Genomic DNA, 57,671 nt, shown 5'->3' on the forward strand with positions numbered 1-57,671 from the left:
CGCAGATGTTTGCCACCGTAACGGTAAATAATACCGAGAATGAGCAGGCAATAGCCGTATCAAGCAGCGACCTTATTTTTGACCACAGCCAATACTATGTGATCATTCTGAAAGGCCCTAAAGATGTACAGATAAGACCGGTAGAAGTATCCAGCATCAACGGAAAGCTGGCGTATATCAAAAGCGGGGTATCCAAAGGCGACAGGCTGATAGGTTCGCAGGCGGTCTTGATCTATGGGTCGTTAAACAACTAATTATTTATCCTTAATTAAAAGCAGATGACTAAACTACTTAAGGGAATAATTGGATTCTCGTTAAAAAATAAGTACCTGGTACTTTCGCTTGCCGGTTTGCTGATTGTTAGCGGGATAATCACCTTTATCCAGATGCCTATTGAAGCGTTTCCGGATGTAACCAATACCGAAATAGATATCATTACCCAGTGGCCTGGCCGCAGCGCCGAGGAGGTGGAAAAACTGGTAACCATCCCTATTGAAATAGCTTTGAACCCGGTGCAGAAAAAAGTAAGTCTGCGCTCCAGCACCATATTTGGGCTGAGCTATGTGAAAGTGATATTTGACGATAATGTTAAAGACGCCGAGGCGCGGCAGCAGGTAATGAACCTGTTAAATAATGCCGCTTTGCCTAATGGCATTACGCCATCCGTACAGCCGCCTGTTGCGCCTACCGGCGAAATTTTCAGGTATACGCTTAAAAGCTCGGTGCGGGATGTAAGGGAGCTCAAAACTATACAGGATTGGGTGATCGACCGGCGTTTGCGGGCCATCCCCGGCATTGGCGACATTAACAGTTTTGGCGGTAAAACCAAAACTTACGAGATAACGGTTAATCCCGAAAAGCTGGCAACCCTGAATATTACCCCCCTGGATGTATTTACGGCTGTGCAGAAAACCAATATCAACGTGGGTGGTGATATGATCATCCAAAACAACCAGGCGTTTGCCGTGCGGGGTATAGGTTTGCTGAATGATATCCACGAGATCAGGAACATTGTTATCAGTAATAATAACGGCGTGCCCGTACTGGTAAAAGATGTAGCCAATGTAGAGATCTCCAACCTGCCCCGCCTGGGTTGGGTAGGCCGCAGCGATGCGATCATAGACAAAGAGGGCAGAAGAACTGTTGTGGACGATACCGACGCCGTAGAGGCCATTATTGTGATGCGGAAAGGCGAAAACCCTACCGAGGTAGTAACCGCTTTAAAAAAAGAGGTAGATAAGCTGAACAATGATGTGCTGCCCGCTGATACCAAAATTATCCCGTATTACGATCGTACCAATCTGATAGATTATGCCACGCATACCGTATTGCATAATTTGATTGAGGGTATTGTTTTGGTAACGCTGCTGGTATCGCTGTTTATGTTTAACTGGCGCACTACGCTTATTGTGTCTATTATTATTCCGCTGGCTTTATTGTTTGCTTTTATTTGTTTGCACCTCATGGGCATGTCAGCCAACTTGCTTTCGTTAGGGGCGGTGGACTTTGGGATCATTATAGATGGCGCGGTGGTAATGGTGGAGGGGATGTTTGTATTCCTGGATCACAAGGCGGTAATGCTGGGCATGGACCGGTTTAACAAGATCGCCAAAATGGGGATGATCAAGAATAATGGCGCCGTGTTGGGTAAGGCTATTTTCTTTGCCAAGCTCATTATCATCACTGGCCTGCTACCCATTTTTGCCTTTCAGAAGGTAGAGGGGAAACTGTTTTCGCCATTGGCCTATACGCTGGGTTTTGCGCTTATCGGCGCTTTGATCACCACGCTGACATTAGTGCCTGTGCTGATCAAATTACTGCTCAATAAAAACGTTCACGAAAAGCATAATCCATTTGTACATCATCTTACCGCCTTTATGCTGAATGGCTTTGTACGATCATTTAAACGGAAAGAAGTGGTGGTGACAGTATCGCTGATTGCGATGGCTATCGGGCTGTTCTCCTTTAAGTTTTTAGGGAGCGAGTTTTTGCCGGAGCTGGATGAAGGGGCTATATGGCTCAGGGTGCAGTTGCCCTATAGCGTATCGCTCGATCAATCTGTAGAAACATCTAAACAGGTACGTAAAATACTGATGACCTTTCCGCAGGTTAAATATGCCGTATCGCAAACCGGCAGGCCGGATAACGGTACCGATGTAGCCGGTTTTTATAATAATGAGTTCGACGTGCTGATGTACCCTGAGGAGGATTGGAAACCGAAACTCACCAAAGAGGAACTCATTAACCAGATGAACGTGAAACTGGCCAAACTGCCCGGTGTCGACCTGAACTTTTCGCAGCCTATCAGTGATAACGTGGAAGAGGCCGTGTCAGGCGTAAAAGGCTCCATAGTAGTAAAAGTTTATGGTGACTCGCTGAATTATATGGAATCAAAAGTAAACGACGTATACCGCATATTGAAAGACGTAAGAGGTATCGAGGACCTGGGTGTACTGAAAAGCATTGGTTTGCCCGAGCTCGATATCCAGTTGGATCAGCAAAAAATGGCCCAGTACGGCGTAGCCACTGCCGATGCCAATTCCGTAATTTCCATGGCCATTGGCGGGCAGGCGGCGTCAACCTTGTATGAAGGCGTGCGCACCTTTGATATCCGCATCCGTTTTCCGGAAGCTTTCAGACGAACCCCCGCCGATATCGGGAACCTGTTGGTACCCACCCAAAGCGGGGCCAAGGTGGCTATTAAACAAATTGCCGATATCTCGCAAAAAACAGGTCCGTGTTTAATTTTCAGGGATGAGAATGAGCGCTATGCCACATTGAAATTTTCGGTACGCGGCCGGGATATGGGCAGCACCATTGCCGAGGCGCAACAAAAGGTTAATGCCAAAGTGAAACTGAAACGGGGCTACCACATGGCCTGGCAGGGCGATTTTGAAAACCAGCAACGCGCTCAGAAACGTTTGGCTGAAGTAGTGCCCATTAGTTTAGCGCTCATCTTTTTACTGCTCTTTATTATGTTTGGTAATGTAAAAGATGCCGCCCTGGTATTTTTAAATGTGCCCTTTGCTATTGTGGGGGGCATACTGGCGCTGCATATTACCGGCACCAACTTTAGCATATCGGCAGGTATAGGTTTTATCGCGCTGTTTGGGATTTGTATACAGGATGGGGTGTTGCTCATCACTATATTTAAACATAACCTGGAGGAGCTGAAAGGCGACAGTGTTACGCTATATACCGCCATCAAGCTGGGCGTAAACTCCCGCATCCGGCCAGTAATGATGACCGCGCTGATGGCAGCTATAGGTTTATTCCCTGCAGCTATTTCGCATGGCATCGGGTCCGAAAGTTCCAGACCATTGGCCCGTGTGGTTATCGGAGGGATACTATGCGCCATGATGTTTAGCCTTTGGGTTTTCCCGCTCATTTTTGGCTGGGCATACCGCAAAGTTGATGCGTCTACCAAGAATGTGAGATAGGAAACGGAATGGATTAAATTCGATTAATGTAAACGCATTACATAATAATCATCTATAGAGCTTCTGAAAAGGCAGGGCTGTCACTCTGAGCATCGTCGCAGAGTCGAGCGCAGAGGCCTGCCCACCATGCTTCGACGGAGCTCAGCATGACAGCCTTTTTATGTAAATGTTTAATCATGGGTTTTTACCATCAAAAGTGGGTTTACACTGTAAACCCACTTTTGATGGTAAAATAAATTTAATTAATTGAAAGTCAAATAATTAAATAAATGTAAACCGTAAAAAGTGTAAACCATGTAAACCCACTTTTTATGAAAAAAATCCCGGGTAAAAGCCCGGGATTTTTTCTTTGAATGCCTCTTGCATTAATAGGTAACAGTCAAAGTCGGCTGGTTACCAGATGCCTCCCGGCTGTTGAGGGTGATATCATTGGTTGAACTATTGGCCCCATTGTTTTTTAATAAGAACGAGACGATGCGGTCCGGGTTTCCCAATTGCGTGTTGATGGCGTTCTTAACATCCAGGGCATAAGTACCAACACCGGTTACTACTATCTGGCCTATATAAGTAGTGTCTGTTGGGGCATTGTTCCAGTTGATGGATGTTTCGCCCCAGTTTTCGGTTTGGGTAGTATATACCGAAATGGTACGCGTAGGGGCCGTATTGACGCCATTAACATATAAGCTCAATGTAGCCGTCTGCACGCTTGATGCCGATATGGAACTAAGATCAAATTTCTCATAAGCCCTCCGGGCGTAGCCTACCGCGTCTGCTTTAACAACTGTATAAGTTAGCGTACCAAAGTTGGTTGTGGCATAGCTTCCATCACGTACATAGGCATCGGCGGTGGCATTCAGGGTGTTTGTTGTGCCTGTGGATGGGTGCTGATAAAAGCCTATATCCGGCGCTCCTGCAGGTAAAGTAGTACCATAATAATCAATACCGCCATTGCTGCCCATAACTACTCCCATGTTTAAACAAGGCGAAGTTGATTGCAGTTTAAAATTGGTGGTAGCGCCCGAAGCGGCACTCACAAATTTGGGATCTGAATAAACACTACCCGTCATGGTTCCTGTTGCCGGGCCGTTAACCGAAGTCATGGATTGCGGATAAAAACAATTGTTGCGGAAAAGGCAGTTAGCGCTTGTTCCGTTTTGTGAAAACTTGGCTACCGTACCGGTACAATAAACAATGTTGTTGCTGAACTCGGTGGTATTGCTGGTGTTGTTAAAATCGTTATAAAATAGCTGCGCCACATTGCCGGTTATAAAAAATGTGTTGTTGTAAATTTTAATATTGGTATGGCTTCCGGGGTCGTAGAAAAATAATCTAACTCCGTCTCCAATGTCATTTACACTGATATTATAACGTACGGTTACATTACTGATGCCGTGCATAAAGAGCATAAAGCCCCTTTTATTATCGTGTGTATAATTGTATTCAAAAATATCCCCGTTCACACCCAGATCCGCGTCAAAAGGCTCACCATCATTGACACCACCGCCTGTGATTCCTGATATTTCGTTGTAGGCTACTAAGGTGCCCACGCTGTTGGATGTCCACATACCCGCGTAGTTGTAGGTATTGGTATTATAGCATAAATTGCGGCCAATGTTCCTGGTAATAGCCGAATTGGTATTGACCCCGTTTAATACAATGCCATCGCCATAAACATTCTCTATCAAATTACTATCAATCAGGATGTGAGAGCAGGTTCCACCCGTATTCCGGATACCCTCTACAGTTACATCTTTTACGTGGCAGCCTTTGATGAGCACCTCGCTGTTATTCCCGCCAACTATTATTCCTCCGGTTCCTTTGTTAAACAGGGTTGTGTTTGATTCGGTGGTATAAGAATTAACGTCATGCACAAAACAATTCAGAATTTGCACATTGGTAAAAGCGGTGGAAGTTGCGGTTTTGATATGAATGCCATATAACCTGGATGTACCACCTGCAGCCTGCTTGTTGGTAACCTCTAAATTTTTTATTTGCCAGTAAGATTGACCGATCAATTTTACCGCCCCGGTTGTATCTGCCCCCGAACCGTTAATCACAGGTTTGCTACCTGTTCCGTACATATCAATAATAATAGGACTCCCGGTACTGCCAGATCCTTTTGGCAAAAGCTGTCCGCTCCAGGTACCTCCGGCTTTAAACAGGATCTGGTCGCCGGGTAAAAAGGTTTGGGCGTTTACTTTACCGATGCTTTGCCAGGCGGTAGTGGTACTTTGGCCGTTGTTGCTGTCACTACCAGCCGGGTCGACATAATAAGTTGTGCCGACGGAGTGGGTGCCCTTTGCCAGGTTTTTTGAAGCACCTGTATTTACTGGCATTCGGTTGATGGATTTGTTGCAGGATGCAAATAGTGCAATTGCCAGTATAGGCAATAGGGTGAATGTTTTTCTCATTTTGATGGTTTTGGTTAAATAATTGGTTACGGGCAGTTAGGCGCACTGACCATAACAAAGCTCGGCGCTTTGAGAAAAAACAAGGGGTAAAATCCTGAAGTAATAGGGGGAGTATTATAAAGGCGATAAATCCTTGTGAATTATGAATTTAGGAGAGAAGATTAAAAAGGAATATCCATAAGTGAAGGAAGGCTACTCCGTAGGAGTAAAAGCTTTGTAGCAAATGATGGAAAAATATTAGCATGCCGTAGGTATGCTACCCGAGTACAGTACCTACGGCACTGAAATTAAGGTTAGCTTTTTTCTACAAAGGTTGAACCCGATGGGGGTTGCTTAGGCCGAAAGATTATATCTGATTTGAATTACCCAAGCAACGATCCATTCACATCAGTAGAAAGTACCTCGCTCATATAATCCAGAAATGGGCGCATCGCTTTAAATGTGCTGTTTGCCTGGTCAACAAAATGTGGGTCTAAAACCTCGGCATCTGTAAAGCGTTTGATCAGCAGGAATTGTTTGTATCGTAACAGGTCAATAGCCTCATGATCTGCATCAAAACCTTTTGGAGTTGTTTTCAACTGCTCACCTTTCAGGGTTTCAAAGGTTGCAATAAAAGCAGGGTCATTCAATATGGCTCTGAGCGGTGCAGGGTCAAAAGCGATATCTTCTCTGATCAGTTTCAGATCCTGCGGATTGGGCCCAAAGAAGCCACCGCCAACAAAATTATTACCCTGCTCTAAATGAAAATAGTATCCTCCCCGGCGAAATTTGGTGGCACGTTTAAAACTACCCGACCAGTGTGTTTTGTAAGGCGTTTTATCCGTCGAAAAGCGGGTATCCCGATAAATGCGATATATGCTTTTTTTGCCCGAAAGAGTTTCTATTACGTCATGCGTGTTCATTTGCTGCAACAGGATCTCGGCAAAAGCATGCAGGTGTTGCTGCTCCTTTTCAAAGTCGGCTTTATGTAGATTGAACCACTCGCGATTGTTGTTTAATTTCAACGCGTTTAAAAAATCAAAGCTTGATTGCGGTATCTGTGGTACTTGTTTCATAGGATATAGCTGCTTCTGAAAATGAAGAAACCCGGGTGCAAATATACCAGGGCCAACAAAAGCAATGTCATCCCAATAACAAAAAAGCCCCGAAATGTTTTCGGGGCTTTTGATAAACTGTTAACCTTACTTGGTGGTAAAATAACTAATACCCGGCGGGTTATAATATATTTCGGGTAACAGACTGTTGGGGTCTGATGGTTTGGTTGGCCTGGCTGCGGCTTTTAAAGTAATTCCGGTAGTACCAACCACATAATCGGCATACAGGCCGTTGGCCATAATGGTATAGTACCTACCTGGTGCCATGTTAATGGCTTTGGTAATTGCCCCCACTTTGGTAGTTGAGCCGGCAAGGTACAATTGAAAGGTGTAGCCTGTAGTGCCTATGGCATTAGCATCTATCGGTATAAAATTGGTTAGTGTGTTGGCCGCGATACCGGCAAACGGCGTTAATGTAGTCGCTGCGCTTGCCCCTGAGGCTGTATAAACACCCGTAACATCCAGCGGAGGACTGTTGGGTATAAAGTTACCGAACCTTACGTAGATCTTGGTCATATCGGCTGAAGGGAATTTGTCCTCAACGAACAACGCAGTGGGCTTATCTGGGTACCCTATGGTGAAAAGCGAATAAGTACCTCTTTCAGCAAGCGATTGCGTTACGCTGGCAACCGTAGTATTGGGCGCTGCGGTTTGTGGGCTCACCAGTGTCGGCACTGGGGTTGAAGTTGCAATTTTAATAGTTGCATTGCCGGTAGCCACCAATGCGTAATTAACAGATGTACCACCCGGGTAAAGACTACCGAATTGAACTGCCGTGTTAAAAGCCGATGGATAAGTGATACCCGTGATAACCGAGGTAGGTTTCAAATTATCTGTCAAGCCCACGTTTTGCTGTGGGTTTATCTTTTTGTCGTTCACATACTCGTCAACGGCAGGCAAACCGGGGATGGCTTGCACGTATTTGAGTTGTGCACCCGTTGCCGGTTGGGATATCTGGGTGATGGTATTTTTTTTACAACCTGTTATTATGATCAAAAACAGGCATGTAATGATATAAAAGTTCCTTTTCATAATGTTTTAATTAGGGTAAAATAAACCATGGTTTCTTGGTGTGATAATCGGGGTCAAGGGCACCGAACGTCTTGAGCGCCGGTACATTCCAGATATACTCTGAATTATAACGCGGCCTTACCACGTAAACCTGCTTGCCCGCGTTATCGGGGTAAAGCGTGCCCGGTTTGCTAAAGCCCTGGAAAATATTGGTATCATAATTATAACGGCGCTCATCGGCCCAGGCTTCTAATGCACCCCATACATACAACGAGATAAATTTTTGCTGCATGATATCGGCCAGGGTTAAGGTACCCGCGCTTTGTTTAACGCATGGCCCGCTCATGTAGGCAGCGATGTCGTTAGCGGATATGGCTTGCTTGTTCCCGGTGAGTGAAGTTGCCTGCGGCGGATTACTTACAAAGTCCAGACTGGCCTTTACCCCATTAATATAAGCGGAATACGCACCTGAAAGATCGCCCTTTTTAAATAAAGCTTCAGCTTTGAAAAACTGTACCTCACCATAGGTCATCAAAACACCGCGTGAATTATCATTATAAATGTATCGTTGCGAATTTGGTGCGGCGGTAGGGCTAGCTGTTACGCTGGCATTGGCAAAAAGATTAGGTATTCCTGTATTGGCATCGGTTGCATTAGGGTCGCCATTGGTGCCTATAACGCCGCGGTATACTTTATCCTTGCTTTGCGATATCAGTTGTTTAATACGCGGATCTAAAGTAGTATCCTGGGTTGCGGAGCCAGTAAAAATGCGGCCATCCAGCAGGCGTACAATAAAATCAGATTGCCTGAATGATCCTAAATTGCTCCTTGTTGGCCCCCAAAAATTGGAATCACCAGATTGCGAACCTTTGCACTCCACACTGGCATTGTCTGCATTGCTCACGAACGAACTATCAGCGTATTTTTTTACGTTATCGGCATTAAAGGTGGCTTTATTGCTTTGGTGCAGTGCGTTCTGGGCCAGTATGGCATAAATAAATTTGATCCATTTGTTGCGGTCACCATAGTACATATAATCGCCTTTGGCCAGTATAGGCGATATGGCCTGGTTATCGGTTTTAATGGCCAGGTTCATGTAATTTAAAGCCAGCTGGCAATTCTTCACTACTTCGGCGTAAACAACGGATCCATCATCATAATCAAAGGTAAGGCGTGTAGGGTCGAAAGCTTCTTTTACGATCATGTGGTCATACAAGTCGCCGCCGGTTTGCCATCCCCAGGCACGTAGTGCGTAGCCAACTGCCACATAATCCCATTTCTTTTTAGGGATAGCATCCTGCCATAACAGGGTGATGTTTTGGCCCAGGCTAAAATAAACCGTGCGCCACATCTCGCCGTTGGAGTCAGACGCGGGCAGATAGCCTTCTTCGTCCCAAACATTGTTGGCCGTGGCCGAGCCCCATATCTGGGCATATTGGCCTATGTAGCGGCTATCATACCAAACACCGCGTGCCATACCCGCTTGTATGGGCGGCAACAAGGCCGAAGCATCCGCAGAAACCGGCGCGTTGGGGTTGGTATTTACATCAATATATTTTTTACAACTGCTTGCCGAAAACAGCACAAGCATTGTCAATATGGAATATTTAAAACTTTTCATGTTGTCTTCTTTTTATAACTTCACTCTTAAACCTAAAGAAATTACCCTTGGCGTTGGTACAGTACCGTAATCAAAGCCGGCGGCTCCTGTTCCTAAAGTAGAGGAGTTGGTACCGTTTACGTCAGGGTCGGCCCCGGAATAATTGGTGATCATAAATACATCGGTGGCGGTTACAAACACACTGGCCGATTTAAATACGTTTTGGCGTTTTAATAATGATTGGGGTAATTTGTAGCTTAACGTGATGTCCTTTAATCTTACCCAGTTAATATTGTGTTCAATAAAATCGGCATCAATAGCATTGGCATAATAGTTATTCTGGGTGTTGGGGGTAACCTGGATGTTGTTAGTTGTTGGGTTAGCTGAATTCTCGTTGCCATCTTTTAAAACACCAGGGATAACGATCGGGGTCATCCGGTTCAGAGTACGCACGCTTAAGCCATAGCGGGTCATGAAAAGCTCGTTGCCGTTGAACACATCCCCGCCCTTGCGTATATCAAACAGGAAGTTCAGGTCAAAATCTTTAAATGTAAAATGGTTACCCAGGCCTATGCTAAATTTTGGCTGCCTGTCGCCGGCAACCCCAAAAGTAACGTTGCTGATAGGTAATCCGCTGCTAGGGTCGATCAGGATCTTGCCGGCGTTATTGCGGGCATAACCAAAAGCGGCAATATTGGTGGTGCTGCTGCCGGGGAAAATGCTCGAACGAACGTTAGAGTAGATCCAGGTATCGGAGTTATAATATTCCGGCAGGCCACCCAGGCTAACTACTTTGCCCCGCGCTGCGGTAAAGTTTAATAATATATCCCAGTTAAAGTTTTTCGACTTAACAGGTGCTCCGGTTAAAGATACCTCAAAGCCATGGTTTTTTACCTCACCACCATTGAGGTATTCCAGTACGTATCCCGATGCGTAGCTGATGCGGGGGTTAAAGATCTGGTTGGTGGCCTTTACTTCGTAGTAGCTGATATCGGCGCCTAACCTGCCATTAAAAAACTGAAACTCGGCACCCAGGTCAAGCTCTTTATCGCGCTCGGGTCGGAGGTTGGGGTTATTGCCGGTAACATCGTAGGCAAAACCGCCACCTGTGGTGGTTTGTTGTAACAGGGTCGATCGTATTTTATAAGGAGCGGCAGGGTCTTTACCCACTTCGGCGTAAGATGCCCGTATTTTACCGTATGATAATACAGGGTTATCCTTTAAGCCCGGCAGCTCGGTAAATATAAAACCCAGACCTACCGATGGATAAAAATAATGATCCTGCCTGGTGCCCGATAGTTTGGACGAATACTCTTCACGCGCGGTGGCATTCAGGGTAAGTATCTCCTTATATACTAAACCCAGCCTGGCAATACCCGAAAGGTAGCGCACTTTTTTGATATAGTCTGATGAGCGCTGGGTAGTAGGTGTTGTGTTGTTGATATTGTTAAAATCGGGCTGGATGAATTTTTCGCCATAATAACCATTGATCTCGTCGTTATTGGAAATGGCTTCGGCACCAACGGCCAGCGTGGTTTTAAAATCGCCAAATTGCTTTTTGCCGGTAGCGAAGAACGATCCGTTGATCTGCAGGTTACCATCATTATAATTATCAATGATACCACCTGTTGCGATACCATTGGTAGCTGCAAAGCTGTTCAGTGGCGAATTCTGATAAGATGAACTGTACTGGCTCACAAAATTGTTACCTGCGGTTGATGCATAATCAACACCGGCCAGCGCCCTGAAGTTAAGCCAGGAGGTAGCATCAAATGACAGATCGATGTTGCCAATCATGCGATTGGTTTTATCCCGGCTGATATTATTATGGGCATCCCATAGCGGGTTGTCAAAATCAATACTGGCATCAGAGGTTATATTGGCCGCACTTGCCGGTAGTATCAAACGTCGGGTACCATCGGGGTTCAGGTAATTGCGCACATCATCATTAGTGGGCCAGGCCAGTGCATCAATGTAAGTACCGGAGTTGCCTTTGTTCAACTTGCGGTTATCGATATTAAAATAGTTGAACGAAGCACTGCTGGTTAATTTAGAGGAGATCTTTGAAGTACCTGAAAAACGCAGGGAGATCTTATCGTTATACGCTACGGGGAGCACACCGGTTGTATTGCGGATAGAGGCCGAAAGCCGGTAAGTGGTAATCTCGTTACCACCTTCAAAGGCAAGGTTGTTGATGGTGGTATGGCCGGTTTGCATAACATCTTTCAGGTTATTATAGGTTTGTGTTCCCGGGGCATAGGCAGGGCCAAATAAGGTACGTACCGTACCGCTGCTGCTACCGTTTTGACCTACACCAAAAACAGTTTGAATTTTTGGGAAACGATAAGCTGTGGCAAAGCCAAAGTCGTTATCATAAGTAACCGTACCAGGGCCGGCATGGCCTTTTCGGGTGGTGATCACAATGGCCCCACCCGAAGCTGATGAACCATATACAGCTGCCGCATCCGCACCTTTTAGTACGGTAACGGTTTCAATATCATCGGGGTTGATGTCGGCAATACGGTTGGTGAAATCCTCACGGCGGTTATCGCCGTTGGATGCCAGTGAGCTTTGGTCAACCGCATCGTTACTTACCCGGATACCATCGATCACAAACAGGGGGCTGTTTGAACCGCCAATGGAGTTTAATCCACGTAATACAATGGATGACGATGCACCAGGGTTACCGCCGGTGGGTGTAACTGTAGCCCCAGCCACACGGCCTTGCAGGGCATTGATAAAGTTTTCGCGCTGGGTTTGCTGGATGGCTTCGCCTTTAACGGTTTGCACCGGCGAGGTAGAATAGCGCTTATCGGCCTTTACACCAAAACCTATGGTAATAGGTACTTCCTTTAACATGGTGGCATCTGATTGGAGCGCGATGTTGATTACTGTAGCGGTACCAACGGTTTTTTCCTGGGCTTTCATACCTATAAAAGAAAATACCATGATCTGGCCAGGCGAGGCGTTAATAGAGTAAACACCTTTTGAATCGGACTGGGTACCGGTGTTGGTGCCTTTAATTTTTACGGATACCCCGGGCAGGGGGCTTCCATCATCTGCGGTGGTTATTTTCCCGGTAATGGTTTGCACTTGAGCCATAGTTTGTAAGGCACAACAACATAGTACCAGGAAAAAAAAGAGTAAACTTTTTTTCATACTTAAAATGGGTTAATTATATAGTGTTTGTTAGTTGCAAATTCCCGGGCGAAAACCGTTAAGATCATTTTTGCCGGTACCAGGCGGTAAATCCTGCATAAAACCGCATAGTAATAAAGTATGTGCTAAATATATGTATAATTTATTTTTAATTATGCGCTATTTATCTGATTTTATTTTATAAGTTGCAAATAACCGCATGTTTGGAGCGCTGTAAATACCGCCATTTTAGGATTGACGCAAAAAACTACATTTGTATATGCTAAAAAAGGAACGCCACGCATTTATTATCAAACAAATAAACCTGCACAACAAAGTATTGTCGGCCGATCTGGCCACGGCCCTTAACGTATCTGAAGATACCATACGTCGCGATCTGATGGAGCTGGATGATTCCCGGCAGATTGTAAAAGTGCATGGCGGCGCCCTGTCCAAATCATTCCATTACCCTTTTCAACATACCGACATTTATGCGGTTGATGCTAAAAAAGCCATTGCCCGTAAAGCCATAGGCCTTATTAAAAGCGGTATGATGGTGCTGACCGGCGGAGGAACCACCGTACTGGAGATGATGCAGGCTCTGCCCCAAAACCTGGCGGTTACCATATTTACCATTAGTCCGCTGGTGGCCCTGCAATTGGCCGATCATCCTTTGGTTACCGTGATATTGATAGGTGGGGAGTTCTCCAAAGACTCACAGGTTTGCGTAGGTTCACAGGTGGTGAACTATCTGCATGAAATCAAATTTGATATTTGCTTTTTAGGCACCAACGGTATTTCGATAGCCGATGGGGTAACGGACTCCGATCTGAATATCGTACACCTGAAAAAGGCGATGATCAACGCCTCCCATCGCCTGGTGGTTATGTGCATTTCTGAAAAATTAAACTCCGTGCAACGGATGAATGTTTGTCCACTATCTAAAGTTGATTACCTGATCACCGATCTTGATCCGGATAGCGCTGTACTGGATGATTACCGGGAGAAAGGGATACAGCTTTATTGAGAAGGGATTTTATAGCCGAGCGACGGCGGGGTCCACAACAGAGAATTTCACATCTTAACATGGGTTTACATGTAAACCGTGTTTTTGGGGTGTATTTTCATTTAATTAATTGATTATGAGTTAAATAATTGCGCGTAAACCCTGAAAAGTGTAAACCCATGTTAACCCACTTTTTTAATAAAATGGCTCGTCTTGTCAACCACTAATTCATCAACCGGTATTCACTGGGCGATTTACCTGTTTTTGTTTTAAAGATCTTGGTGAAGTGCGATGGATGCTCAAAGCCAAGCCCATAGGCAATTTCGCTGATAGACTGATTAGTGCCCCACAGCATGGTTTTCGCTTTATCTATTAGTTCCAGGTGAATATGTTCCTGTGTGGTTTTGCCGGTGAATTTGCCCAGCAGATCTGACAGGTAGTTGGGCGACAGGTTGAGCCGGGAGGCAAAGTAACCCACATTGGGCAGACCGGTTTCAATGAGGGTGCTTTGTGCAAAATAATCTTTTAATAGTTTCTCGAACTGTTGCACTACGTCTGAATTAACTTTGGCCCGGGTGTAAAACTGCCGGTCATAAAAGCGGTTGCAGTAATTTAGCAACAACTCGATATTGCTTACGATGAGGCCCTGCGAGTGCTTATCGATATTTTGGGCATACTCTTTTTCAATCTTCGTCACACAATCTTTAATGATCAGTTTCTCCTCCTCCGAGATATGCAGCGCCTCGTTTATCTCGTAATTAAAAAACGAGTATTGATGGATCTTTTTGCCCAGATCAGTGCCATGGATCAGATCGGGGTGTATGAACAGCGCCCAGCCTTCTTCTACAAAAACATCCGGCCCTGGAGCAACCACCTGACCGGGGGCAGTGAACATCAGGGAGCCCTCATTAAAGTCATAATAGCCCCTGCCGTATTTTAATACCCCTTCGAACTTTTTGCAGGATATAGTATAAAATCCGAACCGGTAAAATGCATCTACCTTGGGCCGCCGGGCATAAAAGTCGGCATGATCAATTACACTCACCAGCGGGTGCCTGGGAGGCGTGTAATGCACCATCCGGTGCAGATCACTGATGGATTCCAGTTCAATATATTTCTCGGTCATGATCAGATAAAGTTACTATAAAAAAAGAAAGGCCGTTTAGATTAGGAGAGTAAGGATTTTTGGAGCAAGGAATAAAGTCTTTGTTTGCTTTATCTTTGCTCCTTGTTCCAAAAATCCTGGTTCTAAACAATCAATAATATTTAAATGCCAAGCCTGCCCACTATCATATTTTTGAAATCTATATCTTCCATTTGATGCCTTGCATCAATTATTGGCCCGGCATCATGGCCCACAGGGTAGCGTAATTTCTCGGTGCCATCCGTAGCAGCTTCATAAATAACTTCGGCTACTTCATTGAGGTTTTCAGACATCGGCCATTGTTCTATCGAACTAATAAATCTATCAAACGGTGCCTGGTAATCACCTGATTCACCTACGCCGAAAATGGCCATTGAACGCCCGGCAAACTCGGTTTTGTAGCCACCTGGTTCAACAATTTTTAAATGGATGCCCAGGGGGTTTAATTCGTATTGTATAGACTCTGTTAAACCTTCTAAAGCGAACTTAGTGGCATGGTAAAGAGACGAGAACGGGAAAGTAACCTTGCCCCCAATAGAAGAAACGTTGATGATAATGCCCGATCTTTGTTTGCGCATCAGGGGCAACAAGGCTTTGGTTACATCGATCAATCCAAAGAAATTAACATCGAATTGTTTTTTGATCTCTGCTTCGCTGGCAGCTTCCAATGCGCCAAACGCGCCGTAGCCCGCATTGTTTACCAACACGTCTATCTGGCCGAATTTTTCAACTCCCGCCCTCACTGCGTTTTGTATGCTGGCCTTGTCGGTTACATCTAATTTGGTTAACAAAACCTCGTCAAGGGTGGATAGTTCTGTTTCCTTTTCCGGGGATCGCATGGTAGCTATCACGTTCCAGTTGTTTTTATGAAATAATTTAACGGCTGCTTTGCCAAATCCGGATGAAGCGCCCGTGATCAATACTGTCTTTTTCATTGCTTTTATATTTAATTGCTGAAGCAAAGTTGGGGCAAAAGCTGCTGGCCGATTTATACTTTTCAATTCATCACTTATACATTTGGGGGATGATGAATGAATGCCCTGCAAAATTGACCGTATGGTATGTGATCGGCTAAATTTTATATCATTTTGATAATTCTGCCCTCCCAAAATGATAGTTGAAATTCTTTCCTGTTTTTTACAATAGGGTTGTTTTATAGCTCTATTCCATTTTAAGCCAGATTTATAGTGGCAGGCATTTTATGGCATGTGATTGGTTTTTGGGGTTGCAGATTTATAATACAACATCATGGCATCAATTTATATTATACTTAAAATAGTGGCTTTATTAGCTGCTATCATTATTCCGTTAGCTGGCCCCAAAAGAAAAAAATCTGCAAGCGCAACAGGCCTAAGCACATTTGCAGTGAACGAAGAAGGTTATCTGGAACATTACACCATTGATCCTGTTCAGGCCCATCCTGTACAATGATCTCAAAACCGCTTAAATTGAAAAAAAAGCCTTTCATTTTGATAGGCTTTTTTATTTCCTGGCACGTGCTTATAAAATAAAAACTGCATTTAAATGAGCTAAACATATAAATAAGCGTCAACCCGTGCAATGGGCATTCTTTTGGCAATAGGGTATGTACAGTTATAAAAACAATCCATGCTTGTAACTGAAATAAACTAAAAAAGAGAAATGGAAGATGAACGAATTATTATAAGGTCAGCTATTCCGTCTGACGTGGTCTTTGCCGACCAGATAATCCATGAAATGGAAAGTTCCGCAATAGCAAGGGGCTCGGGAATATCCAAAAGATCTGCAGCCTCTGTAATAGAAAAAATTGATGAGGGCAAAGCGATAGTGGCTGTAACAGAAAATGGCGAGTGGGTTGGTTTCTCCTATATAGAAACCTGGGACAATGAAAAATTTGTTTCCAACAGTGGTCTTATCGTATCGCCAAAACACCGTAATCAGGGTGTGGCCTCCCAAATTAAAACACAAATATTTGAATTATCCCGAACCAAATATCCGGCTGCAAAAGTATTCAGCATCACATCAGGTTTGGCCATTATGAAAATGAATTCCAAACTGGGTTTCGAGCCGGTGACCTATAGTGAAGTTGCGCAGGAATCAAAGTTTTGGGATGCTTGTAAAAGCTGTATTAATTACAATGTACTGCAAAGTAAAAACAGGTGCAATTGTTTGTGCACCGCTATGTTGTTTGATCCACAGTTAAACTAATTATTTATGGTTATGATAAAAGATTTGAATGAGCGGACAGATGTTTCTCCATTATGGACAGGCCTGCCTATGAACAACCTGCTTTTTAGTGAGTCGGTAAGTTTACTGCAACAATTAATAAAAACCCCTTCATTTAGTGGCAACGAAGGAGCAGTAGCTGATATTGTACAGCGATATCTGGCTGGTTACTCTATCAAAGTAAAAAGAAAAGGGAATAACCTTTGGTGCTATAATAAATACTATGATAGTACTAAACCCACCATTTTGCTCAATTCTCATTTAGATACAGTTAAGCCCAATGACGGTTATACCAATGATCCCTTTTGCCCGGAAATAACTTCAGGAAAATTATATGGTCTGGGTAGTAATGATGCCGGGGGATGCCTGGTGTCGCTCATAGCTACTTTCCTGCATTTTTATTGTTATCAGGGATTGGGGTTTAACCTATGCCTGGCAACAACTGCCGAGGAAGAAAATTCCGGCCAAAATGGAATCAAATCAATTTTGCCTTTGCTGGGTAAACTGGAGCTGGCTATAGTTGGCGAGCCTACCCTGTTGCAAATGGCTGTTGCCGAAAAAGGAAACCTGGTGCTGGATTGTATCAGCAACGGTCGTTCGGGGCATGCGGCGAGGGAAGAGGGAGATAACGCTATTCACAAATGTTTAAAAGACCTAGACTGGTTCAGAAATTATCAGTTTCCGCAGCAGCTTACAGGCTTGCCGCCGGTAAAAATGACCATCACCATTATCAAATCGGGTCTGCAGCATAATATTGTGCCATCTTTATGTGAATTTACGGTCGACATCCGGAATGATGATACCTATACCCAACAGGAGATTCTGGACACTATCAAAAAGAATGTATCATGCCAGATAATGGTACGTCCGGGATCATTAGGGGCGTCTTCGGTTCCCATTGATCATCCTATCGTGAAGGCTGGTATAGCTATAGGATGCAAAACCTACAGTTCGCCTACCACTTCTGATCAGGCCTGGTTAACCATTCCATCGGTAAAAATAGGTCCTGGTGATTCTGCCAGGTCCCATTCTTCGGATGAGTTTATTTATCTGGAAGAGATCAAAAAAGGGATCAACACTTATGTGCGGTTATTGGAAACCCTGCCGCTGATGTTGATCAACAATCCAAACAAGTACAGAAATGAAATCAAACATATTAATAATTGACGACGAGGTTAAGCTCAGCGAATTATTGGCCCGTATACTTACCCTGGAAGGGTATCATGTGGTACAGGCCGCAAATGCCAAAGCAGGCATACGCATTGTTGAGCGTGAGGAAATTATGGTTGTGCTGAGCGATGTGAAGCTGCCCGACGCCAATGGGGTAGATTTGGTCAATAAGATCAAACAGATCAAGCCTTATATAGAAGTGATCAATCTTACAGCCTTTGGATCTATCAGCGATGGAGTTTTAGCCATCAAGAACGGAGCTTTTGATTATCTCACCAAGGGCGATGATAATGATAAGATCATCCCTATGGTAAGTAAAGCTATACAAAAGGCTAATTTACAATATCAGGTAAGTGAACAACAGGATCAGGTGGAGGCCCAGCACGGGTTCCCTATTGTTTTAGGTCGATCGCCCGCCATTTTAGAGGCTGTTGACCTGGCCAGAAAAGTAGCGAGAACGGATGCCACTGTTTTATTGCTTGGTGAAACAGGTACAGGTAAAGAAGTGTTTGCCGAAGCCATACATTACGAAAGCTTAAGAAAGGATAAACCTTTTGTAGCGGTTAACTGCAGCGCTTTTAGTAAAGAATTATTGGAAAGCGAGCTGTTTGGTTACAAGGCTGGGGCTTTTACCGGAGCTGTTAAAGATAAAAAGGGCTTGTTTGAAGAAGCCAGTGGTGGAACCATTTTTTTAGATGAATTAGGAGAAATGAGTCATGACTTGCAAGCTAAATTACTGCGCGTATTGGAAAATGGTACTTTTATTAAAATTGGCGAAACCAAAACCACTAAAATAAATGTACGATTGATTGCGGCTACCAACCGCGATCTGCAAAAAGAATCGGAAGAAGGACATTTTCGGCTCGATCTGTTTTATCGCTTATCGGGGTTTTCTATTATGCTCCCCCCTTTACGTGAACGGATAGGGGATATAGAGATATTGGCCAGGCATTTTATTAAAGTTTATTCGGGTAAGGTTAAAAAGAAAATGCCGGATGTGGATGCCATTTTTTTTAAGCTACTGAATCAACACAAATGGAACGGAAATATCAGGGAGCTTAAAAATGTGATTGAAAGGGTAATCATCCTGATGGATGAGCCCTTGCTTACCCCTAAACTATTGCCTTATGAGTTTCATAGTGGTAGCTACTATGATCTGGTAGCGCTTGACTTGCACAGCGTAGAGGGGCATCATATCAGGCGTATATTAAAATACACCAAGGGTAATAAAACCGAGGCCGCCCGGATACTTGGTATTGGCCTGGCCACACTGTACCGCAAAATTGAGGAATACCAAATATTCATGAACTAATCAAAATGAGAAAACCGTCTTAATAAAGTGAGACGGTTTTCTTCTAAGAGGCAATACTTAAAAAGTATAATTAAAACTAAGTTGCTGATAATCAATTAGTATATATCCGGGGTGCCAATCTGGTATACCTATTGGCTACTAAGCCGCAAATAGCACTAACGTGGTTACGGCAGAATAATAAAACAAAGTTTTGCCCTGCCACAAAAATTAATAATATCCATATTCAAAATGAAAAAACTTTTATTGTCACTTCTTTTAGGCATAGTGTTAACTACTGCCTATTCCCAGGATCATGCAACTCCCTTAAACTTAAAAAAAGATAGTACCACGGTTAAGGATACTGTGAAAACCAAGGCTGAGCCTTTTGCCTTTGGTGATTTTACCTGGCTTAACGGTAACGACCGCAGGCACAAGGCCCTGCTTGATACTAAATACTTTACCGGCCGTTTCTTGCTCGATTTTAATTATACCGCATCAAACAATAACCCCATTGACCATACCGTAGTAGGTTCTACCGCACTGGCGCGTGATCATGAATTTGAAATTTCAACTGTGGCTTTTGGTGGCGACTTTCATTATGATAATATCCGGGCAAGCGTATTGACCCAATTTGGTACACGTGCTACGGTTGTGCCACGTAATGATTTTAGCGTAACACGTGGCCAATTTGACCTTTCAACAGCTTACCGCTATTTGAGTGAGGCCAATGCCGGTTATCATTTTAATGTACTAAATGGTATCAATGTGGACGCAGGTATATTTATGTCTTACATTGGTTTGTTCTCTTATTATAATGCCGAAAACTGGGCTTATCAACCTTCATTTACCTCCGATAATACGCCTTGGTTTTTCAATGGTATAAGGGTTCAGATATTCGTTTCCGATAAATTAAAGATTGAACCTTGGCTGATCAACGGCTGGCAATCATATGGTATGTTTAATAGCAGGCCAGGTATCGGTGGACAGATCTTATGGCGCCCTGTAGAGTGGTTCCAGGCATTGACAAATAACTACTACGGTGCCGATACTCAGGATAAACCGGGCCGTAAGCGCTTCCACACTGACAACAGTATTGAAGTACGGTATTACAAAAATAAGAATACGTTTGTAAATAGTGCCGCATTCTCCATAACAGGTGACCTTGGTGATGAAAAGGGCGATGGCGTTAATGGTTTTAGCTCGGACCCTGTTAAAGGACCGGCCCAATATTTTGCCAGCGGGATGATCTATCATAGGATGGTGATGAACCATGGACATCTTGGCTGGACTATCGGTGGAGGTATTATGAATAACCCTGGTCGTTACTTGGTTTTATATCCTACAGGCGATGCAAATCCAATTCCGGCTGTTAATACTGGTGCCATTGGTACACATCCTTTCACCGCTAATCCGGGAGATAAATTTAAGGCTTACGATTATTCAACAACAGTGGATCTGATGCCAAATGATTACCTGACCTTTAGAATGGAAGTTGTTCACCGCCATGCTAACGTGCCTTACTTTGCTGGCCACGGCGGTGTTACCTCACCTGACGGATATAACACAACTCCTCTGGCTGGTACTGACTTTGTCCCTGATCTGGTGAATTCGGAAACAAGGTTTATTGCCGCTTTATTGGTTCGTTTTTAAAATAACCTGACCGAAGCAGTGGGTGAGCTGCTTCGGTTACTTTAACCGGCTACGCCTTTCCCAATCAATGGTCGGTTGCTCTATCCTCAAAATGATAAACCACGCATGTCAGTTCGAGAAGATGCAAGAGATATTGTGCAGCCAGATGTAATAAGAAACATTAAAATCAGCCTGTTAAAACCCTTTTACATCCCCAAAAGAAACTTTGGCATGCGGATAGATTATACTTATACGGGACAAGGAAATAACAGAACAATCGTCAAAAAACACTACAAAGCCTGCAATAATTTACGCTCAAGTGTCGGGGTAAATTTAGTAAGGCTGAAGCCGGGGGTTGCAGCCCGGCTTCTTAAAGAAATACTACCAGTTTGTAGTATAATATCAAATAATAAAAAAAATGAAAACATCAATTAAAGTGCTCGTCGTAATGATGATGATCGGTATACAAGGTATGCGGTCACAAGCACAAGGTACAAAAAGTACCACCGGTATATATCTTAACGAACAGGATTACAAAGCAGGTAGGTTAAGTTACGCTCTTGATAAAAACGACAAACTCCAACTAAACGAGTTTTTAAATGGAAGATATGTATCGCTGATCTATCAGGGCAAAAAAATGAAGCTATCCAAAAGTGAAATATTTGGTTACCGTCAAAATAGTCAGGATTTTAGGTTTTATCAGAACGGAACTTATAAAATACTGGATACAGCCGGTTTTATGCTTTACAGCCGTCAGCAGCTGGCTCAACAAGGTAAAGGGTATGCCCCCGTTGAACGCTATTTTTATAGTGTGAGAACTGCAAATCCGGTATTAAATTTAACAATTGAAAATATTGATAAAAGCTTTCCTTCCCGGGTAGAGTTTCGTTATAGTGTTCAAAATTATTTCCGCGGGGATGCTGATCTCATGGCGTTTGATAAAGCTGATAATCAATACGAGATCAAATATCTGTTCTTTGCACATAAGCATTCCTAATACCCAATAAATTGTTCTTTAATTAACTATTGACACCTATAATGAAAAAGGCCCGGTTTTGTACCGGGCTTTTAATTTATAAAGTTACTCCATTGCTTGTGATGGCCGATTTATGGTAAATGATCATCATTAGTAAATGAGAAATTCGTTTTAAGTCATCAATAAATCATAATCGGTAGTTTTTTAAAATTTCTTAAACTTTTCATAAATCCGAATCGTTAATCATTAACTGAAAGTTAATAAGTGTTTATCATTAAAAATCAGGAATTATGAAGATTTTTGTAGCTAATATTCCATTTTATGTGGGCGGTGTAGGCATCAGACAATTGTTTGAATTATTTGGTGCCGTAATAGCAGTAAAAATTATTACAGAACCAAAAACAGGCAAAAGCAAAGGTTTTGGTTTTGTAGAGATGCAGAACGATCATCAGGGGTTGCAAGCGATCAAAGAACTTGATGGCAGTACCATAGGCGATCGGGATATTGTAGTTAAACTGGCCGACCAGCAGCCAGAAGAAGTACATGTACACAGACGTCCGCGTATCTCATTAAGGTAAACCGGCAAGCTTTTATCATTTAATTTTTTTGGTACTATTATGAACGAAATATTAACAATGGCAGAGCTTGCTGCCAGAACGTTAACCGTTAATGTGATACATTTGCTGAAAAGCGAGATCGGGGAGCAGGGGATAGTGGCCGCTTTGGGTAACCAGGTACTGATCAGTATCAGTAAAACCGACTTTGAGCAAAAACTGGGTAATCTCCTACAAAAGATCTATTACACCATCGATCAACATTTTCCGGTACGCCAGGATCATTTATCAGTCATTATACGTGATACCGATGCTAGGTACGAAAACGTATTCAAAATATGGAAGTCGACTTAAGGCTTTTATTATTTAACTGCAATATTTTGTAACAAACTATGCAAGGTATGGAGATGCCATGTTTCCATACCTTTAAAATTGCAGATCAATCCTTTATATCTACAAGTTTATTGTGTTAATACGACGCAACTTTGTATTCATAAATAACAATAGTTATGAATACAAGTAGCTTTTTATTACTCCGGCTGGCCATTGGTGCCAGCATGTTAGGTCATGGGTTGGTGCGCCTGCCCAAGCTTCAAGCCTTTAGCCATTGGATGGTGGGCAGTTTTTCCAAATCCATATTACCTCAGGCACTGGTAATCCCCTTCAGTTATGTATTGCCTATTGCCGAATTTATCATCGGTCTGCTACTCGTTACCGGTTTATTTACAAAACCGGCCCTCGTCGCCGGTAGCCTGGTAATGATCGTACTTATTCTGGGAAGTTGTATGATTGAAAATTGGGAGGCCTTGCCATCTCAACTTATTCACGTTGCCTTTTTTACCATACTGTTGCAATTTATCAACAGTAACACCTTGGCGGTCGATCAACTATTTTTAAAACAGAATTAAGCCATGGATACCCGCAGAGATTTTATTAAAAAGAGCAGTATCTTGGGTTTGGCCGGTGCTGTACAACCCGCCACCGCAATTAACCTTTTACAGAACAGACAGCAGATTCAACCTAAAACACATTGGGCCGATGGATCCCGCCTGGTCGTTTCCGTATCCATGCAGTTTGAGGCTGGCGGGCAACCGGATAATGCCGAAAGCCCTTTTCCTCAGAATATGCAAAAAGGTTTCATTGATTTGCCGGGAGCAACCTGGTTTGCTTATGGCTACAAAGAAGGTATCCCCCGGATGCTTGATAATTGGGATAAGCTGGGCATTAAAGTGACCTCGCATATGGTAGGCACGGCGGTTTTGAAAAATCCACAATTGGCAAAAGAAATAGTACAGCGGGGGCATGAAGCTGCAGCACATGGCATGAATTGGGCGACAGAATACACCATGAGCTATGAAGAAGAAAAGAGGTTTATTAAAGATGGTGTTAATGCTATAAAAAAAGTGACGGGTTTTGATGCCATCGGATATAACGCCAATTGGTTGAGAAGGGGCGAAAACACGCTGAAAATATTGCAGGAATTAGGCTTCGTTTATCATATTGATGATCTGAGCCGCGATGAACCTTTTATTATTAAGGTAAGTGGTAAAGATTTTGCAGTTGTTCCATATACGCTTAGATGCAACGATATCATGCTGATAGAAGGAAAGAATTTTTCGGCAGATCAATTTGTTAACCAGATTAAAATGGAATTTGATCAGCTTTACGTCGAATCTGAGTACAGGCGCAGGCAAATGTCAATCAGTTTTCATGATCGCATTGGCGGTAGTCCGCAAATGGTTAAAGCGGCAAGCGATATCATTAAATATATCAAACAGCAGCCCGGTGTTGCCTTTAAACGTAAAGACGAAATTGCTCGTATGGCCTTGGAAGATAAAACCACGATAAGGGAATAATGAAATGTTCTTAAGCTATAAAATCGATCCCACTTAACTAAGTGGGATTTTTGTTAAAATGTATTTAGGAACTAAGCAATGGTAACGGTTACGCCCGCGCTTTCCAGCGTGTTTACTACATAGTCTGATACCTGCCCATCAGTAATAATCTGATCTATTTCATCAATATTACATATTTTACCAAAGCCGCGTTTCCCAAATTTAGTTGAATCGGCCAGTACAATAGTTTTATTAGAGATGGCCATCATTTGTTTATTTAAATGCGCTTCCATGGCATTGGTAGTGGTAAGGCCGTATTCAATATCAATACCATCGACCCCAAGAAACAGCATGCTGCAAAAGAAATCTTTCAGGATGTTTTCCGCATAAGCACCCATTACCGATGAGGAACTTTTCCTGATCATTCCACCCAGTTGCAATACTTCAACTCCAGGGGTATGGATCAGCTCAATGGCTACATTTAATGACGAGGTAATAACAGTAAGGGCCTCTTTAGCTTGTATACTTTTTGCAAAAGCTTGTATGGTTGTGCCCGAAGCCAGGATGATGGAATCATTAACCCCGATCAAACTAGCAGCCGCTGCCCCGATACGCATTTTTTCGTTCGAATTTATTTTTTCCTTTTCGTTTACCGGCTTATCTGTAGTGTAGGGATTGCTTTGTGTAGCACCGCCATGCGTGCGAAAAAGCAAGTGTTTTTCTTCCAGATATTTCAGATCCTTCCTGATGGTTACGGAAGAAACTTTCAATTCTTTACACAGGTCAACTACCTCAACATAGCCTTCCTTTTGCATTTTATTGATAATATACTGGTGTCGCTCTGTTAAATTGATCATAGATCATCAATCAAATTTGTATGGCCAAATTACAAATTATGAACATCAAATCTCAACAAAGTATACTATTAACTGCTTCAATGAGCTAATGATTCCTAATTGTTGTATGTGATGTATGCTTTAACTTATTATTAGGTTAATGTTTTTAATATTTTTTTCTGGTAGTGTTAATGTAGTGGTACATAAATAAAAAAGTGAATGGTAATATCAAAAATTCCTATCTATATTTAGGTCCCAATTAACTATAAACTTAAATAGTAAAGTGCATAAAATTATTAACGGTAATCAAATTCAGCAATTGATTGCAGGCGAAGAGTCTGCATTTGATGCTATCTATGAAATGTACTGTGAAAAAGTTTACAGACTGGCATTCAGGTTTTTAAAAGACAGAGAACAAAGTGAGGAGATTGTTCAGGAGTGTTTTATAAATCTTTGGATGAGCAGAGAGAAACTGAATCCCGAAGGAAATATGTGGCTATACATTTATGTAATAGCCAAAAGATTATCGCTAAATGCGCTAAGGCAAATTTACCAGTCGAGAGAATTCGCCGATAAATTGATCGGACGTATAGCAACAATGCATAATGATACAGAAGAAGATCTGCTGGTAAACGAACTGGAGCAGTTTACAGAAAAGATCATTAAAAAATTGCCAAAGCAACAGCAGCTGATATTCAGACTGAGCCGCGTAGAACACCTGTCGCACAAAGAAATAGCCGATCAATTACATATATCGCCCAATACTGTAAAAAATCATATGGTGGAGGCGCTCAAAACTTTAAAATCTCATTTGCAATACTCAGACCTCATCTATTTTTTAGTTCTGTTTTTCTGGATATAAATTTTTTTTATTTCTGACTAGTCCTATCCTCTGGTTAGTGTGTTCTCTACATACCAACCCCGTTCTGGGGTAATATAAACCATAGTATATGAACAAGGATAAACTCGAGCGTTTATTACAACAGTATTTTAATAATACAATAACTGATACTGACTGTATTGAGTTGCTTGATTATCTGCGTAATAACGATCCGGACGAAATAGCTAAAGCAATAGACGAACGGTTATTGGCACTGGAAGAAGGGCCGGAATTTAATCGTTTTCAGGCTAAAAAAATTTTGGAGCGCATTAAATCTGATGCCAGGTTTATAAACCAGACTGATGAACAGGATGAGGATAAGCCTGTAAGTAAATGGTACAACAATTGGATAAAAGTTGCGGCCATCCTTATTTTTTTTAGTACTGTTGGCTTTTATTTTTTATTTAACGGATATCATAAAGTAACAAGTCAGGATAATCTGGCTGCGGCTAAATCTTCTGAAATTCTACCGGGCAGCACCAAAGCAACATTAACACTGGCCAATGGAAAAGTTATTTTATTGGATAATGTAGCCGACGGAACGCTAACAAAATCAGGTCGTACAGTAATTAATAAAGCACATAACGAAGGCCTTGTTTATAACACGCAGGCAGACAATAATAAAACAGTCCCCAGTACCGATACCGTATATAATACCTTGACTACCCCCCGCGGAGGTGAATATAAAGTAAAGCTTCCTGATGGTACCAATGTGTGGTTAAACTCTTCTTCTTCTTTGAGTTACCCGATTGAGTTTGCGGGCAACGAAAGACATGTGAAGCTTACCGGTGAAGCCTATTTTGAAGTCGCTAAAAATAAGGATAAGCCCTTTTACGTGTGTGCTAATAATGTATGTGTGAAAGTTTTAGGCACACATTTCAATATCGCTGCCTATAATGATGATGCCGAACTAACTACTACTTTGTTGGAGGGCTCTGTTCTGATTACAAAAAATAGTAAACAACGTTTATTGGCACCTGGTCAGCAGGCTGTAATAAGGAACAATGCCGATTTGATTAGTGTCGCTGATGCCAGCATCAATCAGGTTATGGCCTGGAAAAATGGATATTTCGTATTTAATGATGACAACATTAATACCATCATGAAAAAGTTATCACGCTGGTATGATGTGGATATCGAGTATCAGGGCAGCTTTGAGAACCTGCGTTTTGGGGGCACATTTTACCGATCTAAAAGCATTAAAGAATTGTTGAATAATCTGGAAAAAATAGGAAAGGTACACTTTAAAATTACAGGAAGGAGGATTATAGTTATGCAATAAATCTACATTCCAATTTCTCACATATTATTATCTGGAAGTAAACCAGGAGCGTTTCGGACCGCCCCTGGTGTCAGCCACGATCTGGCTATGACAGATAATGAAATTAATTGCAGCGAATACAACCACTTAATTAATAAACTGACATTCAAATGTATAAAAATTTTACTGCATTTACTTGCGGCAAACAACGTGGGCGCCTATATAAACCTGTGCTTATCATGAAACTAACCCTGATTTTGCTAACGGCCACTTTTTTACAGGTAACAGCAGCAACTTATGCGCAGAAGGTTACATTGAAGGCTGAAAAAAGCAATCTGAAAGAAGTATTTGAGCAAATACAAAATCAAACTGGTTATGATTTTTTATATAACTCAGATGATTTGAAGTTTGCCAAGCCTGTAAGTCTTGATCTAAAAAGCGTCCCTTTAAAACAGGCACTTGATATGTGTTTTGAGAATCAATTACTCACCTATGTAATTGAAAATAAAACCATATTAATCAGTAAAAAAACAGGCCAGAACGATAATATAAAGCCCCCGAAAAAAGTCACGGGAAAAGTTACCGATAATAAGGGTTTTCCCTTGCCCGGGGTAACAATTAAGGAGAAGGGCACAAAAACAGGTGTTGTGACGGACAATAATGGAAATTACAGCATTAATGTGAGCGATGATAATGCCATACTGGTTTTTAGCTTTGTTGGGTTTGTAACACGAGAAATACCGCTTAATGGTAAACCACAACTCAATATAACACTCGAAGATAACCCAACGGATCTGAACGAAGTTGTAGTAGTAGGTTATGGCACGCAAAGGAAAGAATCTGTTACCGGAGCCATTACCTCTATTGGTACCAAAGATCTGGTGCAATCACCAACCGCGAACTTGAGTAACGCGTTAGCCGGTCGCTTATCTGGTTTAACCGCTATTCAAACTTCAGGTAAACCAGGTGATGACAACTCAACCTTGTACGTGCGTGGTGTTGGAACCTATACCGGTGTAACCGCTCCATTGATCATGGTTGATGGTGTTGCCCGCGATACCTATAACGATATCGACCCCAACGAGGTTGAAACAGTAAGCATACTTAAAGATGCTTCTGCCACGGCAGTATATGGTGTTCGTGGTGCCAATGGTGTCATCCTGATCACCACCAAGCGCGGTAAAGAAGGCGCTCCGAAAGTAAGCGGTACGGCTCAAACGGCTATATCACAATTTTCCAGCATGCCCAATTTTGTTAATTCATATCAATACGCATCATTATTAAATGAGCAGAGTTATGAAAATTATTGGATTCAGCACTCCAAAGACGCTGATATAAAAACATGGAGCGATTTTGCTCAGAAAAGAGATGCTAACTGGATAAAAGAGGCTACCATCTATTACTCGCCAGAGGATCTGAAATATTATCAGAATGCGCATACACCAACTGTTAATGGTAAACCAAACCCTTATTATGATCCATATGGGCACCCTGATCAGGATTGGAAAAAACAGATCTTCAATAAGTTTACGCCACAAACACAGTACAATGTTAACATCACCGGAGGTACTCCATCTGTAAAATACTTTGTGTCCTTAGGTTATCTTAAACAAGGGGGCTTATTTAATACAGATTACATGCCTTTTGGTGATGATATGCAGTTCAAGAAAAAACGCTACAATTTGCGTTCAAATCTTGATTTTGATGTCAACAAAAACTTCAGAGTATCGGTTGATATTGCTACGCAGTATGTAACCATAACAGGTATGGATAATGACGAGTATACCTGGGAAAAACGTATTCTATGGTCGTCACCGCTTGGGTCTCCTGGTATCATCAATGGTAAATTTGTAGTGCCTTTTAGCAATCAGAACGAACAGCTCAACCCGTTATATGCCATTGCCAACAGCAACAATTATAATATCAATACCAATAGTACTTTAAACTCTTCTATTAAATTAACACACAAACTCAATTTTATTACCGAAGGTTTGTCTGTCAATGCCAGAGGTGCTTATGATAGTTATTTTCAGGATCGCTCCTATGGAAAATATACTCCATTACTATATGGAGTAAGGCCTAATCCTAATGGCGATAAGTTAAACCCTATTCTGGTACAACTCACTAATGATGTTGCACCTATGCGATCAACTGATTATTATACCCAAAAATGGCGTAAACTATATGGGGAATTCTCAATTAATTACAATCACACTTTTGCCAAAAAGCATGCTGTTTCAGGTTTGATATTGGCGAATGCCGAGAAACGGTATGATCCGACCTATGTACCCGATCTTCCGCATGCTTATGAAGGCGCGGCTGCAAGGGTAACCTATGCTTACGACAACAGATACCTGGCTGAGTATAACATGGGTTATAACGGTTCTGAAAATTTTCCCGAAGGTAAAAGATTTGGTTTCCTGCCGGCTTACTCATTAGGCTGGATAGCCAGTAACGAATCCTTCTTTCCCAAAACCGATTATGTAACCTATCTGAAAATCAGGGGTAGTTTAGGTAAAGTGGGTAACGATGGTATATATATACCTGGTAGCAACCCTCCGCAATTAGCTCGCTACCTATACCTGCCAGATACCTGGAAATATGGCGACAGCTACACCTTTGGGACATTAAACGACCGCAATACAGTTCAGGGAGCCATGGAAAGTGTATTGGGTAATCCAAACGTTACCTGGGAAGTTGCTACTAAATCAAATATAGGTTTAGAGGCACACCTGTTTAACGAGCGAGTTACCGTTACCTTTGATCATTTTAACGAGCATCGTAAAAATATCCTTTCTTACAGAGGAAGCGTTCCGGGCATTGTTCAGGCAACCTTGCCTCCATACAACCTGGGTGAGGTTAAAAACTGGGGTAACGAGATAGAGATTACTTATAATAGTAAGCCCGGCAAATTTACCTGGTGGGTAAAAGGTAATGCCTCAACCAACAAAAACAAAATTATTTTCCAGGATGAGGCTGTTGCACCCGGTCAAGAGTATAATGCGGCTACCGGTCGCCCTATCAATCAGGGATCATATCTGCAGGCTAATGGATTGTATACTTCATGGGCGCAACTCTATGCCATTGATGGTAATGGTAATCCAATACTGTCAAGTCCGGTTAGGGCATTGGATAAAAACGGGAAGCCTTATGTAAACTCTTCGGGGCAACCGGTTTATCAGAAAGATCTGGGTTATGCCGGGGCGCCTTTGCAACCGGGCGAGGTTAGACTGGTGGATGTTAACGGCGACGGTATCATTAACGAAAAAGATTATGTGCGTACTGGTAAAACCGATATCCCAGAATTGAGTTACGGTCTTTCATTTGGTTTCAACTATAAAGGATTCGACTTTTCTGCATTGTTGCAGGGTGTGGGTGGTGTAGCTAAATACGCTATGCAGGAGTTACACTTCAACAAGCAGCAATCGCTTTTTGATGTGGATCTGAACCGCTTTACTCAGGAACGCTATGATAATGGCGACAGGATCGATTTCCCTATTGCTGCCTATAATCAGGCGGCGGCCTATAGCACTTTTTTCCTGAAAAGCACATCGTACCTGCGATTAAAAAATATGGAGATAGGGTACACGCTAAAACCAAGCTTTTTGAAAAAAGTGGGTATTAAATCTGCGCGTTTTTATGTGAATGGGCTGAATTTGTACACATGGTCTCCTAATAAAATATGGGGCGATCCCGAAAATCTAGGCTACATCGGCTATCCGTTAACCCGAACTTATAACGCGGGTTTAAATGTTAATTTTTAATCAATTAATAGCTAAATGATGAAAAGAATAAATATACTCCTATTGCTTTTAATGGCGGTTATAGGTGGTTTGTCGATAACAAGCTGTAAAAAAAGCTTTCTGGAGAAACCCAAAGGAGGATCAGTAACCGTTGATACTATTTTTGATAGCAAAAACCAGGCACAGTATGCGGTGGCAGAAATGTATTATCTATGTGTAAGAGGCTATTTTCCTCAAACTTATGATGGTTGCCGTCCTGAAGCTATTACAGATCAGCTTTATATCATACACCCGGCTTATGACTGGGCTTCAAATACCATTGGTACAGGGACATATATTACCGGTAACATGAGCGCCGATGCTAACTGCGACTATGGTTTTGGCGCAGATAATGGCCCGGGATATGGTTGGCACTATAAAGGTATAAGACAGGCCAACCTGGTACTGAAAAATATCAACAAAGTTGCGGATGCTGATGAAAATTGGAAGACGGATGTAAAAGGCCAGGCTCTTTTTTGCCGTGCCATGCAGCATTTTGAAGCATTCAGATATTATGGAGGTATCCCTATTGTAAATAAAGCTTTAGAAGGAGACTCGAAGATCGCAGTACCGCGCAGTTCAGTACAATCAGTAGTTGACAGTGTTGTTAAATGGTGCGATCAGGCTGCAGGCATGCTGCCCGCTACCCGTCCCTCTGCCGATTTTGGAAAGGTTACCAAGCTGGCTGCCCTTGCATTAAAAGCCAGGATATTGTTGTATGCTGCAAGTCCGCTTTATAACACACCGGCCAATTTAAAAGCGGAAGTAGCAGGTGCTCGTTTTGGCGATAGCCGTGATACCGTATTGGCTTATCCAAATTATGATCAGGAGCGTTGGAATAAAGCGGCCAAGGCCTGTAAAGATGTAATAGACAATGCGGGAGGCGCTGGAGTATCGTTATTCAATACCGGGAAACCTTTAACAACCGGAGAAACCTATGCCACACTTGGCGACTACGAATCGGTATGGAACGTATTTGCTAATCAGGAAATGATATTGGTGAACACAGCCAATCAGGCGGGTAGTGGCTTTGTATGGGGACAGTATTTATCCTCAAAGCTACGTTTGGCTCAGTGGGGGGTTAAAAACAACGTACCTGTTGAGTTCATACAACAATATGAAAAGAAGAATGGTACCAAATGGACTCTGCCCGCTACTGGCGCCGATTTACCGGTTGATATTAAGGCCCTTGATCTCGACCCCCGCTTTTACCAGACTATTGCTTACGATGGAATGTACTATAGCAGCCAGCGTGGTGTTTTAGCTTATTATAAAAAAGGCGATTATCCAACCGATGGTAATTTAGCCAGCAGTGATGCCGGGGTTGATGGTTATGCCACAGAGGTATACAAGTTTGTTGCCCGTGTAGATAACATGACCGACAATCACCTGGCCTGGCCTGTATTTCGCTTAGCTGAATTTTATTTAAGTTATTCCGAAGCCTTGAATGAATACCAGGGTCCGGGCGGCGATGCTACCAATTATCTTAATCTGATCAGGGTAAGGGCCGGAATGCCTGAGAAGCACCCTGCTGATGCCAGTTCATTCAGGGATGCTATCCAAAATGAGCGTACTATTGAATTGGCTTATGAAGGCCACCGGTATAATGACCTTAACCGCTGGCTGAAAGCAAAATCGGTATTAAACGGCACTTTGCATGGTATACAAACCACTGCCAGGAAGGGCGCAGACGGGCAATTAAAACGAACCTGGCAGGTAGTGCCTTTTGTTGCCAGAGTATTTCCTGCAAAATACTATTACGTTCCGTTCCCAAGTAAAGAGATCAGTTTAAGATATCTGGGTACGAAGGCGTGGGATGGACAAAATCCAGGGTGGTAATCAGCTATACACATTAACAAGTAATGAGAAAAATGAAAAAAGAATATATAACCCTTTTTGCATGGATTTTTACGTTCTGTAGTTTTTCTGCCGCTAACGCGCAAACTACGAATGTTACTCAGGCAGATTCCACTAGAAACAGCAATAATGCTACAAAAGCCATAATTGATGGTGGAATAAAAACTGAAAGATCCTGGAGAAATACAGGCGCGGTTTTTACCCTTCCGGGTGAAGATCTGACCCACATGACCGTAGGTAATTTATTAAACACACTTCAGGGGCGGATTCCTGGCTTAACCGTAGTAACCGGATCTGGCGAGCCAGGCTACGATAACCCCACACTTTATGTGCGTGGCCAAAGCAGCTGGAATATAGCCGGGAACCAGGTACTCATCTACCTGGATGGATCACAGGTTGATATGGGAGCTATAAGTGGTTTATCAGCCTATGAAATAGAATCGGTAACCCTGTTAAAAGATGCGTCGGCACTGGCCGTTTATGGTTTACAGGGTGGAGCAGGTGTATTAAGCATCAAAACTAAAAGAGGTGCGGTGATACCTAAAACCCAGATAACCGTTAATGGCCGGTATGGAATACTCAGCGCTATCGATCTGCCTACAGTAATGGATGCTTATGGCTATACAACAGGTTACAATCAGGCACTCAAAAATGATGGCTTGCCTATCAAATATCCTAATCCTGAGTTATATAAGGCGTCTAATGATCCATATCACCCTAATGTGAACTGGTATGATGAACTGCTTAAAAAAACATCAACTATTCAGGATTACAATTTTTCTTTCAGGGGTGGCAATGCCACAGCCAAGTATTACGTGCTGATGAACTATACCAACTTTGAAGGTTTATATAAAAATGCCGATATCATCGACAAAGACTTTGGCACAAATGCAAAGTATACCAAACTGAACCTTCGGGCCAATGTAGAGTTACAACTGAACAAGAATCTCTCGGTAATGGCCAATATCAGCGGCATAACCGAAGATAGAAATACACCATCAGGCTTTGCCGCCGGTGACGTGTTCAACGCGTTGATGTATCTGCCTGCTTCGGCCTTCCCGGTAAAAAACCCGAATGGTTCATGGGGCAATAACTCTGTATATAATTTTAACCCGGTTCAGCTTTTACAACAAAACGGGGTATACAGTTCCCATACCCGCACCCTTCAAACCACCTTTAGCTTTACACAGAAACTGGATGCTATAACCAAAGGCCTGGATTTGCGCGGACTGGTTGCATTTAGTAATCAGTATGTTGGTGTGTATCAAAAGCTTTTCTCGGTGCCTTCTTATGAAATTGTAAAAGATGCAAATGATCAGCCGGTAATATCAGGAGGGAAAGTTGTTTATAAAACAATAGGCACCATCAGCCAGTCAAGTAATGATAACGGTGGCCCATTCTGGAACCGGACAACCGTACAGGTTGGCTTTGATTACGATCGGAGTTTTGGCAAACATACTTTTACAGGTATGATCATGGCCCGCAGACAGGGCTATAGTCACAACGGTTTAACTTACCAGGTACGTACGCAAGGCTTATCAGGTGATTTAACCTATGATTATGATCAAAAGTACATTGTTGATTTTTCCGCCGCATACAACGGGTCTGCTGATTTTGCACCCGGTAACCGGTATGGCTTTTTCCCCGCTGTTGGTTTGGGCTGGATAGTATCTAAGGAAGACTTTTTGAAAGATAACAGTGCCATCAATTTTCTGAAATTAAGAGCTTCTTACGGCTCCACAGGTAATATCAACGAGAATTACAGGTTTCTGTATCAACAATTTGCAGTAGGTTCTCCCGGATGGATAACGGGGACTGCTAATACCTATCACGGAGGTTTGGCAGAAGGCCCCTTTACCAATGCCGATGCTGCCTGGGAGAAGAAAACCACGCTTAACATTGGTGTTGATTGGGTGTTATGGAAAAAGTTTTCAGGTACAATTGACGTATTTACAGAAAAACGTACCGGCATCCTTGAGATCCCATCAGCTGGTGTGCCTGATTATACTGGCTTTAACTTGCAATATGCTAATACTGGCGAAGTTCATAATAAAGGAATTGAGGCTTCTCTTAAATTTGATGAAAAGCATCGCAATTTTGAATACTATGTTGGTGGATCGGTAGCCTTTGCCCGGAATAAAATAACCAAGAGATCTGAAGCCCCACAGCCTTATAATTACCTGTACACCCAGGGCTATCCTCTTGACCAAATGCGCGGATTAGTTTTCAAGGGTTTCTACCAGCAGTCTGATTTTGATGCTAACGGTAACTTAAAGCAAGGGGTACCGGCCTCATCTTATACCAATGTTAAACCAGGCGACCTAAAATTCGCCGATCAGGACGGCAATGGTATCATCAATGATTATGACAAAGTTCCTTTAAATTACACCAAACTCCCCGAAATTACTATCGGCTTTAACCTGGGTTTCAAATTTAAAGGATTTGATTTCGATGCCTATCTGCAGGGTGTAATGCACCGTACAGTGAGTTTGCTTGATGATGCGCCTTATTATATTAGACCATTTGTAAACAACAATAACATTACCGCATTTTCTGCAAACAGCTGGACTCCTGAAAATGCTACTACGGCTACATCACCACGCCTCTCCACCTTGAGCAATGCCAATAACACCCAGGCTTCTGATTTCTGGATGCGCAATGGCAATTTTCTAAAACTCCGGAGTGTTGAGCTGGGCTATACCTTACCTCAAAAAGGTTTTTTAAAGAAACTTGATGCTGTACGGGTATTTGTCAATGGAACCAACTTATTTACATGGGATAAAATTGATGATCTGGAGGCCGAACGCCTTTCGATGGGATATCCTTTAATGAAAACTGTAAGTTTTGGAATGAAAGTGAAATTGTAGTATAAACAATTGTAATTACAAGGAAATGAAAAAAAATAGATATATAATAGCATTACTGGCCATGGGTACGCTGCTTTACTCCTGTAAGCGTGATTATCTGGATGTGCAAACTTTACAGGCCGGTGTTACTGTTGATAAACTTTACAGCAACTATACCTATGTACAGCAACAGGTTTGGAATACTTATAGTTACCTGCCCGATGGCTTTGCCAACCTGGATATGGAGGCAGCTACCGATAATGCAGAAGCGACCAACCCTTTAGATACATCGCAAACCTATAACACCGGTACCTGGAATCAGTACAATAACCCTGCTGATGTTTGGGCCCGGAACTTTAAAGGCATAAGACAAGCCAATCTTTACCTGAAAAATAAAAGCGCGGTTGATATTTCCTATATTAAAGATAAGATCACATCGACAGATTCAACCGCTTATTTTAACGCCCGGAATAACATTAAATTTATGGAAGGCGAAACACTTTTTTTAAAAGCGTTTTTCTACTTCGAGTTGGTTAAGCGTTATGGAGGTGTACCTATTTTTGATCAGCCGTTTGATTATGATGATGCCAACACCTGGAAAAATGCACAAAGAAACTCTCTTGACGAGTGTCTAAAATATATTGTTTCCTTATGCGATAAGTCGGCAGCTATTATACCTGCTAACCTGAGCCCTTATTCATGGTATGAGGCAGGCCGTGTTGCGCAAGGGGCAATAAAGGCGCTAAAAGCAAAAGCTTTGTTATACGGGGCCAGCCCGCTTTTTAAAGATAATGGTTCAACGGTAACATGGGCCCAGGCTGCTGCTGCTGCACATGATGTAATAGCTTTGGGCACCTATTCGCTCGATGCTAATTATGCCAATTTATATGGAGCAAATAGCACAACCTCCGCCGAGCTTATATTTTATAGGCGTTATGGTGCTATCAATACTGTGGAATATGCTAATTACCCAATTGCATTTCAGAATAGCAGAGGTAAGAGTATTGCACCGACTGAAAACTTTGTAGAGAGTTTTGAAGTGCTTCAAAAGGACGGCTCGGGTAATATAACCGGTGCGGTGCCCTTTAGCTGGAATAATCCGGATCAGGCTGCAAACCCCTATCAGAACCGTGACCCCCGTTTTGCTGCCACCGTGGTATATAATGGATCTACATTTAAATCTACCGCTATCGAAACATTTACCGGTGGTAATAGTGGTTTGCCAAAACAAAATGCCACTAAAACAGGCTACTACCTGTCAAAATGGGTCAATCAATCTATCGATTTAGTTAATAACACTACAGCCAATCATGCCTGGATCTATTTCAGGTACGGCGAGCTCCTGTTGAATTATGCAGAGGCCATGTATAATGCTTATGGCGCCGATGCCGATCCGCAAGGATATGGAATGACTGCCTCACAGGCCCTCAACAAGGTAAGGCAACGTGTAAAAATGCCGGTATTAACAGCGCTGAGCCAACAAGCTATTGAACATGAGCGTAATGTGGAATTGAGTTATGAAGATCAGCGTTTCTGGGATGTCCGCAGATGGAAAGAAGGTTCCGTTTATTTCAAAACTCCGGTAAGCCGTATCGAGATCACGAATACCGGAGGTTCAAATAGCTATGCAGTTAAGCAATTGGAAGCACGGGTATTTGACGAAAAAATGAATTGGTTCCCGATTCCGCAAAGCGAGATCGCGAAAACCAATTGGAAGCAAAACCCAGGTTGGTAATAGTATCCGGATCATTATGCAGACAAAGTATAATGATCCCTCTTAAATATTAAGAATTAAAAAAATATTTTATGAAAATTCATGTATCATCAATATTAAAATGGGCTGCCTGCATGGTTTTGATCCTCGCTTCCTGCAAACAGGAATACCTGGAAGGCGTAAAATCAAACCCGGCGGTAAAAGTTTATTTACCCCAGGCCGAAAAGCCGAATGGACTTGTAGACGTAATTACTGACAGCAAACTGGTTGTTGACAGCACGGCTGGGACGGCTAATTTTTCTGTGCCTGTTTATCGTGGCGGCGAGTCTAATTTTGATGCTTTAACGGTAGATGTGAGCGTTGATAATGCGGCGATAGCAAGTTTGGTTTCATCAGGTGCTTTGCCTGCCAATACCGTTATACTTGATCCCGCTGATTATACAATATCACCAAAAGATTCTGTTGTGCTTGATAATCATATTATGAAAGGGAGCATCATACCTAAAATAAAGATAGCCTCTATGTCAAAGTATGGAGGAAAAACGGCCGCCTTAGGTATAAAAATAGCCAACTCATCAAAGCAGGAGGTAAACACCGATATGAACAAGGTCATTATTTATTTTAATGTAGACCAGTTGCTGGATGCAGTTACTCCGATAACTAATATGGTTGATAAAACCAAGTGGACGGTTTTAAAGATCGCTTCGAATGACAATGTAACCTTTACGGTTAATAACGACGGAAGCATATTGGCAGCAGGAGGTAACGGCGGACATCAGGGTGTTTATCAGCCATTCCAGGTTAGGGCCAATAAGAATTATAAAATTGATTTTAATGTAAAGGGACAGGGTGCCACCAATACCTGGTTTGAGGTTTACCTGAGCACCGTAGCGCCAACTCAGGGTACAGATTATAACAGCGGTGGCATACGTATGGCACTAAATACCTGGACAGGTTGTGGAAACACGCCTTTTAACGGTTTGTTATCGGCCGTTAAATGTGCCGGCAGTGGTAATGTGGTTTCATTTCCTAACGCTGGTACCGTTTGGCTGGTTATAAAATCCGGAGGGGATAATCTGGGCACAGGAGGTATAAAACTGACTAACATTGATTTTAGAAGGGTTGATTAACCTATGATATTGATAAACTCTTTTTGAGATATAGTTGATATAATATATTGATACAGCGTCCCGGGGTGAGATACGGGGCGCTTTTTTGTTTTAAAAAATTCTTAATGGTCATATCATCTCAGTCATTATACTCATTTGTTTGATTATTTATCACAAATTATCAAATAGTGGTATCTTGAAAAAATGTTAAATAAGAAATTCATAGGTCTAAGCAGCATATTGTTTGTTATGATTGTTTGGGGAAGCAGTTATCCTGTAACCAAGATCATTATCAATGATGTTGCTCCGTTAACACTTGCTTTTTGCCGTTGTTCTGTGGGGGCTGTTACTTTACTGCTTACTTTTTTTATTACTAAAGATAAGCCGATCAGAGCCTATTTGATAGGTGTACCCTGGCCCTACATCATATTTATGGGTTTATCAGGCGTTACCTGCTTTTATACCCTTTTCAATCTTTCGGCTCAAATGACATCGGCGTCAGTAGGTTCTTTAATACAGGGCTTTATACCGGTTTGTATAGCTTTATTTGCCGCTGTATTCCTTAAAGAAAAACTGTCTGCTGTGCAGGTTATCGGGATAATTGCCTCTTTAATTGGTGTAATGCTAATCGGCTTTTTATCAAGCGACAATAACACTGATACGCGGAATAGTATAACCGGTAATCTGTTAATGATTGTTGCTGTAGTTTCCTGGGCTGCATATACTATTATGTCCAAAAAAGCGGCCCATTTCAACCCTTTATTAATAACCAGCTTGAGTACCCTTGTTGGTTCAGCCTGTTTATTACCAGCCGCCATATTTGAGAACCGGTACACAGGTTGGCCTGTTATTCACCTTAATTCGTGGTTAGTTATCCTGTATCTTGGTGCGGTATCCTCCGGTATATGTTATTTTCTTTATAGTAAGTCTCTCCGGTTGTTAACAGCTTCGCAGGTTGGAAATTTTGCTAATCTTGACCCCGTAGTTGGATTGCTCATTTCGCTTATTTTTTTAAATGAGCATATTAATATTTTGCAGATAGCTGGTGCTGTTTTAGTTTTAGGTGGAATTGTGCTGAGCACCAGAAGAAGTCAATTAGCCAATTAAGATATATTATATCGATGAAAGTAAAACGAATTGTTACTAATATCAACACGCCTGATGTTGCGGAAGCCAAACGTTTCTACCAGGAGGTATTAGGGCTTGATCTGATAATGGATCATGGCTGGATAGCAACATACGGCTCTGATGAAGAGATGAACATCCAGATCAGCTTTGCATTTGAGGGGGGATCGGGTACGCCGGTTCCGGATATTTCCATAGAAGTTGATGATATTAACGCTGCGATTGAACGGGTGCGTAAAGCAGGATTCGGCATAGAATATGGACCGGTTGACGAACCATGGGGAGTAAGGCGCTTTTATGTACGTGATCCATTTGGCAAGCTGATCAATATACTTGCGCATCTGTAGTATTGTTAATCTATTATCGGATAATAGCCACCCATCCGGATAAGGGTTTACTGCCATTTTTTAAGTCGATGATATAATAGTAAGTACCCGGTGGTACCTGGCTGCCATGATAAGTGCCATCCCACGGCGTGCCATAGCCGTTGGTATGAAATAAGGCCTGTCCATAGCGATTAAATATGTTAACTGTACAATTTGGATAATTAACCAGGTCGTCAATTTTCCATACATCGTTAAAGCCGTCACCATTGGGTGTAAATGTATTGGGAATATGAATAGGGCTTATTACGGTAACCGTAACCGGTACTATGGTTTGACAATTGAGCGATGAGGTAGCCGTGAGATAATAAGTAGTAGTAACACCTGGAAATGCCAGCGGATATGGCGTAGTGGTACTATTAAGACCAAATGAAGGCGACCAGCTTAAAGAAACGATATCTCCGGATAGCTGTGGGTTTAGCGTAACACTTTCGCCCAGTTTTATGGTAGGGTTTTGATCAAAAACAATCCCCGGCGCAGGGTTAATATGAACTTGTATGGGCAAACTGGTTTGCGGTACGGTACAACTTGCGTTATTGGTTGTAATGCAGGTAACTACATCATCATTTTGTAAATTGTTACTGCTAAAAGTTGACTGGTTTGTTCCGACGCTAACACCGTTTACCTGCCATTGATAGCTGTTAACGGAAGTGCCATTAGGTATCGTTGCCGTAAAATCAATGGATTTGCCGGCACATACAGTAGCATCGGCCGGCACGGAACTTATGGTGGATGTAATTCCCGCCTGTGGAGAGGTAGAGTTAATAGAACTTAATACCGTTACCGGAACATCGATAGAAACCGTACCGCCCAGCATGGCGGGTGTATTGGTATTGCCGTTATTATTGCCAACTATGCCATTCCCCGCAATGGTGGTAAGCTGCCCAGAAGGGGTTATACGTACAATACGCTCATTATCGGTATCAACTACGATGAGGTTGCCAAACGGATCCAATTTGATGCCGATAGGATTATTTAAAGTAGCTTTATCGTTGGGGTTAGTTGTTGACAGTACAAGTGTAATAACCTTGCCCGATGGATCGATCTTGCGGATAGCGTTATTCTTTGAATCAGTTATATATAAATTCCCCAGATTGTCCCTGGTAATGCCTTTAGGCTGATTAAAGCTTGCCGCGGCACCTATACCATCCGTAAACCCCGAGCCGTCATGACCTGCTATTATGGTTATGGTTCCATCGGGAGCTATTTTTTTAATAGCGCTGGTATAATCGGTTATATATAAGTTTCCGAGCGGATCTGTAGTTACGCCTACAGGGTTGTTTAATTTGGAAACAGAGGAGGGCGCGGTAATAGTAGTAACCATTCCGCCAGGCGTTACCTTGCGGATCAGGTAATCGCCCTGAGTGATATACAAATTACCGGCAGCATCTATAGTGATACCTTTTGGATCCTGGAAGCTCGCGGCTGTGCCCAGTCCATCAACAGTTTGGTTCTGCCCGTTACCTGCTATTGTGGTAACGGTACCATCAGGTGCTATCTTCCGTACGCGGTCATTCTCGTCAATTACATACAGGTTCCCCGAAGGATCGATAGTAATGCCGTTAAGTACTTTAAATTTTGCCGTAGTGGCGTTACCATCGGCATAGCCACAGCCACTGCCACCCGCAAAAGTTGTTACGGTGCCATCACTCGCTATCTTTCTGATGCTGCAGCTATAACCATCCGCTACATAAATATTGCCGGCCGCGTCGGTTATCGCGTCAGAGGGTACGCTAAAAGTTACAGCCTGTGGATTAGGGCGTAAATTACTACTAGTGAGCGTAATGGTTTGATTGCCAAGATTGGCGCAAGTTAAATTTTGAGGATTTATGGTATTGGTTAGTGTGCTGCCATCGCATACAAATGGAGAGCCCAGATCTGCTACCTGTACCTGGTAGCCTCCACTTTCGCTTAATTTAAGTGTTATAGGTTCGGGGCGAGGGAAAATTACCGGAATAGCATAAGAAGTAACTGTAAAAAAAATAGCCGTAATGCCACCAAACTGGTCGCTGGCAGTAAGCGTTATATTAGTTGGTTGATTTACGTTTAAAGGAGTACCTGGAAGAGGCTCCTGCTTAATGCTAAGTATAGCGTTTGGACAGATATCGTGGGGTACAAACATCGTGGTATAATCAGGCAAAAGCGTATTGCAGCTATTATCTGCCGGGATGGTTATATCATGATAATCTGGGAATACTGGTTTACTGGTAACTATAACCGGTATGGATTGGGTTACCGTTGTACCCGGTGTACCATTGCTGGCTGTTACCGATATACTTTGTGCACCAAGGGATGAACAGTCGAGATTTGGAGTATTAACCACTGTGGTTCCGTTTGTGGCAAGTCCCGTGACATCGGCAACATCGGTAAACACAACGGTTTTATGACCGGTTTCGTCAAGTTGCAATCTCACAGCCGTTTTAGGAATAATGTGCGGAGCTTGTGCAAGGGCTTTACCAAAGGCAAAAATTAAAAAGCAAAATACATATAGACCTTTTTTTAATGCTCCGGATGCACCAGTAATTATCCTATTGTTTTTTAGGTGACAGGTAAAAGCTGAAATAAAGGTTGAAAGCATCTTTTTCCTTGCATTACAGGTAATACATTTTATTACCCGTGAGTTAACACAAAGCTGTTAATTAGCAAATTAAACGAAAAAGCGGTTCATTATGTTCAGCGTGCTTGTATCCATATTATTCATTATTTAATGAATCCTCTTATTGTCGATCTGCAAAAGATGACAATACTATAAACTAAAGTGTAAGGTTTAAATTTAAATTAGTGATCATGAAAATGGAGCGGCACCTTCCTGCTGATATTTTAAAACCCTTTGTTGAACACTATCTTTTTATTGAAAGTGAGCAGGGGATGGAAAACCGTGTATTACCGGATACCTCCGTGGTTATGAGTTTTAGGTATAGAGGCACCATAAGTGATGAAGTTGCCGGAATAAAAAATAATTTGCCTGGCACGGTCATTACGGGACTGCGAAAATCGGTTCGTTTGATTAATTATTTAGCGCAGGCCGCAACACTGCTCGTTATTTTTAAGCCGGGAGGAGCAGCCCCGTTCTTTAAAGAACCGCTGCATGAAATATTTGGTGTAAGCTTAGCGTTGGATGACCTGATCGGGAGGCAGAAAGTGGCCGAAATAGAAGAGCAATTGAACGAAGTAAATGATAGCTTTCAACGCATTGCTATTGTGGAACGATTTTTACTTTCGAGATTATATCATGCCAAAGCCGATTCGCTTATACAGCAAACTATCCGGCAGATTCGTATGGGTAAAGGAATGGTGCGGATAAAAGACCTGGTAAGTACATTACCCATTAGCCATGATCCATTCGAAAAAAGGTTCCGGAAAATAACAGGTACTTCTCCCAAGCAATTTTCTTCTATAGTTCGTTTACGAAATCTGATCGAGAACTATAATCCGACGGTCGATCTTACCGAGGCCGCTTTATCTGCCGGTTATTTTGATCAGGCCCATTTTATAAAAGACTTCAGAACATTCACCGGGCAAACCCCGCATGAGTTTTTCAGATCGACCATTTACTGGTAAATTAATGATTTTTTACAATTATTAGGTAATTGGATTGCTGAATTTTGAATCAACAATAATCCAGCAAAAACATCATGAAACAAATATTCATCGACAAATTTATAATCCCCCAAAACGGTAAACAGGAATTTACCGAACGGATGAATTTCAACAGGAACTTTATCAAAAATCTACCGGGCTTTTTAGGGGATGCTGCTTATGAACGACAGGACGACAACGGGAACATTATTTGCATCACTGTTGCCAATTGGGAAAGCGAAGATGCTTTGAATCTGGCAAAGGCTGCTGTGCAAGCAGAATATCAACGCATTGGTTTTAACCCAACAGAATTGCTTACCCGCCTGAATATTATTATGGAGCGGGAGATCTATCAGCCAGTGAACAATTGATCAGAACAGCAGCAGGTATACAAATAAAGTATGCCTGCTGCTGTTCTGTGTAAACTTATGGAATCACTTTTTTACGGCGGAATTCATCAAACAAATTAGCAAACATTTGTTCGGTATCTACATATTCGTGAAAGCCCAAACGACGTGCTTTTGAACCATCGGCAAAAAAATCATAATCCCAGGAGAAAACAAAATCACCGAAACCCCAATAAGAAACACCTTCGTATCGGTGTTTTTCGAGTTCATATTTTTCCTGTATCTTTTCCCATACCGGGGCTTTATCAGCCATCACCGTTTGCATGGGCATTTGCAGTGGTGGCGCGGTTTCCATATCAAAATAGCGGGCAATTTTAGGCCACATTTCGTTCCAGCGGAATAAGTCGCCATTGTTGATATTAAAAGCCTGGTTGGCACAATTTGGGTTTGTTGCCGCCCATACAGTTGCTTTTGCCAAGAGTCCGGCATCGGTCATTTCCATGAGTTTGTCATAAGCACCTGGTTTACCCGGAAAGCGTAACGGGATGCCTAATTCTTTGGAGATGGTAGCATAAACAGCGATAAGCAATGCCAGGTTCATAGGGTTGCCTAAAGCCGTGCCTCCCACTACCGAAGGCCGTATGGCCGACCATGTCCAGCTTTTGCCTTGTTGCCGTTGCTCCAGGAAATTTTGCTGATCAACATTAAACTCGGGCGGCATGTGACCGGCGTCACTCTCTTTGGCCGGTGTTTTAAATGGCCCCAGGTGAGCTCCATAAACCTTATATCCCTGCATCAGGCTAATATGCTGCAGGTTTAAAGCAATGGGTTCAATAACGTTAACTACGTTAACCAGCATAGCTAAATTGGGCTCAACCAGTTCGGCCCAGGTAGGTTTGTCCTGGTAGGCTGCATAAAATATGTGGGTAACTGCAGATAGGGAATTTAATTGTTTGGCCGTATCTCCTTTATCAAGAAGGTTTACCGAAATGTATTTAACGTTTGCTGAAGAAGTGCCCCCACGCCGGGACAGACCAATAATATTCCAGTCGCCAAGCGATAAAAGATGGTTAATAAGATTAGTGCCGATAACGCCATTGGCGCCAACGATGAGAGCTGTTTTTGCCGGGTTTGAGATTGGGTTGTTCATCATCATGTTTGTTGCTGATGCCAAAATTCTGGATTTAAGTGCCCGCCGCCCTGTAAAAAACAAGTATTAATATGTAAGAACGTTGGTAAAATAAGGAGCATATAATGCTATTCGAAAAACTTTTTCAAAACTGTTTAGGCAAGATTGGCTGATCCTATTCCAGTCCGTACTCCTTCAGTTTCCGGTAAAGGGTAGCTACCCCGATATTTAAAAGATGGGCGGCTTCAGAGCGGTTGCCATGGGTATGGTTCAGCACCCGTTGAATGTGCAGCTTCTCTACCGATGACAGATCAAACGCCGATATCGGTATACCTGTTTTTACCTGTTGCTGCTGAATTTCGTAAGGTAACAGGCTTTCATCTAAAATCTGAGTATCAGCCAGGATTACCGCGCGTTCAATAACATTTTTGAGTTCGCGGATGTTGCCGGGCCATGGGTAATCTTCAAGTTTATGAACAAACTCATCGCTGAGTTCATTGATTTGCTTTTTAACCTTCAGGGCAAAGTGCTGCATGAAAAATTCGGCCAGCAGCTTAATATCCTTTTTACGCTCGCGCAGGGCGGGCAGGGTGATCTGGAAAACCGAAAGCCGGTAAAACAAGTCTGACCGGAAATGGCCATCCGTGATTTCGTTTTGCAGATTGCGGTTGGTAGCGGCAAGGATACGCACATTTACCTGGGTAGGCTTAATATCACCAATTTTTAAAAACTGTTGCGATTCCAGCACGCGGAGTAATTTGGCTTGCAGATCGTGATCCAACTCGCCTATCTCATCTAAAAAAATGGTACCTCCGTTGGCCTCCTCAAACAGTCCTTTTTTGTCTTTCAGCGCCCCGGTAAATGAGCCTGCTTTATGGCCAAACAGCTCACTTTCCAACAGCTCTTTAGTAAAAGCGCTGCAGTTTACTGCCACGAACGATTTGGTATTGCGGTTACTGGCCTGGTGAATAGCTTCGGCAAAAATTTCTTTGCCGGTACCGGTCTCTCCCAATAGCAAAACTGTAGTATCCGTTAACGCTACCTTTTGCGCCAGTTTGATCACATCGCTAATGGCGGTTGATTTACCGATGAGCCTGTCGAACCCAAATTTATCATTCAGCTTGCTTTGCAGCTCCATAACGGTTTGCTGCAACAGGGCCTTATCCATAGCCTTACTTACCAGAGGGATGATCTTTTCGTTATCGTCACCTTTGGTGATATAGTCAAACGCCCCGGCCTTAATAGCTTTTACACCATCGTTAATAGTGCCGTAGGCTGTTAGTACAATAATTTCTGTTGAAGGATAATTCTTCTTAATGGTTTCTGATAGGGTAATGCCGTCAGTATCAGGTAACTTTACGTCGCTGAGTACTACATGTATATATTCCTGCTGTAGTTTACGCAGGCCTTCTTTACCGTTGGCGGCAGTGAAAACTTCGTGCCCTTCCAGTTGCAGGATCCGGGCAAGCAGGTTGCGTAGCCGTTCCTCGTCATCAATAATTAAGAGCTTACCTTTTTGCATGATGGCAAATATGGTAAATTTTGACCGTTGATTTTAATGATAATGCTGATTTCGTTGATGGCCTTTATATTGAACTACGATTTAATCGACGAAATCAGTGTAATCATATTTATCAGCGGTTTACCAGGCCCTTGCCCGGCGGGTGGCGCGCATCAGCTGGCGGTGCCTCTTGGCCTCATAATAGTCATTGGTTACCAGTATGGCATGTATTATACCCGGTACCAAGAAGAACAGGGTTAAAAATATATTCAGTATAAATGCTCCGATACGGCCGGTGGTCAGGATGGCCAGCGGAGGCAGTAAAAAACATAAAAAATATCTCATGGCACTAAAATTTAAATGGACTGGTACACCGTATCATACCATTTAGACCGCGAAACTATTTTTTTGTTACGGCTGCTGTTAGTCGCGCAGATTGAGTGGCAGTTGTTCGCCAAAAAACAGGGCTTTTAGCTCCGTAGCGTCATTCGGCTGCATTTTACCACCTAGTATTAACCGCAGTTGGCGACGGCGCAAAGCACCTTCGTAAAGCTTAATATCCTCTTCCGTTTCCGGTATCAGGGCAGGTACGGTTGTTTTTTGCCCTTCGCTATCCAGGGCCACAAAGGTGTAGTAAGCTTCGTTACTTTTTACCCGGGTACCCGAGGGTATATTTTGCGCCCATACATCCATCCTTACTTCAACCGAGGTAGTGAACGCACGGGTTACCTTAGCTTCAATGTTGATCACATCCCCCAACTTAATTGGCGACTGGAACGATACATTATCAACCGAAGCGGTTACTACAATACGATTGCAGTGTTTTTGCGCGGATATGGCCGCTGCAATATCCATCCAGTGCAGCAGGCGCCCACCCATCAGGTTGTTTAAAGTATTGGTATCATTGGGTAATACCAGTTCGTTCATGATGGTATATGATTCTTTAGGGGCTTTTCCGGTCATGTGCTGAATTTTGTGCAAAGATAAGCAATAAGTCCGGTTAGGCTAAATCCTCAGGAATCAATTAATGCTTGTTTATTTTTTTGCCATCAGCTCATGAGTAGCCTTACCATCTTTGATGCCGATTTTTACAATATCTCGACCTACATGATAAGCTAACACAGCGAAAGCGATAATAAGGGTACGGGTGATATTTTTAGGTTTGTTCATAAGCACAATTTATGAAATATTATTATTTTAATGAATAGGTTGTAAATTATTTCTTCACGCTGTTCAATTCCCCAAAGCCAACCAGCTCGTCCCAGCGGGCGGTAGGAGCACGGTAGTAGATGAGCAACTGGTAATCATTTTCGGTTTCAAAGTGGCTGCCTTCCAGTACTATATCATTGGCTTTTTTGGTGGCATTATCATACCATACATATTCATAATCATAAACCCCCTGTTTAAGTAGCAGGTTGATATGGTATTTACCATCCTCGCCCATAGTTAGCTTGCTGCGCTCATCCAGTTTATAATCATTAAATGCGCCAACAATATAGGGGCTACCCTCTGCGGCGGATTTATAAGGGGCCAAACCAAAATAGATGTGCGCGTAATCGGCATCAGTACGCGGGTCGGTACCATCCTGGTTCAATACAAAGAACTTGCCGTCATTATCATAGAGCAGCAGGTAATCAGGACTATCGCGAATCGGGTCAGTTAATAGTACCACGTTGTTGGCTGTGTCTTTTATGATACGGGCAATACGCTGGGAGTTAAGCTTCAGCGTGCGGGTATCAAACAGCCTGAACTCATTGCGGCCTGGGAAATCATTGATCGATACATCGTTATAAACCAGTTGTGTACCGCGCACATAAGTGGGCTGCGTGTTTAAAATGCCGGTTTGGGTACGCGCGTTCTGCATCAGTAAAGCACGGATCTCGAATGAAGGGTTTTGTATAGGCAAGCCGGCATAGTCAACCGTAAAGTTTACTTTTTGGTTAGTTTTACGGGTTTGTACATCGGGCGAAGTACCGATAGTGGCCGCTATGGATACCTTTTTGTTGACCACATATAAACGGCGGGTAAGCACCATTTTTGACTGGTCGCCATCCTCATAAACTTTCAGTATGTAATTGCCTGACAGTTTGGGCGCTATATTGTTATTGGGCAGCTTGAGCTCGTAGTGTGTATATTTTTGAATAGTACCAGTTGAATAGGTATAGGTATACAAACGATCGTCAGTAAAGCTTTGCAGGTACTCGGCGGTGGATAGATTTGACGAGTTCCAGCGGGTGTCGCAATGTTCAATAGTATAATAGTAATTACGACTGCCGCCACGCAGATCATCAAAGGCCAGCGTTACTTTTTCTGTTGATCCTAAGGTGATTACCGGGAACGAGCCCTGTTTTTGCGTGTTGTAAAACTCCACGCTTTTGATAGCCGGGTCATAAACATTATTATCATAGGGCGATTGCGCAAATCCCCGGAGGGTAGTGAATAAGAGAACCAGTAGGTAGTAATGTTTTCTCATTTTATATCAATTTATTTGTTGTTCAGCCCTCGGCAGGATTGGCGTGGCGAAATTTAAGAAATTCCCGAACAGAAATAACGGGTTACTACCCATTTAAAAAATTATCCTTTCGGGAAACCTTTTTAAACCTTGAATTTTAACACTTTTCTGCTCAAAAACAGCGGAAAATCTTTCAAAAAGGATTCGAAAACATCGATTTTAACACTTTTTAACAAATTTCAGGGTGGTTTTAGCGTGCTTTTTAAATTTTAAAAAGTATTAAATAATTGATTTTCAAATAACTATATGTAAAATGGTTGATTTTGGGCCTTTTTTTGCTCTTAACACAACAGCCCGGTTACCTGTTTAAAAGGCAGCCGGGCTGTTATTAATAAATATACGATTTTTTGGAATAAGGAGCAAGGACTTTTGGAATAAAGATTCCCCCGCATGTTATTGCGAGTGCAGTGTGGCAATCTCGTTTCAAGTATACGTACGCTACGGGATTACTTCGTATCCGTACAGCAATGACATATGTAATATTCCGTTCACCTTTACCGCAAGGGGGTAATAACTGTATAAAATACATTTAATTGTATATTTATCTCATTGATTATTTGCATGTTAAGATAACATAATAGATTGCTCATTTCGGTTACTAATAGCCGTGATCTGTATTATAGTTTTATAACATTAAAAAATAAGTGGCAATATCTATACACATTGACTGCTTAAACCAATTAACCTGTAACCAACTAAATTTTCCTGCAATGAAAAAAATTTACAAATTCTCCCCTCGTGGCCATGCTTTGCCAAAAAAAATTAGTCCTATTGAAGAGCCTGTATTGATGACGCTAACCAGCCTGAGTCTGAAAATTTAATCGCACTTATTTTTTACAGTGAACGGGCAGTTACGACTGTCCATTGATCATTCAATCCGGTTAATCTGTAGCTAATTAAATTTCCTGCTATGAAACAAGTTTTACCCCTGCCTTGTAATGGCCGCGCTTTGCCCAAAAAAATTGCCGATGGTGTACGCTGGCTACATTTATGGGCATATGGCTAAACGCTGATGGCCCGCATACCTCCAATTTAAACGCCTTGTGAGTAGTTCTGTCTGCATGTCGGCTGCTCCTGTTCATTAACCTGTAAACCAAAAATTTCCTGCTATGAAATTAATTTTTCCCCTGTCTTCCAGAGGTCCGGCTCTGGGCCTCAAGATCATGTATGTTGTATTGGCTGTATTGATGGCCATCACCACACCGCTAAACGCTAAAAGCTTACGAATCCTGCATTACTCATCCATTCTGCCCATTGATGTAAAGGGCAAAGTTGTGGATGAGAATGGCCTTGGTGTACCCGGAGCTACTATTAAAGTAAAAAATGTTGACAAAGCCGCGATAACCGATACAGAAGGCAACTTCAGCCTGAAAGGGCTTCCCGATGATGCCGTCCTGGTGGTTTCCTACGTGGGCTATATTACGCAGGAAGTAAACAGCGCTTCCGGCAATATGCTGATCAAACTGGTACCGCAATCAAAAAAATTAGATGAGGTTGTGGTGATCGGCTACGGCTCTGTTAAAAAATCGGACTTAACGGGCTCTGTGGGCACGGTAAAAGCTGAAACACTACAGGAGCGCCCGGTATCATCTTTAAACCAGGGCCTGTCTGGCCGTGTATCCGGTGTTAATGTGTCATCCAATTCTGGCCGGCCCGGTGCCCGGTCTAATATCCGCATCCGTGGCTCCAGTTCATTGAGCGTTTCCAATAACCCATTATATGTAATAGACGGGGTGATCCTGAACCCGGTTGATCTGCGTAACGGAAGTACGCCGATAGATTACCTTAACCCCAATGATATCGCCTCTATCGAAGTATTAAAAGATGCTTCGTCTACCGCTATTTACGGCGCGCGCGGCGCCAATGGGGTGATCCTGGTAACCACCAAACGCGGAACTTCGGGCGGCGGTAAAATCACTTATGATCCTGATTTTAGTATTGGTGTGTTGCCTAAAAAACTGGCCGTACTCAACTCCAAAGAGTTTTTGGCTGTTGAGGACCTGGCTTATGCCAACGCTCAAAAATATGATCCCGTTGGCTGGGCCACCGGTACAAAATATACCAATCCTAAAACCAAACGCACCAATCCTAAATTGTTTGATGCCAGTGGCAACCCCTTATATGATACCGACTGGCAGGAAGAATCATTTCAAAAGGCCTTTACGCAAAACCATCAGCTGGGTATTACCGATGGTGATGAAAAAAGAAACCTCGGCGCTTTTTTAAACTACCGTAACCAGGCAGGTTTGGCACGGGGTTCATGGCAAAAAAGATTTGCCGGTCGTTTTGTGTTTGACAGCCAGGTAAAAAGCTGGATAAAAATTGGCGGTACGCTGAGCTATACCAACCAGGACGATAAACAAGTTGATCAGTTGGATGGCGGTGGTATTACCATGATGCGCCAGGTAATAGAAGAATTGCCTATCATCCCGGTAAGATATGCCGACGGCAGCTGGGCCAGCAACCGCGATTACCCGGGAATGGAGGGTGGTGATAACCCTTTAAGGATAGCTGCCGACAGGATCTCTCTTTTACATACCCAAACCTTGCTTGGCGACATGTCGGCCAATATTCACCTTGCCCCGGGATTGGATTTTAAATCTACCGTTGGTGTAAATATTATTAACCAGCGGGAGGATTATTCTGCTGTAAAGGGGATGCAATATATTTCGGATAATGGCGATGCTTCTGTAAACAATAACCGCTACAATTCATGGCAGTTTGAAAACTACCTCACTTATAATAAAAAGTTTGCCAAAATACACGCGGTAACTGCTATGGGTGGTGTATCCTGGCAGCATGTGGACAGGTTTGAAGACCAGGCAACCACACAGGGTTTTACCGATCCTTATTTCCAATTCAATAACCTGGGCGCGGGATCAAGTCCGCAGGCGCCTTATTCCAACGCGCAGGCGTATGGGCTAAACTCGTATTTTGGGCGTATCAATTATAGTTTTCGCGATAAATATTTAGTCACCTTTACCGGCCGTTACGATGGCTCCTCCAAATTTGGGGCCGATAACCAGTTCGCTTTCTTTCCTTCGGCGGCTCTGGCCTGGCGGGTAATGGAGGAGGACTTTATGAAGAATATCCCGGCTATTTCTAATTTGAAACTGCGGGCCAGTTACGGCGCTACCGGTAACTCCGAAATTCCGGCATACCGGGCTTTGGCGGGCCTGGGTAACTATAACGTTATTTTTAATGGCGAACGCAATATTGGCGTAGGCACCAACCGGGTAGCCAACTCAACGCTGCAATGGGAAAAAACCAAACAGCTTGATTTTGGGATGGAGCTGGGCCTGTTCAACAACAGGTTGAACCTGGAACTTGATCTGTATCGCCGCAAGGTAGATGGTATGTTGCTGGATGCCCCGCTGCCATTTTCCAGCGGTTACGGTAGTGTTTACTCCAACGTGGGCAGTATGGAAAACAAGGGTATCGAATTTACCCTAAACTCTACCAATATCAAAACCGGGGATTTTACCTGGAGCACCACCTTCAATATCTCGGTTAATAAAAACAAAGTGCTGGCCCTGGCCAATGGCAATGCCGATATATTATCGGGCAATGGTATCATCAGGGTTGGCCAACCTGTGGGTTCGTTCTTTGGCCGGGTTAGTTTAGGAACCTGGGGAACTGCCGAAGCCGCTGAAGCCAAAAAATACGGTATGTTGCCCGGCGATATCAAGTATAAAGATCTGAATAACGATGGCACGATAAACGACCTGGACCGTACCATCATCGGCAAAGGTATACCTGATGGTTTTGGTACTTTCCTCAATACCTTCCAGTATAAGGCCTGGTCGCTCACTGTCGATCTGCAATATACCTATGGTAATGATGTGCTCGACAGGAGTATCCACTCGGCCGAAGACAGGCAGGGTATCGCCAACAGTTATAAAACGGTGCTGAACGCCTGGACAGAGACTAATCAGAATACGCCTATAGCGCAGATCCGTCCTATCAATGCGTATTACACCACCAATAATGATAGTCATAAAGTAACCAACGGCTCGTTTATCCGCGGGCGCAATTTGCTGCTGGCTTATACTTTTCCGTCAAAAACTATTTCGAAATTAAAACTGAGCCGCTTAAGGATCTATGGTTCGGTGCAGAATTTCTTTGTGGCCACCAAGTATAAAGGCTACGATCCGGAAGTTTCCAATTCCAGCGCGCCTTTTGACCAGGGCTTAACCCTGTATGATTATCCAAAGCCAAGGGTATTCCTGGTTGGGTTGAACATCGGATTATAATTTATCGCAAATATTTAAGAGAAAAAACATGAAAACTATCATAAGAAAATACGGCTTACTGGCATTAGCAGTCGCTACGTTGGGAGCCACCGGTTGTAAGAAATTTTTAAATGAAACCGACAGGAGTAATTTTACCATCGACAATTATTTTACTAAGCCCGAGCATGCCCGCAGTTCGGTAAATGCTATATATGCCAGCTTGCGCGACCCGATGAGCAGCGGTTTTGGCGGCGGTGCCTGGACAATGACAGAGTTTGCCACAGGACAGGCTGCTACCGATTTGGGACAGGCTGTGGACAGCTACTTTGTAAAAGACCTGCGCAATACCGCCGATAACGCCTATGGCCTGAGTTACTGGCAAAACTATTATAAGGGGATAGGTAATGCTAACTTATCCATAGCCAAAATTCCGGGGATAGCGATGGACGCTGCAGAGTCGAAAAGGCTGTTGGGCGAAGCACGTTTTTTGCGGGCCTGGTATTATTTTACGCTGGTACAGCTGTTTGGTAATATCCCGCTGATCACCGAGCCTGTTGATCTGCAATCGCCGCAATTACGCCCCAAACAGGCATCCGCAGAAGATGTTTATAAAGTGATCGTTGACGATCTGAAAACTGCTGAAGCATCCGGCTTACCATGGACTGATGCCAGCGGCAAGGTAACTTTGGGCGCAGTAAAATCGTTACTGGCCAAAGTATACCTGACTATGGCTGGTTTCCCCCTGCAAAAAGGCGCGGAATATTACGACCTGGCATCCAAAAAAGCCGAAGAGGTGCTGGATTCCAAACAATTTAAATTGTTTACCACTTATGGTGATTTGCATAACCCGGCGAAGAAAAATGTGGATGAGAATATTTTTATGATCCAGTATAAAACACAGATCATCCCCGGCAACTGGCAGGAGTTGATCATCCCTTATAATAAAAACATCTCGGCCTACTCCAGCGAAACTGGGGGGATTTATGCTACCGGTGCCTTTGTACAATCCTACGATCCAGCTGATTTAAGGGCGAAAGAAGGTCAGTTTTTCTTTACCAAATTCACCAACCAGGACGATAGAACTAAGGTGGTTGACCTGGGCGGATATTTTCTTTATAAGATATTTGACGTGGTGGCACAAACAACAACTGCCAATAGCGATTTGAACTGGTCGCTTATCCGTTATGCCGATGTGTTGCTGATTTATGCTGAAGCCTCCAACGAGGTTGGCGGGCCGACTGCCAAAGCCTACGATGCGGTTAATCAGGTAAGAACGAGAGCTACATTACCCAACCTGAGCGGCTTATCAAAAGAGCAGTTCCGCGAAGCCATTTGGCGCGAACGCTGGTACGAGCTATGTTTTGAAAACATTACCTGGTTTGATATGGCACGCCTTCGCAAAGCATTTAATGTGGATACCAAAGGTTTTGATAATTATGTAGGGCATAAGTTTTCATACGGTCCGGTTTTAACCGAAAGAGAGTTGTTATTCCCGATACCAAGCCGCGAACTGCGGAATAACCCCAACCTGGTACCAACGAAGGGATACTAATTAATTAGTGAATTATTGAGTTAGTGAATTAGTGATTGGGGGAATTGTAAGATGAGCCTTCCGAAGTTTTTAAAACTTCGGAAGGCTTTTAACAGAGGTTGTCATCCTGAACTTGTTTCAGGATCCCACAGGACAAGCGGTTATACTTAGCACGTGGGGTGCCGAAACAAGTTCGGCATGACTAAAATTTATTATTATGGATTACATTAGTTAAACCAAATCAAAAATCAACCAAATGAAAAAAACATGGATGCTGTTGCTTGCGGTTTTGAGCTTCGGTATGGCTTCGGCCCAACGGTATGAGGCCAATTGGGCCTCCTTAAACACGAGAAAAATGCCCGAGTGGTTTCACCAGGATAAGTTTGGCATATTTATTCATTGGGGGGTATATTCCGTACCGGCTTACGCGCCGGTAATTGAAAACAGCGGCATGAGCTATGCCGAATGGTATTGGAACCGCATTGAGCCCAAAACGCCTAATGAGTTTACCGCTTTCCATAACAAAAACTATGGCTCCAATTTTTTGTATCCGCAGTTTGAACCTATGTTTAAAGCCGAAATGTTTGATCCGCAGCAATGGGCGCAGGTATTTAAAAACTCGGGCGCGCGTTATGTAGTGCTTACTTCCAAACATCATGAGGGCTATTGTTTATGGAATAGCCCGGAAGCGGACCGTGATTGGGGGCATCCCTGGAACGCGGTAACAGGTACCCCCAAACGCGATTTGCTGGGCGACCTGACCAATGCCGTGAGACAGGAGGGATTGAAAATGGGTTATTATTATTCACTATATGAATGGTACAATCCGCTATGGCTAAAAGATAAAAAACGGTTTGTTACGGAGCACATGTTCCCGCAGTTTAAAGACCTGGTAACGAAATATAAACCTTCCATTATTTTTTCGGATGGTGAATGGGACCTGACCGATTCGGAATGGCATAGCCCGGAGTTGTTAGCCTGGTTGTTTAACGACTCGCCGGTGGCCAAAGAAGTGGTGGTGGACGACCGCTGGGGAAGTAATACCCGCGAAAAAAATACAGGCGCCACCTACACCACATCGGAGTATGGAGCAGGAAAAGATGCCAATGTGATCTGGGAGGAGAACCAGGGGATAGGGCATTCCTACGGCTATAACCGCAACGAGCAACTGGGCGATTATAAAAGCGGGCACAACCTTATTTTAATGCTGGCCGATATTGTATCGCGCGGCGGAAATTTGCTGCTGGATATTGGTCCCACGGCCGATGGGCGCATCCCCGTAATTATGCAGCAGCGCCTTACCGAAATAGGTAACTGGCTAAAAATAAACGGCGAGGCCATTTATGAAACAAAGGCCTATAAACAACCCTACCAGTGGAGCACGGGTATCAAGCGTGAAAAAAGCGGCAAAAACTACATGGCCGGCTTTAGTATTGCCCAACTGGTAAAACCCCAAAGAGATACTGCCTATGTAGAGGCCTTTTTTACCAAAAAAGATAAAGACCTGTACTGCATACTGCCTGCCTATACACCACAATTTAAGCTGCGTGCCTTTCATGCCGGCGCAAATACAGTGGCTACTGTTTTAGGAAGCAGCAAAGCGCTAAAATTCAAAAATGTGGGCAGCGACTGTATTATTGATCTGTCGGCATTAAAGCCGGGGGAGGTGTCTGCCGAATTATTGGTGATTAAGCTTAAGCAGGGGTTGTAGCGGTGAGCTTGAAATGATGTAAAAAAAGAGCTCCGAAGTTTTTAAACTTCGGAGCTCTTTAGAAAGGAAAGGCTTGTCAGTCTGAGCTTGTCGAAGACTCGCGCGCAGAGCCTGCACACCATGGTTCGACGGAACTCACCATAACACCATTTATTCGTTAATGTGCAAATCAAAAAGTTCCCCCTTCAGGGGGCTAGGGGGCTCTATGCCTCCAACTCCATGATCTGTTCGGCCAAGTCTTCCCATTTTTGCTGAACCTGTTTGAGTTCTGCCTGTTTTTGGGTGTAGCTGGCGTTGGTATCTTTTAGCTTGTTGCTGTCGGTATAAATTTTATCGTCGGCAAGCTGGGCTTCCAGTTGCTTTACAACTTTCTCCAGTTCAGAGATCTGCTCTTCCATTTTGGCCAGGTCCTGGTTCAGTTTTTTAAGCTGTTGGAATTTGTTTTCGCCTTGGGGCTGTTTAGTCGGCTCCGGTTTCTTCTCTTCCTTTTTAGGCTGAGGTGCAGGGATATCCGTTTTTGGTTCCAGCTTGCGTTTAGCCGCCCATTCATCATACTCGGCATAAGTACCCGGGTAGATCTTGATCTTCTGATCTTCGATAAACCAGATCTTGTTGGCCACGTTATCCAGGAAATACCTGTCGTGCGATACCACGATAAACGTACCCTCATATTGTTCCAGCGCCTGGATCAGGATGTTTACTGATTGCATGTCCAGGTGGTTGGTAGGCTCATCCAGTACCAGGAAGTTGGCATCGGCAGTAAGCGCCTTGGCCAAAGCCACGCGCGATTTTTCACCACCCGATAGTACCTTGATCTTCTTGAACACGTCAT

At 43.1% G+C, this 57,671-nt stretch carries 44 protein-coding genes (2 of these 44 running past the window's edge); 28 read left to right on the plus strand and 16 right to left on the minus strand.

The annotated features are described in order from the left end of the window. Both ACTJKG_RS18995 and ACTJKG_RS19000 read left to right on the plus strand, forming a co-directional pair. Positions 1-254: the final stretch of an efflux RND transporter periplasmic adaptor subunit gene (locus ACTJKG_RS18995; protein WP_172337178.1), read on the plus strand. 850 nt of this gene lie to the left of the window's left edge; only the last 254 of its 1,104 coding nucleotides appear in the window; its start codon lies beyond the left edge, outside the window; the stop codon is at positions 252-254. 24 nt (positions 255-278) lie between these two features. Further along, the gene (locus tag ACTJKG_RS19000; RefSeq protein ID WP_440740139.1) at positions 279-3,440 is read left to right on the plus strand and encodes an efflux RND transporter permease subunit; all 3,162 of its coding nucleotides are present in this window, start codon (positions 279-281) and stop codon (positions 3,438-3,440) included. A gap of 365 nt (positions 3,441-3,805) precedes the next feature. Here ACTJKG_RS19000 and ACTJKG_RS19005 read toward each other — a convergent pair whose 3' ends face one another. The 5 genes from ACTJKG_RS19005 to ACTJKG_RS19025 all read right to left on the minus strand — a co-directional run bounded on the left by ACTJKG_RS19005 (position 3,806) and on the right by ACTJKG_RS19025 (position 12,715). Further along, the gene (locus tag ACTJKG_RS19005) at positions 3,806-5,851 is read right to left on the minus strand and encodes a CBM96 family carbohydrate-binding protein (RefSeq protein WP_172337176.1); all 2,046 of its coding nucleotides are present in this window, start codon (positions 5,849-5,851) and stop codon (positions 3,806-3,808) included. A gap of 362 nt (positions 5,852-6,213) precedes the next feature. Further along, complete coding sequence (locus ACTJKG_RS19010; protein ID WP_440740140.1) at positions 6,214-6,906, minus strand: DUF2461 domain-containing protein; 693 nt, start codon at positions 6,904-6,906, stop codon at positions 6,214-6,216. Between the two features lie 126 nt (positions 6,907-7,032). Further along, positions 7,033-7,977 carry a DUF4397 domain-containing protein gene (locus ACTJKG_RS19015; protein WP_440740141.1) on the minus strand — a complete coding sequence of 315 codons (945 nt, stop codon included), beginning with the start codon at positions 7,975-7,977 and terminating at the stop codon, positions 7,033-7,035. A gap of 10 nt (positions 7,978-7,987) precedes the next feature. Next, complete coding sequence (locus ACTJKG_RS19020; RefSeq protein ID WP_172337173.1) at positions 7,988-9,577, minus strand: SusD/RagB family nutrient-binding outer membrane lipoprotein; 1,590 nt, start codon at positions 9,575-9,577, stop codon at positions 7,988-7,990. Between the two features lie 12 nt (positions 9,578-9,589). Further along, positions 9,590-12,715, minus strand: coding sequence for a SusC/RagA family TonB-linked outer membrane protein (locus ACTJKG_RS19025; protein WP_172337172.1), 3,126 nt, complete (start codon positions 12,713-12,715; stop codon positions 9,590-9,592). 259 nt (positions 12,716-12,974) lie between these two features. On the opposite strand from ACTJKG_RS19025, the gene ACTJKG_RS19030 reads away from it, so the two are divergent. Next, complete coding sequence (locus ACTJKG_RS19030) at positions 12,975-13,721, plus strand: DeoR/GlpR family DNA-binding transcription regulator (RefSeq protein ID WP_172337171.1); 747 nt, start codon at positions 12,975-12,977, stop codon at positions 13,719-13,721. A gap of 202 nt (positions 13,722-13,923) precedes the next feature. Here the strand turns inward: ACTJKG_RS19030 and ACTJKG_RS19035 are convergent, their stop codons facing one another. Then, entirely contained in the window at positions 13,924-14,826 is a 903-nt protein-coding gene (locus tag ACTJKG_RS19035) for a helix-turn-helix domain-containing protein (protein WP_172337170.1), read from the minus strand. A 140-nt stretch (positions 14,827-14,966) separates the two neighbouring features. Continuing rightward, positions 14,967-15,779 carry an SDR family oxidoreductase gene (locus tag ACTJKG_RS19040; protein WP_440740142.1) on the minus strand — a complete coding sequence of 271 codons (813 nt, stop codon included), beginning with the start codon at positions 15,777-15,779 and terminating at the stop codon, positions 14,967-14,969. Positions 15,780-16,092: 313 nt separating this feature from the next. On the opposite strand from ACTJKG_RS19040, the gene ACTJKG_RS19045 reads away from it, so the two are divergent. From ACTJKG_RS19045 to ACTJKG_RS19095, 11 genes are all read left to right on the plus strand, one after another. Continuing rightward, positions 16,093-16,275, plus strand: a complete 183-nt coding sequence (locus tag ACTJKG_RS19045) for a hypothetical protein (protein WP_440740143.1) — start codon at positions 16,093-16,095, stop codon at positions 16,273-16,275. 210 nt (positions 16,276-16,485) lie between these two features. Beyond that, a complete protein-coding gene (locus tag ACTJKG_RS19050; RefSeq protein ID WP_172337167.1) occupies positions 16,486-17,031 on the plus strand; it encodes a GNAT family N-acetyltransferase in 546 nt (181 codons plus the stop codon). A 6-nt stretch (positions 17,032-17,037) separates the two neighbouring features. Continuing rightward, a complete protein-coding gene (locus ACTJKG_RS19055; RefSeq protein WP_371742472.1) occupies positions 17,038-18,216 on the plus strand; it encodes a M20 family metallo-hydrolase in 1,179 nt (392 codons plus the stop codon). Then, positions 18,191-19,531 (plus strand): sigma-54-dependent transcriptional regulator, encoded by a 1,341-nt coding sequence (locus ACTJKG_RS19060; RefSeq protein WP_440740144.1) that lies wholly within the window; start codon positions 18,191-18,193, stop codon positions 19,529-19,531. The genes ACTJKG_RS19055 and ACTJKG_RS19060 overlap by 26 nt, the downstream gene beginning before the upstream one ends. Before the next feature lie 228 nt (positions 19,532-19,759). Continuing rightward, complete coding sequence (locus ACTJKG_RS19065) at positions 19,760-21,160, plus strand: outer membrane beta-barrel protein (protein ID WP_172337165.1); 1,401 nt, start codon at positions 19,760-19,762, stop codon at positions 21,158-21,160. Between the two features lie 105 nt (positions 21,161-21,265). Then, positions 21,266-21,574, plus strand: a complete 309-nt coding sequence (locus ACTJKG_RS19070) for a hypothetical protein (RefSeq protein WP_440740145.1) — start codon at positions 21,266-21,268, stop codon at positions 21,572-21,574. Further along, a complete protein-coding gene (locus ACTJKG_RS19075) occupies positions 21,558-22,136 on the plus strand; it encodes a hypothetical protein (protein WP_440740146.1) in 579 nt (192 codons plus the stop codon). The genes ACTJKG_RS19070 and ACTJKG_RS19075 overlap by 17 nt, the downstream gene beginning before the upstream one ends. A 269-nt stretch (positions 22,137-22,405) precedes the next feature. Further along, positions 22,406-22,693, plus strand: coding sequence for an RNA recognition motif domain-containing protein (locus tag ACTJKG_RS19080; RefSeq protein WP_440740147.1), 288 nt, complete (start codon positions 22,406-22,408; stop codon positions 22,691-22,693). A 39-nt stretch (positions 22,694-22,732) separates the two neighbouring features. After that, positions 22,733-23,023: a hypothetical protein gene (locus ACTJKG_RS19085; RefSeq protein ID WP_440740148.1), complete on the plus strand. Its 291-nt coding sequence runs from the start codon at positions 22,733-22,735 to the stop codon at positions 23,021-23,023. A gap of 155 nt (positions 23,024-23,178) precedes the next feature. Then, complete coding sequence (locus ACTJKG_RS19090) at positions 23,179-23,577, plus strand: DoxX family protein (protein WP_440740149.1); 399 nt, start codon at positions 23,179-23,181, stop codon at positions 23,575-23,577. Positions 23,578-23,580: 3 nt separating this feature from the next. Continuing rightward, positions 23,581-24,525, plus strand: a complete 945-nt coding sequence (locus tag ACTJKG_RS19095) for a polysaccharide deacetylase family protein (RefSeq protein WP_440740150.1) — start codon at positions 23,581-23,583, stop codon at positions 24,523-24,525. Positions 24,526-24,596: 71 nt separating this feature from the next. Here the strand turns inward: ACTJKG_RS19095 and ACTJKG_RS19100 are convergent, their stop codons facing one another. Continuing rightward, positions 24,597-25,361, minus strand: coding sequence for a DeoR/GlpR family DNA-binding transcription regulator (locus tag ACTJKG_RS19100; protein WP_440740151.1), 765 nt, complete (start codon positions 25,359-25,361; stop codon positions 24,597-24,599). A gap of 262 nt (positions 25,362-25,623) precedes the next feature. Here ACTJKG_RS19100 and ACTJKG_RS19105 point away from each other — a divergent pair, with 262 nt between their 5' ends. From ACTJKG_RS19105 to ACTJKG_RS19145, 9 genes are all read left to right on the plus strand, one after another. Further along, positions 25,624-26,202, plus strand: a complete 579-nt coding sequence (locus ACTJKG_RS19105) for an RNA polymerase sigma factor (RefSeq protein ID WP_172337158.1) — start codon at positions 25,624-25,626, stop codon at positions 26,200-26,202. Positions 26,203-26,290: 88 nt separating this feature from the next. Next, on the plus strand, positions 26,291-27,502 hold the full coding sequence (locus tag ACTJKG_RS19110) for a FecR family protein (RefSeq protein WP_440740152.1): 1,212 nt from the start codon (positions 26,291-26,293) through the stop codon (positions 27,500-27,502). A gap of 218 nt (positions 27,503-27,720) precedes the next feature. Further along, a complete protein-coding gene (locus ACTJKG_RS19115) occupies positions 27,721-31,245 on the plus strand; it encodes a TonB-dependent receptor (RefSeq protein WP_253952288.1) in 3,525 nt (1,174 codons plus the stop codon). A gap of 15 nt (positions 31,246-31,260) precedes the next feature. After that, positions 31,261-33,102: a RagB/SusD family nutrient uptake outer membrane protein gene (locus ACTJKG_RS19120; RefSeq protein WP_440740153.1), complete on the plus strand. Its 1,842-nt coding sequence runs from the start codon at positions 31,261-31,263 to the stop codon at positions 33,100-33,102. 32 nt (positions 33,103-33,134) lie between these two features. Then, the gene (locus ACTJKG_RS19125; RefSeq protein WP_440740154.1) at positions 33,135-35,987 is read left to right on the plus strand and encodes a SusC/RagA family TonB-linked outer membrane protein; all 2,853 of its coding nucleotides are present in this window, start codon (positions 33,135-33,137) and stop codon (positions 35,985-35,987) included. A gap of 25 nt (positions 35,988-36,012) precedes the next feature. Further along, positions 36,013-37,701 (plus strand): RagB/SusD family nutrient uptake outer membrane protein, encoded by a 1,689-nt coding sequence (locus ACTJKG_RS19130; RefSeq protein ID WP_440740155.1) that lies wholly within the window; start codon positions 36,013-36,015, stop codon positions 37,699-37,701. A gap of 71 nt (positions 37,702-37,772) precedes the next feature. Beyond that, complete coding sequence (locus ACTJKG_RS19135) at positions 37,773-38,810, plus strand: DUF1735 domain-containing protein (RefSeq protein ID WP_440740156.1); 1,038 nt, start codon at positions 37,773-37,775, stop codon at positions 38,808-38,810. A 183-nt stretch (positions 38,811-38,993) separates the two neighbouring features. Continuing rightward, complete coding sequence (locus ACTJKG_RS19140; RefSeq protein WP_172337152.1) at positions 38,994-39,896, plus strand: DMT family transporter; 903 nt, start codon at positions 38,994-38,996, stop codon at positions 39,894-39,896. Between the two features lie 14 nt (positions 39,897-39,910). Next, the gene (locus ACTJKG_RS19145; RefSeq protein ID WP_172337151.1) at positions 39,911-40,261 is read left to right on the plus strand and encodes a VOC family protein; all 351 of its coding nucleotides are present in this window, start codon (positions 39,911-39,913) and stop codon (positions 40,259-40,261) included. Between the two features lie 13 nt (positions 40,262-40,274). Here the strand turns inward: ACTJKG_RS19145 and ACTJKG_RS19150 are convergent, their stop codons facing one another. Continuing rightward, a complete protein-coding gene (locus ACTJKG_RS19150) occupies positions 40,275-42,710 on the minus strand; it encodes a gliding motility-associated C-terminal domain-containing protein (RefSeq protein ID WP_440740157.1) in 2,436 nt (811 codons plus the stop codon). A gap of 374 nt (positions 42,711-43,084) precedes the next feature. On the opposite strand from ACTJKG_RS19150, the gene ACTJKG_RS19155 reads away from it, so the two are divergent. Further along, entirely contained in the window at positions 43,085-43,858 is a 774-nt protein-coding gene (locus ACTJKG_RS19155; protein WP_440740158.1) for a helix-turn-helix domain-containing protein, read from the plus strand. 74 nt (positions 43,859-43,932) lie between these two features. After that, positions 43,933-44,247: a hypothetical protein gene (locus tag ACTJKG_RS19160; protein WP_172337148.1), complete on the plus strand. Its 315-nt coding sequence runs from the start codon at positions 43,933-43,935 to the stop codon at positions 44,245-44,247. A 55-nt stretch (positions 44,248-44,302) separates the two neighbouring features. On the opposite strand, the gene ACTJKG_RS19165 is transcribed toward ACTJKG_RS19160, so the two are convergent. The 6 genes from ACTJKG_RS19165 to ACTJKG_RS19190 form a co-directional block, all read right to left on the minus strand. Beyond that, positions 44,303-45,397 carry an SDR family oxidoreductase gene (locus ACTJKG_RS19165; protein WP_440740159.1) on the minus strand — a complete coding sequence of 365 codons (1,095 nt, stop codon included), beginning with the start codon at positions 45,395-45,397 and terminating at the stop codon, positions 44,303-44,305. A 130-nt stretch (positions 45,398-45,527) separates the two neighbouring features. Next, complete coding sequence (locus ACTJKG_RS19170) at positions 45,528-46,874, minus strand: sigma-54-dependent transcriptional regulator (RefSeq protein WP_172337147.1); 1,347 nt, start codon at positions 46,872-46,874, stop codon at positions 45,528-45,530. 120 nt (positions 46,875-46,994) lie between these two features. Continuing rightward, positions 46,995-47,198, minus strand: a complete 204-nt coding sequence (locus ACTJKG_RS19175) for a YqaE/Pmp3 family membrane protein (RefSeq protein ID WP_172337146.1) — start codon at positions 47,196-47,198, stop codon at positions 46,995-46,997. 78 nt (positions 47,199-47,276) lie between these two features. Then, positions 47,277-47,816, minus strand: a complete 540-nt coding sequence (locus tag ACTJKG_RS19180; RefSeq protein ID WP_440740160.1) for an acyl-CoA thioesterase — start codon at positions 47,814-47,816, stop codon at positions 47,277-47,279. A 72-nt stretch (positions 47,817-47,888) separates the two neighbouring features. Beyond that, positions 47,889-48,023 (minus strand): hypothetical protein, encoded by a 135-nt coding sequence (locus tag ACTJKG_RS19185; RefSeq protein WP_256367811.1) that lies wholly within the window; start codon positions 48,021-48,023, stop codon positions 47,889-47,891. A gap of 46 nt (positions 48,024-48,069) precedes the next feature. Then, entirely contained in the window at positions 48,070-49,326 is a 1,257-nt protein-coding gene (locus ACTJKG_RS19190) for a DUF5103 domain-containing protein (protein ID WP_440740161.1), read from the minus strand. A gap of 1,148 nt (positions 49,327-50,474) precedes the next feature. On the opposite strand from ACTJKG_RS19190, the gene ACTJKG_RS19195 reads away from it, so the two are divergent. From ACTJKG_RS19195 to ACTJKG_RS19205, 3 genes are all read left to right on the plus strand, one after another. Beyond that, complete coding sequence (locus ACTJKG_RS19195) at positions 50,475-53,618, plus strand: SusC/RagA family TonB-linked outer membrane protein (RefSeq protein WP_440740162.1); 3,144 nt, start codon at positions 50,475-50,477, stop codon at positions 53,616-53,618. 28 nt (positions 53,619-53,646) lie between these two features. Continuing rightward, complete coding sequence (locus tag ACTJKG_RS19200; protein ID WP_172337142.1) at positions 53,647-55,149, plus strand: RagB/SusD family nutrient uptake outer membrane protein; 1,503 nt, start codon at positions 53,647-53,649, stop codon at positions 55,147-55,149. Between the two features lie 235 nt (positions 55,150-55,384). Continuing rightward, positions 55,385-56,839, plus strand: coding sequence for an alpha-L-fucosidase (locus tag ACTJKG_RS19205; protein WP_440740163.1), 1,455 nt, complete (start codon positions 55,385-55,387; stop codon positions 56,837-56,839). 203 nt (positions 56,840-57,042) lie between these two features. On the opposite strand, the gene ACTJKG_RS19210 is transcribed toward ACTJKG_RS19205, so the two are convergent. Beyond that, positions 57,043-57,671 carry the 3' end of an ABC-F family ATP-binding cassette domain-containing protein gene (locus ACTJKG_RS19210; RefSeq protein WP_172337140.1) on the minus strand. It continues 1,294 nt past the right edge of the window, so the window shows 629 of its 1,923 coding nt (coding positions 1,295-1,923); the start codon falls outside the window, past its right edge — the gene reads right to left on this strand; it ends in the stop codon at positions 57,043-57,045.

This window comes from Mucilaginibacter sp. 22184 (assembly GCF_052045695.1).
Classification (GTDB): Bacteria; Bacteroidota; Bacteroidia; order Sphingobacteriales; family Sphingobacteriaceae; genus Mucilaginibacter.

Coding starts and splice junctions, on each gene's coding strand:
- ACTJKG_RS19010 (WP_440740140.1), bottom strand. CDS start 6,906: ATGAAACAAGTACCACAGATACCGCAATCAAGCTTTGATTTTTTAAAC.
- ACTJKG_RS19190 (WP_440740161.1), bottom strand. CDS start 49,326: ATGAGAAAACATTACTACCTACTGGTTCTCTTATTCACTACCCTCCGG.
- ACTJKG_RS19090 (WP_440740149.1), top strand. CDS start 23,179: ATGAATACAAGTAGCTTTTTATTACTCCGGCTGGCCATTGGTGCCAGC.
- ACTJKG_RS19180 (WP_440740160.1), bottom strand. CDS start 47,816: ATGACCGGAAAAGCCCCTAAAGAATCATATACCATCATGAACGAACTG.
- ACTJKG_RS19030 (WP_172337171.1), top strand. CDS start 12,975: ATGCTAAAAAAGGAACGCCACGCATTTATTATCAAACAAATAAACCTG.
- ACTJKG_RS19125 (WP_440740154.1), top strand. CDS start 33,135: ATGAAAAAAGAATATATAACCCTTTTTGCATGGATTTTTACGTTCTGT.
- ACTJKG_RS19055 (WP_371742472.1), top strand. CDS start 17,038: ATGGTTATGATAAAAGATTTGAATGAGCGGACAGATGTTTCTCCATTA.
- ACTJKG_RS19075 (WP_440740146.1), top strand. CDS start 21,558: ATGAAAACATCAATTAAAGTGCTCGTCGTAATGATGATGATCGGTATA.
- ACTJKG_RS19195 (WP_440740162.1), top strand. CDS start 50,475: ATGAAATTAATTTTTCCCCTGTCTTCCAGAGGTCCGGCTCTGGGCCTC.
- ACTJKG_RS19120 (WP_440740153.1), top strand. CDS start 31,261: ATGATGAAAAGAATAAATATACTCCTATTGCTTTTAATGGCGGTTATA.
- ACTJKG_RS19100 (WP_440740151.1), bottom strand. CDS start 25,361: ATGATCAATTTAACAGAGCGACACCAGTATATTATCAATAAAATGCAA.
- ACTJKG_RS19130 (WP_440740155.1), top strand. CDS start 36,013: ATGAAAAAAAATAGATATATAATAGCATTACTGGCCATGGGTACGCTG.
- ACTJKG_RS19050 (WP_172337167.1), top strand. CDS start 16,486: ATGGAAGATGAACGAATTATTATAAGGTCAGCTATTCCGTCTGACGTG.
- ACTJKG_RS19015 (WP_440740141.1), bottom strand. CDS start 7,977: ATGAAAAGGAACTTTTATATCATTACATGCCTGTTTTTGATCATAATA.
- ACTJKG_RS19060 (WP_440740144.1), top strand. CDS start 18,191: ATGAAATCAAACATATTAATAATTGACGACGAGGTTAAGCTCAGCGAA.
- ACTJKG_RS19000 (WP_440740139.1), top strand. CDS start 279: ATGACTAAACTACTTAAGGGAATAATTGGATTCTCGTTAAAAAATAAG.
- ACTJKG_RS19040 (WP_440740142.1), bottom strand. CDS start 15,779: ATGAAAAAGACAGTATTGATCACGGGCGCTTCATCCGGATTTGGCAAA.
- ACTJKG_RS19020 (WP_172337173.1), bottom strand. CDS start 9,577: ATGAAAAGTTTTAAATATTCCATATTGACAATGCTTGTGCTGTTTTCG.
- ACTJKG_RS19140 (WP_172337152.1), top strand. CDS start 38,994: ATGTTAAATAAGAAATTCATAGGTCTAAGCAGCATATTGTTTGTTATG.
- ACTJKG_RS19045 (WP_440740143.1), top strand. CDS start 16,093: ATGGCATCAATTTATATTATACTTAAAATAGTGGCTTTATTAGCTGCT.
- ACTJKG_RS19005 (WP_172337176.1), bottom strand. CDS start 5,851: ATGAGAAAAACATTCACCCTATTGCCTATACTGGCAATTGCACTATTT.
- ACTJKG_RS19115 (WP_253952288.1), top strand. CDS start 27,721: ATGAAACTAACCCTGATTTTGCTAACGGCCACTTTTTTACAGGTAACA.
- ACTJKG_RS19155 (WP_440740158.1), top strand. CDS start 43,085: ATGAAAATGGAGCGGCACCTTCCTGCTGATATTTTAAAACCCTTTGTT.
- ACTJKG_RS19185 (WP_256367811.1), bottom strand. CDS start 48,023: ATGAACAAACCTAAAAATATCACCCGTACCCTTATTATCGCTTTCGCT.
- ACTJKG_RS19025 (WP_172337172.1), bottom strand. CDS start 12,715: ATGAAAAAAAGTTTACTCTTTTTTTTCCTGGTACTATGTTGTTGTGCC.
- ACTJKG_RS19035 (WP_172337170.1), bottom strand. CDS start 14,826: ATGACCGAGAAATATATTGAACTGGAATCCATCAGTGATCTGCACCGG.
- ACTJKG_RS19160 (WP_172337148.1), top strand. CDS start 43,933: ATGAAACAAATATTCATCGACAAATTTATAATCCCCCAAAACGGTAAA.
- ACTJKG_RS19205 (WP_440740163.1), top strand. CDS start 55,385: ATGAAAAAAACATGGATGCTGTTGCTTGCGGTTTTGAGCTTCGGTATG.
- ACTJKG_RS19080 (WP_440740147.1), top strand. CDS start 22,406: ATGAAGATTTTTGTAGCTAATATTCCATTTTATGTGGGCGGTGTAGGC.
- ACTJKG_RS19175 (WP_172337146.1), bottom strand. CDS start 47,198: ATGAGATATTTTTTATGTTTTTTACTGCCTCCGCTGGCCATCCTGACC.
- ACTJKG_RS19145 (WP_172337151.1), top strand. CDS start 39,911: ATGAAAGTAAAACGAATTGTTACTAATATCAACACGCCTGATGTTGCG.
- ACTJKG_RS19065 (WP_172337165.1), top strand. CDS start 19,760: ATGAAAAAACTTTTATTGTCACTTCTTTTAGGCATAGTGTTAACTACT.
- ACTJKG_RS19170 (WP_172337147.1), bottom strand. CDS start 46,874: ATGCAAAAAGGTAAGCTCTTAATTATTGATGACGAGGAACGGCTACGC.
- ACTJKG_RS19085 (WP_440740148.1), top strand. CDS start 22,733: ATGAACGAAATATTAACAATGGCAGAGCTTGCTGCCAGAACGTTAACC.
- ACTJKG_RS19095 (WP_440740150.1), top strand. CDS start 23,581: ATGGATACCCGCAGAGATTTTATTAAAAAGAGCAGTATCTTGGGTTTG.
- ACTJKG_RS19070 (WP_440740145.1), top strand. CDS start 21,266: ATGTCAGTTCGAGAAGATGCAAGAGATATTGTGCAGCCAGATGTAATA.
- ACTJKG_RS19135 (WP_440740156.1), top strand. CDS start 37,773: ATGAAAATTCATGTATCATCAATATTAAAATGGGCTGCCTGCATGGTT.
- ACTJKG_RS19200 (WP_172337142.1), top strand. CDS start 53,647: ATGAAAACTATCATAAGAAAATACGGCTTACTGGCATTAGCAGTCGCT.
- ACTJKG_RS19110 (WP_440740152.1), top strand. CDS start 26,291: ATGAACAAGGATAAACTCGAGCGTTTATTACAACAGTATTTTAATAAT.